We start from the raw sequence: 57,671 nt of genomic DNA, 5'->3' as shown, positions 1-57,671 counted from the left end.
CATTGACGGATAAGACTTGTTGTAACTTATTTCATGTTTGATGTAGAGAACGATCAGTACACAAATTGCAATACTAAAAGCAAATCCGCCAATTTTAATACTGGAATAAAACTTATTCTTTGAAATATTGCGCAGGGCAATTTTAAGGTTATTTACCAACATAACAACAGTATTTATTTACATAGCCATATCCTATCATGATGATAGTGGGGGCGTAACTTATAGAGACAATTGTGTTGCCAAATAGTTATATTGCTGATAATGAGTTTATTGTGGTTGTTTTTGGTAGATTATATTTGTACGGAAATGAACAGTTTCCGTTCGCTTCCGTACAAATACTTTAGTCAGGATCTAAAAACCGATCGGTTATATTGTCATTGGACAGGATCGATCATTTTATTTTTATTATTCAGGCTCTTTCAAGCGTAGGTCTTCACATAATTTAAGCATCATCTCATTTGGATCACTATCCGTTGCCAGAGCAATAAGATACATTTCATCTAACCGCAATTTTGCTGTATCATTCATCGTTAGTTCATTGATACGTGCTTTACTTAGTCCCGTCTTGCGTGCCACCATAGATTTATTGACGGATTTCTTTGCTAAAATCTCTCCAAGTTTTGTCATTATAATACTATTTACTGTCTGCTCATCTGTATAGATAAAAATACAAAATGTTGTATTTAAATATACAATCATTGCGAATATTGCTAGTTATTCGGTTTGTTTGTATAGAATATGTATATAAATAAATTTATGAATGAGAAAAACTTAAAGGAAAAACTGATAATTAGAAAAAACTTATGTTGACAACAAGGAAAATTTCTACATAAGAAGAATGTACATAATAGATGTTATAGTAAAAAAATGCCGGCTGTCCATCATCGAACAACCGGCATAACATAAACATATTAATCTCTTAGAAGAGATTTTAAACAAACACTAAAATCCTTTATTATATTTTATCACGAACCTTACTCATCGCGTAGACTATCTACAGGATTGGTTCGAATAACCTTCAACGTTTGGTAACTGATTGTAACGATAGCAATAAGGATAGCCGAAAAGCCTGCCAATAAAAAATATAACCAGTTTATCTCAATACGATAGTTGAAGTCCTGTAACCACGTATCCATAGACCACCACGATATGGGAACAGCAATAACGATAGCAATGAATACCAGTTTTATGAAATTGCTAGATAGCAGTTTTAACAAACTAATACTACTTGCACCCAATACTTTTCGGATACCGATCTCCTTTGTACGCTGTTGAGTGATATATGTAGCAAGGCCAAATAAACCTAATGAGGCAATGAAAATAGCGATAAAGGCAAAGCTTGTAAAAATATTTTTTGTACGTTCAACATCCTGATATAAACTTTCAAAACCTTCATCTAAAAAACTATAATTGATCTTTTGATTGGGCGAAAATTTATCCCAGACTTTAGTAATCTGAGCAAGAGATTGATCTATATGACCAGTTTTAACTTTTATAGATAGGAGGGAAGGGCTGTTTCCAAGAGCTAAAGAAACTGGCCCAGACTCCTCTTTTAGCGATTCAAATATAAAGTCGTCCACCACTCCAATGATAGTCCAGGACTGACCGTTATTGATTTTGGCACCGATCGGATGTGTGAGTCCCAATTGTTCCACAAGCGTTTTGTTAACAATAGTAGCCGAACTGTCAGAAGCCAATTTGGGATTGAAATTGCGGCCTTCAGACAAGCGCAACTCAAATGTAGATAAATAAGTATCGTCAACAAGCCAGAATTGTGCTCCTCTACCAAGTTGTACATCTTTATTATCATCAAGTGCAAAGGAATTTCCATTTCGTTTCACACCATCAATAGGTACAGGAAGGTAGTCTCCCACAGAAACATCAGAAACGTAAGGAAGTGATTTTAATTCATTCTTTAGACTAGCTAGATCCTGAGATAAAGTGGTGATGCCACGTAATACGATGACCTGATCTTTACTGAAACCCAGATCTTTGTTTAAAATAAAATTAACCTGTTGATTGGCAATAAGTGCACTCACGATTAAAATAATAGAAGTTGCAAATTGAAACGTAACAAGGCCATTGCGTAATAACGAACTTTTTGGAGTAGAATCCTGTTTATTTTTTAATGCTGAAATAGGTTTGAAGCCAGATAGATAAAGTGCCGGATAAATACCGGCTAAACTTCCAATAAACAGCAAAGAAACAAGGAGTGTCGGAATAAAATACCAGCTAAATATTGGAATCTCTAAACTTTTATTAGCCAGATTGTTAAATAATGGTAATAAGATCCAAGCTAACAAAAGGCCGATGATCAGTGATATTAAACTATAACAGATAGCTTCGACCATAAACTGGTCAATTAAAGATTTTCGGTTCGAGCCAATGGTTTTGCGAATACCAATTTCTTTAGCTCTTGTCGCCGCATTTGCGGTAGAAAGATTGATGAAATTGATACAGGCGATCAGTAAGATAAAGGCCGCAATAGATGCAAATGCCCATATCATCTTAATATCTCCCCGATTTAAGATCGAGACTTTGTCATCGCGGATACCCGTAGAGTAAAGGTGTATATCAGAAGCATTTTGTAAATACATTTTTACCTGACGAAACCAAGGTTTAATGCTTCCACCTGCTTTTTGCGTCTCAGGGATTAGATGACCATCTATATATACTTTCTGAATAATACTTTGCGTTTGCTTTGGATCACTATTTTCTTTCAGTTTGACATACACAGTATAATTTGTAGCCATCCAACTATTTTGCTCACCTGGATATAAAGGCTCACCTGCTAAAGACATGAAAAATGTGTAGCCATACAGTGTCGAATTGCTTGGGATATCATCGATAACAGCGCTAATCGTATAAGGCTTTGATTTATCATTGTTTAGATAAATCTGTTGACCTACAGGATTATCCTTAAAATATTTTGAAGCTTTACTTTTGGTCAGGACGATAGAATTTGGATTATCCAGAGCATGCTCTAATTGTCCATAGATCATGGGCGATGGAAACATTTCCAAAATAGACTGATCCACGTACACAAACCCATCATCATAGTAGTTCTCTGGTCCAGATCCCAATGTCAATTGATTACCACCGGCTCCAAAAAGCGGATTTGGCAATATCCGACCGGACTGTTCTACTGTCGGGACTTCCTCTTTGATTGCTTTTGCCGCTGGTGCGGTCAAAGATAATCCTCTCATCACATCATCCCCATCCGGAATTTGCGATACAATACGATAGATCCGGTTTACATCTGGATAAAACTTGTTATAGCTCGTTTCATGTTTAATATATAAAACAATAAGGATGCAGATGGCGATACCAAAGGCAAAGCCACCAATCTTAATACTGGAATACAGTTTATTCTTTGTGATATTCCGCCAGGCAATTTTAAGATTATTGATCAACATAATAATTGTTTTTATTTCACATGGTCCTATCAATATAGTATGGGACATACATCTGAAAACAATTGCATTGCCAAATGTTTATGTATTTGATTTGTAGTTGTTTAGTTGTTTTTTCTCAGTTGAGGTTTGTACGAAAATGAACAGTTTTCGTTCGTTTTCGTACGAATGCACTTTAAGATTTTAAAATATTCCTAGGCTATGTCCATTGTAAATATCGATTATGAGATTATTATGTTGATCAAAATTTTTCAATGAGATGTCTATACCAAGTTTGAATATTACTTATCATAAGGTTATTAATGCGTGTTTTATCGCAGTTTCTCGAACTATAGTTATTGCTTTACCTATCTACCAAAAATTCGTTGATTTTTGTTGTTATAAAAACATCATATACTATATTGTGATGTATAGATAAAATTATAAAATGAATTATTTATCTATATAATTGTTTTGAATTATGATAGTAATAATGTTTCTTTGTATAGAATAACTATATAAACTTGTTGAATTATGGAAAAGACGGAATTCAAACCAATAATTAAAGTGTACAAGCGCACATGTAGAGAAAAAGAAACATACATTTACTACAGAATGCTTTTGCATCGTATTTCATGTCACCTATCACCTGAAGAAGTATCTTTCCTAATGGGAAAGCCTAATGACTATGTTAAAAAGGTAGAAACTTTTAAGATTAAATCGGTCCTTACTGTGGATCTGTATATCATGCATCTCTCTTTGGAGCTAGAGAGTATGAGTTGGATGTTTCAGATGGGTATTGTTTCTTCAGACAAGGACACAGAGTTCGAACTGCATATTATTAAAATGGAGGATCGTGTTATTTATCAGATGCAGAAGTTTGATGTGGAATCGAATCAAAATGTCATCGAGTTTAAATTAATTGACATTCGGCATGATCTCGATCTGTATAATTCAACAGAGTCGGAATTAAAGGATATTAAGAGCTTAATTGATGAGCAGTTGGTTGCTGGTTATTTTAATGAAGAGAGAACTGGAGCCGAGATTCATAAACTGTGCTGTAGTAAATTAGAAAAATACATAAAACCAAGAAATGTGATGATGACATTACAGCCATTAATTGAACGTAAGGAAGGAATTAGAATAATAAGAAAGAAATCAGATAACTTTTTTGTATTTGCTGTCGATTTAGGAAATAAGGATTGATAAATCAAAATGATGAGCAGAGTAATATTTTAAAAACTTTAAGCCGTAGGAGCACACCAATTATAAACCGTCCATCTCTCAGTCGGCTTACTTTTCTTATTTGCACCTCCTACGGCTTTGTTTTTTATTCATCCCTTAACTTCTCAATTGGATTGAATTTCGTAGCTCGGTATATAATACCGATAATCAGTGTACCCAGCAATAATGCTAAAAACCCCAATGGGAGCAGGTATGTCACTACATCGATAACAATACGATTGTTATAATTCTGTAGCCAGACATTCATCATTACATAACTGGCAGGTATAGTTACCAATAAAGCCATAACAAAAATTAGATAAAACTCTTTCGAAAAAAGTAAAATTAAATGCATCAAAGAAGCACCAAGCACTTTGCGTACACCCACTTCTTTATTACGCAGGTTGATGGATAATGTAATCAACCCGATGATACCCAAGGCGACGATCAGTAAAGATGCAATAGTTGCAATCTGGGAGGCACGTTGCAATTGCAGTTCTGTTTCATATAATTTTTGGATGCGGTCATCTGTAAATTGATACTCAAACGGTGCATCAGGAAGGAGTTCTTTCCATTTTTTTTCCAAAGCCTCCATAGATGAAGACAAAGAACCATCCTTTAAACGGATACTCAAAAATCGGAATTGTGCAGATCTGGAAATATTGATCCACGCTATTGCCGTAGGTTCATCATTCATGGAGTTTGGAACGAAGTCTGCGGTTACGCCAGATATCATGACAGGGACGTTAGCTTCTCCAAAACCGATTGTTCGGCCAATAGCCTCTTCCGCTTTTGTAAACCCTAAAGCGAGCAGTGCCTCTTTATTAATGACTACATCAGGATTTTGGTCATTTTGAGAACTGTTAGGATTTAAAAAATGACCCGCTAATAGCGGGATCTGATACGTTTTTGCAAAATAAGAATCAGACATAATGATCTTAGAGTGCACTGTTTTTTCCGATTTAGTATTGATAAGTGTTTGATTATTACCTCCTATAAAGCCAGGGATCTCATAAGAAAGACTAATGGACTCTATTTGTGGAAGTCTTTGGAACTCATCTCGCGTCGTTTCCATCTTTTTAAGACCCTGTTCGGTCCAGTCACGGGGTACCTGAACGTTCAATACCGATTCTTTATTATAGCCCAGCTCACCATTTATAAATAGATTAATTTGTTTCGATATAATGATTGTAGCCATTAGTATAATGACAGCGACCGCAAACTGTGTGAAGATGAGTACACGACGAACGGCCTGCTTGCCGTTACCTTGTGTAAACTTATTTTTCACAGACTGTAAAATGTCATTGCCAGAAAGTTTAATTGCTGGATAGATACCTGCTAGAAGACCGACAATACATGCAAATAAGAAAAGTAAAATATAAAAACTAAAAGGTAGTGCTGTCAACGATGGTAACTTGCGCATAAAGATTTCTTCAAAAATAGGACTTAAAAGTACATAAATAGGAAGACTGATCGTGACAGCAATCAGCATGGTTGTCATGTATTCGGCTATCAACTGGGATATGATCTGCGAACGGGAAGAACCCATCATTTTGCGAATCCCGATCTCTTTCAATCGGGTAATGTTTTGACTGATGGTGATATTGATGAAGTTAATGATGGCCATCAACAATACGAAGCCTGCGATCCATAGTAAAGTAGCAATCATTTTGCGGACAGCTCCCTTATTATCATCTAAAAAGTAACTTTTCAAAGGCTTTAAATCCGGGGCATAGTTTGTTGAAAACTCACCATCCGTATTGCGCTTTACCAGAGCCTGGATAGGAATAGCGAGTTGCTCAGGCGTAACACCTTTCTGTAACTCAATAAATGATGCAATATAAGGGTTTTGCCAGTTGTCGATAGACCTTCCAAAATACGATTCACTCGCTATCGGTAAAAAAATATCGGACTTCATGGCGTCATTTAATTGCATGACGGAGTTTTGAGTATTTTCTTTGATTACACCTGTAATGGTGAAGGGTTGCTTATCGCCTTTGAAGTTTTTGATTTCAAGTGTTTGACCCAAAACATCTATTTTTCCAAAATACTTTTGAGCAGCTTTTTCGGTGATGACCACAGTGAAAGGCTTCGTTAATGCAGTTGTTGAATTTCCAGCAAAGATTTCAAAACCAAACATATCCAGTAATGTCGGATCGCCTAAAACTGTCCCTTCTTCAAATATCTGCTCGCCATGGGAGACAATACAGGTCAAACCGTCGACGCGGTAATAATTTGCCACCAATTGTGGATACTCTTCTTTTAAAGCTTTTGGCAAAGCACCAATACTTGTTAGCGGGATGCCGAAACCTTCTTTCTTATAATTACTTTGTAATATATATTGTTGCTCTTTGTTGCGAAGTTCACTATTGACCTGATGCACTTCCCAAACATATGCGCCGACCAGTATGACGAAAGTAATACTGCAGATCAAACCCAAAAGATTGATTAAACTTTCATACTTACGTTTTATGATATTGCGCCAGGCGATTTTGATATTATTCTTTAACATAGCTATATTTTTTACCTCAGCGCTAAGCTTCGGGTTTGATTATCTTATTATGGGTTTATTAATCACGTTACTTATTCATCCCGCAAACTGTCTACCGGATTTGCCCGCGCGGCTTTGAAAGATTGAAAGCTGATTACCAATAACGTAGTCATGACTCCAAAGAGCAACGCTGAAGCAAAAATCCACCATGTCAGCTCAATTTGGAAAGGAAAATCTTCCAGCCATCTATTCATCAAATAAAAGGCAATAGGCGTAGCTATTATACCAGAAATGATCATCCATTTAACGAAATCTTGCGTCAATAATTGAATAATTCCTGCTATAGAAGAGCCAAGAACTTTTCGGATACCAATTTCTTTGGTTCGTTTCAGAATAGTGATCGATAACAATCCTAAAAAGCCCATAGTGCTTATGATAACAGAAACGACCGCAGCGATCCAAATCAGTTTCTCAGTTAGTGTTTCTTTTGCATACAAATTAGCGATTTGTTCATCATAAAATTTGTATTCAAATATTTCCTTAGGGTACCAATCCCTCCATTGCTGTTCAAATTCATGTATAAATTGCTGTGGATTTGTACCATTAAACTTGATGGCTATATTTTTTAAACGCCCCGCATTATAGCCGATAACTGTCGGCGCTATACCTTCCTTTAGAGAGTTTGTACTAAAATCAGCTACAACACCAACAATCTTTCCGATGCTTTCTTCATTTAATCCTCCCGCGTTAAGGCTTTTTCCTAAGATATCATATGGGTTCTTATATCCGAGGTCCCTAGCCATTTTTTGATTGATCAAAAACTCCGGATTCTTGGGGTTATCATTAAAATTATGTCCAGCGACAAGTTTGATATTAAATGTTTTAATATATGAAGAGTCAGCAATAGCATAACGGGCAGGCCATTTTTCCCAATCTGACCGATCATCAAATTGAATAGTTCCTCCCCAAACTTTATCATTTGCTGGCGGATTATCACAAAAACTAAATGAGGTAATGTCAGGCCGTTTCGCAAGGAAATGCTTAATTTTTTCTTTGCTGGCAAACATTTCTTTTTTCATAGGAAAAAGGAATACCTGCTCGCGATCAAATCCCAGATCCGTATTTTTAAGATAATTGACTTGAAGAATGATCACTAAGGTTGCGATCAGAAGTACCATCGCGATTACATTTTGCAAAATAATGAAAGACTTTCTGGTGAAACTCCATGGACCCATTGTCAATTTTTTTAGAGCATCTTGGATAGGAGTCCTATTGACAAAAAGTAAAGGATAAACACTAGTTAGAAGAGCCGTGCAGATCCAGGTCAATCCGACAATACTAATCAGTGAACTTAAAGAAAGAATTGCTATAGGTTCATCTTGAAAAAGATATCCATTACTCCAGTTTAGGAAAATGCTTAATAAAATGAGTGCAAAAATAGTGGACAGAAAGGTCAATATTAAAGTCTCTAATAAAAACTGGTAAAAGAGTTGTTTCTTTGAGCTCCCTAAAATTTTTCTTACCCCCATTTCAACACTACGGTTCATTTGTTGCGCAAAAAGAATATTGCTGTAATTCACGATTGCCATGATACTAATGCCAAGGGCAATAATTGACAATATCTGTAGTAGCGATTTTTGGGTACCTTTTCCATAGTCTTTATCAAAATGAAAATCGGTTAACGGAAGCAGTTTATAGGAATAATATTCTAGTACACTCTTATCATAATATTTTCCGACAAGCTCATGGATGGTTTTTTCTACCTGAACCTTATCTTCATTATTCCTTAAAGTCAATAAAATATTGTTGTTCGTATTTGTATAACCCCAATTATGAAAATAATCATCCTTGGTATCAATCTTAAAAAGTGTCGGAATCGATTTTAAGGAGAAGTAAACTTCCGATCTAAAGTCAGAATTTTTTCGACTATCATCGATAATACCAATAACTTTTATAGGAAACTCACCCTCAACTAGGATTGTTTTTCCTATTGCATTTTCATCTCCGAAATAAAGCTTAGCAGTAGATGCAGTAAGCGCGACAGTATTAGGCGCATCTAAGTCTTTAGGATTTCCCTGCTTCCAGGGGAAATCAAATATATTAAAGTAATTTGAAGAAGCAAAAGCTGCTTTTCCATCTGTTTTGAACAGTTTATCTTGGATTCCTATAGTGAAATCTTTTTTGTCAATATATAAAGCAGTTTTCTCGATCTGTGGCATTTCTTTCGAAATGGCCTCATACATGGCAAATGATCCTCCTTTTTCATGCTCAACCTGCTCCAGCTTAAGATCGTAAACAACCATGTAAGTCCGATCTTTTTGATGATGAAATTGATCGTAGCTAAGCTGATAGCTATTGTAAATATAAATGAACAAACCACATGCAATCGCTAATCCTAAACCAATAATTGTCAGAATTGAATAATACCGGTGCTTCAAGAGCTGCCTAAATGCTGTTTTAAAAAATAACTGAATCATTAGCTTGTTCTAAATTATTTAAAATATCTATTAAGCTGTTATTCATCACGTAGACTATTGACAGGATTTGAAAGAGCGGCTTTGATCGCTTGGTAACTAATCGTTGCCAAACTGATCAGAATAGCCATAAGACCTGCAATAGCAAAATAATGCCATTGGATTTCAATGCGATAACTATAATCTTTCAACCAGTCATTCATTGTCCACCATGCTATCGGTGATGCGATAAGAATTGCTATAAGGACCAATTTTAGAAAATCTAAAGAGAGCAAAGATGTTAATTGCCCAACAGATGCTCCCAATACCTTCCTAACAGCAATTTCCTTCATCCGTGTCTCTGCCATGTAGGCGATAAGAGCCAATAGTCCAAGACATGAAATAAAGATTGTTAATCCTGCAAATAGCATAGAAATTGTTCCAATGGATTGTGTCTCTTTAAATTTAGATTCGAAATTTTTATCAATAAATTTATAATCAAAAGGATAGTCAGGATTAAATTTCTTGAAGATATCCGCTATCTTTTTTAGGTTTGTTTCGGTACTGTTATTCGGATTCAGTCGATAATGTATCGTTGTGAACCAGGATTTAGGACCAAGAATAATCATTGGCGCTATTTCGTCATAGGGTGAATCAATGATAAAATCTTTGATTACACCAACCACTGGCCAATTTTCGCCGTCGGCTTGAATGACTTGACCGACCGGGTTACTTAAGCGCATGGATTTTACAGCTGTTTCTGTCAGTAACACTGCATTGCTATCAGTAGCATATTTGTATACATCAATATCTCGACCTTTCACGAGTTTAAATCCTAAATTTTGTACAGCATTGGCATCCGAACTAAAGCGATTGAATAATAATTTCTTGTCACTCTCAGTACTTCCTGGCCAGCTAAATCCCCAGCCATTGCTAAAGCGATCAGTAACTGGAGACATATTTTTTGATACCGAAAGAACTGCATTACTGTTTAGTAACTCATTCCGTAAACTGACATAATTTTTATCTAATTTCCCGGAGATACTGGTATAAACTAAACCATTTTCATCGTAACCACGTTCCCGGTCTTTCGTAAATTGAATTTGCTTGGATACGATTATAGTAGCAATGGTTAAGATAATGGCGAGTGAAAACTGTATAATTACCAACATCGAACGGATGCTCATCCCCTTATTGTAAGTATTTAACTTTCCTTTCAATGTCTTCAAAGGTTTAAAAGATGAAAGAAAAAATGCTGGATAACTTCCTGCCAGAATGCCCGTAATTACACTGAATGCTATTAATGATAACCAGGTTTGGACTGAGAGAAGAGAAAGTGTTAGATTTTTTTGAACTAAATTATTAAAAGCCGGTAGCACTAACACCATACATATGAGCGCAAGTACCATAGCAACTAGGCTGATCAAAATACTTTCCATGATAAATTGTACCATCAGGCTTTTACGACCAGCACCTACAACTTTACGAACACCTACTTCTTTGGCTCTTCTTTCAGAGCGAGCTGTACTTAGATTCATAAAATTGATACAGGCTACAAGTAAGATAAAAGCACCGATCCAAGCGAACAAACGAACAAGTTGAATGCGACCTGATGTATAGTTTCCACCCTCACCCTTATCGTAGAGATAGCTATCTTTAAATGGAAATGCAAAGATTTCATTTGTGGACTTGATCTCATTATCGCCAACGTTTATATGATTTTGACTAACTAATCTTATTTTTTCATTGAATGCTGGTAACGATGTCCCTGCTTTTAATAGCACATAGGTGTAGGTGGAGTTATTACTCCAATTTGTATCTACATATCCTATTTTTTTTGCATAATCCCAAGATACTAAACCTTCAAAATTCATGCTGCTATTATTGGGTAGATCTTGAAGAAGTCCAGTTACAGTAACCAAATTGACAGAATCAATTTTAATGATCTTACCTATAGGATCTTCGTTTCCAAAGAGAGTCTTTGCATATTTTTGTGTGATTACGATCGAATTAGCATCATTCAATAGGTTGTTTTTATCTCCTTTTAAAAGAGGGAAACTAAACATGTTGAAAAATCCAGGATCGGCGAATCCGATTTGAGATACTATTTTTTGATCCTTGTATGTTGCAATAAATTGATTACCAGTTCCATCGTCAAGTCTTGTAAAACTTTCAATTTCAGGAAAATCATTTTTCAAGGTTGGTCCCATTATTTTGGGTGTATTTAACCATGCCCATTTCTTGCCAGTATGATCATCTCGGTTACTTATCGCATAGAGCCTATCACTTTTCTCGTGAAACCGATCCATACTCAGCATGTTTTGCAACCATAGCGCAATAAGCAAAGCTCCGGCCATACCAATAGCCAATCCAATGATGTTGATGCTAGAGAAAGCCTTATTTTTCAATAAATTACGCCATGCGATTTTGATATAGTTCTTTATCATCGTTATCGTATAAAGTAGTCAATTTTTTTAATGCAGTAAATTATTCATCCCGTAAACAATCAATTGGATTGACCATAGCAGCACGGACAGTCTGGTAACTTATTGTTAAGAACGAGATGAGTAAAGCACTGCCACCGGCAAGTATAAAGATCCACCAGTCAAGTTCAATATGATAAGCAAAATTGTCTAGCCATTTATGCATTGCAAACCATCCAAAAGGAATGCTAATAGCGAGCGCAATAACTACTAACCTGAGGAAATCTACACTTAATAAGCTAACAATTTTTATAACAGATGCACCAACAATTTTCCGGATTCCAATCTCTTTAATTCTTTGTTGCACCGTATAGGTCGAAAGTGCAAATAATCCCATACACGCTATGGAGATGGTAATTAATGAAAAAAGTTGCATCGCTCGTGTTGTCTGTTGATCCTGTAGATAAAGTTGATTAAAGTCGTCATTTAAAAAATGATAGTCATAATTGTTTTTCGGAGTGATTTCTTTTACAATCGTTTTGATCTGATTCAATGCGTCTTGTGTAGGAACTCCAGCATGCAGCTTAATAAAGATATTTCCGAAATAACCATATTCAGGAAAGAGCACAACAGGAGTGATTTCATTATGTAAAGATTTAAAATTAAAGTTTTCAACCACTTGTTTTACAGTGCCCTTGCGGCCATTTAAATTTATTTTCTTACCGATTGCATCTTTAGGAGTCCAGCCCATAGCAGTTGCAGCTAGCGTATTAATAATAAAACTATTCTCCGGAGCGACGGTATCGCTTGCTCTTAAAATGTCCGTATCCGATAGGGAAGAACCAGCAATAGATTTAATGTTGAACACGGATACAAAGTCTTTTTCAATAGGAATAGCAGTGACATCAATAGAGAAATCTGGAGCCTGTCCTTCTACTTCATTAATCGTATAGCCCCCCTGAATATTAACCGGACTATCATAAGATGCCGTTACGCCTTTAACACTGTTTAATTGACTTAGCTTATCCTTTAGCAATTGACGCTCTTTATCTTGCCATCCTCGGCCATCGAGCACCAATATATCTGAACGATCCAGTCCTGTATTTTTAGATTGAATAAATTCCATTTGTTGACCAGCAAATAATGTACAGATGATAAAAAATATGGAAATACAAAATTGGAACACAATCAGCACTTTACTCAAGGATATCCCTGTCTGTTTTTCGATCAGTTTACTTCTGAATATTGAAATCGGTTTTGAACTCGAAATCGAGTAGGCAGGCCAACCACCTGCAAGTAGTGACAGGATAATAAAGAAAGTTAATATTGCTATATAGAGGATAGGTTTGTTCCAAAAGTTGATCTGCATTTCTACTCCCAATAAATGACCGAATAGAGGTAACAGTAACCATGTTGCCACTAAGCTTATAATTAAGGATATCAAAATCATTAAGCTACATTCGAAGAGAAACTGAAAGAATATTGTTTTTCGTCCTGCACCCAGTACCTTCTTTACACCGATCTCTTTTTTGCGCTCAATCGCATTTGCAAGAATCAAATTGGTGAAATTAATGCAGGTCAAGACGATAAGAGCAATACCCAAAGCCATTAAAATATAAACATAGAGGATATTTCCTGTACCTGCAGTTTTTGAGTGCAAATGAATATCATTTAATTTTTCTACTTTAAAACCGAATTCATATCCCTGTTTAATAGACTCACTAAATTTGTCCTTAACCAGATTATCCAGTTTAAGTTGCACCGATTGAAAGCTTTGATCAGTTTTTAATAATCCTATAGTAATATCGTTAGCTGAATTCCATGAAGCTTCTTTATAGCGTGCTAGACCTTGGTTAGAGAGAATGGCAGAAAATCTGAACTGCGTATTACTTGGCATATCGGCTATTACCCCAGACACCTTCCAGTTCACTTTATCAATAATCAATGTTTTATTTATAGCCGATTTATTTGGAAAATATTTTTTAGCTAAGGTTTCTGTCAATACAATTTGATTAGGCTCATCCAATACATGTTTTTTGTTTCCCTCAATAAAATCATAATCGAGAATTTCAAATACGTTTTTATCAGCATAAATCAGCTTATTTTCCTTTAAAGATTGATTTCCAATATCAACTAATCCACCTTGTATATACGGATATAAACGACTGGCCTGCTCAACTTCGGGAAAATCAGATTGTAAAGTCTGTTGTAGACCTGTTGGCGTTGTACTGGATGAAACCATTTCTGGGCTATTTGGAGCCTTGTATGATAGGCTGAAATACGCAATGCGATCTGCATGAGAGAAAAAACGTTCATAACTGGATTCATGGTATATGTAAGTAACTAATAACAAAAAGCAGGTTATTCCAATCGTTAATCCCGACATGTTCAACAGTGAAAACCCTTTATTCTTTCGAATATTCCGCCATGCTATTTTAATATAGTTTCGTATCATTTTTTATGCTTTAAAGCTTTTTTCATTAATTCATTCAGATAACCCTACAATAAGTGTATGTTATTATTCATCCCGTAATGTTTTTACAGGATTTGTATTTGCCGCTTTAATGGCTTGTGTACTCACCGTAATAATTGCGATAGTTAATGCGGCAATCCCCGCTAAAGCAAATACCCACCATTGAATCTCGATGCGGTAAGAAAAATCCTGCAACCATTTATTCATGATCCACCAGGCAATAGGTGAGGCAATTAAAATGGCAATAAGAACCAGTTTCACAAAATCTCTTGAGAGCATCGCTGTTATACCTGTTACAGACGCACCCAATACTTTGCGGATACCAATTTCTTTCGTTCTCAATTCCGCGATGTACGATACCAGTCCAAATAATCCAAGGCAAGATATAAAAATGGCTAATGTAGAGAATATGAGTGCTAACTGAGCTGTTTGTTGTTGCTCTTTAAACTTTGCCGCAAATTGCTGATCAACAAATTTGTATTCAAAAGGGTACGCCGGATTGAATTTTTTGAGTACCTGCTCCATTTGTTTCAAGCTCTGTTCTATAGGTATAGATGCAGGAGTACGAACAACCATATTTAACATCCACTCTTTGGCAGGATGAATAAGAAGTGGAGTAACTGGGCTGTATGGAGATCCGCTGATGTAATCATTGATAACTCCTATAATTGTAAAGGTATTACTTCCCCATTTCAAAATGCTGCCAATAGGATTTTTCAATTTCATTTCTTTGATAGCAGCCTCATTTACGAGTACCGACATACTATCAGAAGCCAATCGCTCGAAGTCAATATCACGACCTTCGATCAATTTTAATCCCAGAGTTTTAACAAAATCACTCTCAGCTTTTCCAATATTGAATACGATTTTTTTTCCTTGTTCAGGGGTAGATCCTTCCCATGAAAAATTACCCCCTGAATTGGAATTGTTTTGGGTAATTGACCATCCGGTACGGGTCACAGCTTGCACAATATCCTTATTGATCAATTCAGATTTGATAACTTCATAATTTTTTGTCATATCACCTTCCATTGGAATTTCGATCAGTTGTGAAGGTGAGTAACCAACATCACGTTTTCCTGCATATTCAATCTGTTTATTGACGATCAGGGTTGCAATAATCAAGATTAAGGCAACTCCAAATTGGAAAACAACTAATACTTCACGGAAATTGAAGGCAAATCTTTGAGACTTTCCAGATACTTTCAATGATTTAACGGGTTTAAAAGACGATAGCACAAATGCAGGGTATAACCCAGCTAATATTCCTGTAAACAATATAAATCCGAGAAGAGAGACCCAGATCATAGGATCTGTAATCGAAAAAACTAAAGGTTTGTCCAATACTTTATTAAATAGTGGGAGGGATATAGATGTTAATCCTATGGCAAGTATTCCTGCAATACAAGATAGTAGGACCGACTCTGTTAAAAATTGTATAATCAAACTGCTGCGTTGGGCGCCAACCACTTTACGTACCGCGACTTCTTTTGCTCGCTTTTGACTGCGCGCAGTGCTTAAATTAATGAAATTAATACAAGCGATCACTAAAATCAAAAATCCAAGACCAGCAACAAGTTTAACTTGGGTGATTTTGCCTCCAACTGGGATACCTTGTTCAAATTTAGAATACAAGTGCATTTTGGATACTGGATATAAAAAGAGTGAACCTTTCTGCTCATTATTCGTTTTCTTTGCAATGATATTGACTAGTTTTTTATTAAAGGCATCTACATTTGTCCCATTCTTTAGCTGGATATAAGTCATAAATGTATTTATGTTCCAAGTGGGAGATTGACTACTTGCATTGATTAAGGGAATCAGATAAGTAAAATCAAAATCTGTATTGCTGGGTAAATCTGCTATTACTCCAGTCACCTGATAAGGTTCTTTGTTATCCAATGTAATCGTTTTGTTCAAAGGATCCGCATCCCCAAATATTTTTTTTGAGAGTCGCTCTGTTAGGATAATATTGTTTGGACCGTTTAATACTTCATTGCGATTACCCTTTAAAAGTTTGAAATCGAACATTTCAATAAAATTTGGATCAACTTCATTTCCTTTAGATTTTATCTTTTTATTATCAAAGGATAATAATCTATCGGTGCTCCAATACATACGAGCAGCATGCTCCACCTCTGGATATTCTGCTTTTAAAGTAGATGAAGCAGTTCCTGCTGTGATGTTTAGCAAGTTGATTTCACCCTCCTCGTCATATTTGTTCCAGAGTCTATATAGATTATCTTTATTGCTATAGAAATTGTCAAATTGTGATTGATTCTGTATCCAGATGCCTATTAACAATACAGCTGCCATACCAATAGCTAAGCCAATAATGTTAATGGTTGCATATCCCTTACTTTTCAAAAGATTGCGCCATGCTATTTTAATATAGTTCTGTATCATTTGTTTAAACTTTAGACTCGTATTTTTTTGCCACTTTTTAAGTTCAATCCATAAGCCAATGTTTTAAATTATTGCTAATCAGTTAATTGTTTGTTGCTGTATCCTTCTTTAACTGTACGCTTTCGAACACCTAGCGTTCGTAAGCGTACAGGTTATGAGGGTGATTATTCATTCCGTAGTGTATCAATAGGATTTGATAAAGCAACTTTAATAGCCTGATAACTTACGGTGATTAACGTAATGAAAAGAGCAAAACCTCCCGTGACAGCAAAAATTGACCAGCTAATAGTAATACGGTAAACATAATTTTCTAACCATTTTTCCATAAAAAGATAAGCAAGCGGGGTGGCTATCATAAAACCGATAAAAGTAAGCCAGATATACTCGGTTGATAGTAACTTCCATAAGCCGAGCTCAGATGCGCCTAATACCTTTCGGATCCCAATTTCCTTTTCACGTTGTTCAGTTAAGAATGAAACGAGGGCGTACAATCCTAGGCAGGAAATCAAAATTGCAAGACCAGTAAATAAACTGGTTAAACTACGAATCATTTCCATCTGCTTAAATTGTTTCGCATATTCTTGATCTGTAAATGTGTATTCAAATACCAGATTCGGATCTATAGCAGAAAATTTCTCCCCGATATTTTTTAGTATTTGACTTTGATTTTCTCCATCTTTTAAGCGAAGTGTAATTTTGTTTTTAGGAAGGAAATCAAGAAAATAAACCGTTGGTGTGATTGATTTGAAAGGAGATTCCGAAATCGTATTCTGAATCACTCCAAGGATATTATACGCCTTGCCACGTTTAGTAATCTGTTTGCTATTGAGTGTGGTCAATCCCATAAATTTTGCAGCCGCCTCATTCACTACAACTCCAGAAGAGTCAGTCTTGAAATCTTTGGAAAAATTTCGACCTTTTAAGAAAGTCCATTGAACAGTATTGGCAAAATTTTCATCTACAGTAGAAATACCCATTATAGAGCCCTCTATTGGATCATTACCTTCCCAAATAAATCCCCCTCCCGAAAGTCCAAGACTATTAACAAAATTGGAGGACACAGTAGCATCTTGAATAAGACCTTCATTTTCTAGACTCCGCTTGAGGATCTCAAAATTTTTACTGATTTCCGAACTAGTGCTCTGTACATTCACCAAATTATGACTTTCATAACCGATGGGTCTATCTTTGACGTGATATAATTGCTGTATGACGAGATAAGTAGCGATCATCATAAAGATAGAAATAGAAAACTGTATGACCACCATGATTTTACGTGGTTGAAATCGACTTTTGTTGACCTGTAGTTTTCCTTTGAGAGCAAGAATAGGATTGAATGAAGACAGAAACAACGAAGGATAGATACCTGCTAGTACACCCAGAAGTAAAATACCTGTTAAGGATAAACAGTAAAATACAGCATTATTCCATGGAAGCTCGAGATGAGCTTGTGTAAGACTATTGATCCAGGGTAATAAGAGTAGTGTAAATATTAATGAAAATAGATAAGCAATGCCAACAGCGCATATCGATTCCATTAAAAAACTGGTAATAAGCTGTTTCCGACTGACACCAATAGATTTAAGAACACCAATTTCCTTACCTCTTTTAAGACTTCTCGCAGTACTGAGATTAATAAAGTTAATACAGGCTAGCGAAAGAATCAGGAGGCTTATTAAGGCAAACATCCAGACATACTGAATCTGGCCACCATTATTCTTACCATTTTTAAAAGACTCGTATAGATGCCATTTTGCCATGGGATGTAAGAGTATCTCAGGGTTGATATCAGTAAGTTTTGTTTTGAAAAATTTCGTCAACTTGGATTCTAGAGAAGGTATGAGGGCACTGTTGTAAACCTGGACATAAGTATCAAAATAACAATTATTCCATCTGTCTGCAATACCTTCATTTTTTTGTAAATATGACGTGAAAGGCAATATATAGTCTAGTCCATACCATGTGCTGTTTTCAGGCAAATTCGCATATACACCTTGTACCTGATAATGCTCGTTTCCGTTCAACTGTACAATTTTTCCGATAGCACTTTCAGAACCAAATAAACGGGAGGCTAGTGATTGGGAGATAATAAATGTATTGGCTTGAGTAGGAGTTGAGATTTCTCCCTGTATGGGTTCAAAACTAAAAATTTCGCTAAATTTCCCTAAAGTATAAAAACCATTGGCACTTAGTTTTTTATCACCAACCTTGAAACTGGTGTTTTCTAAAGCTGTTGCTAATGCTACTTGGGCAACTTCATTGTGATAATCAGATTCAATAAGTTTTGCTAATGGAATAGGTGTAGATGCATCTGTTGATACCTCGTTGTTAAAAGTACCCGTAACCATCACTTGGTATATACTTTCGTAATGCTTAAAGTTCTTATCAAAAGAGAATTGTTTCCATATCCAAAGTGTACTTAGCAACGCAACAGTAAATCCCAATGCTAGACCGGTTATATTGATAATTCCACTTAATGGATGACGTTTTATATTGCGTAGAAAAGTCTTAAAAAATAGTTTTATCATGATTTTGAATCAATTATTATATTTAGCAATTTCTTTTATATGAAAAGGTCCTAATTACTCGTCTCTTAAGCTATTTGCAGGATTGATAATTGCAGCCTTAATGGATTGAAAACTAACTGTAAGTGCCGTGATGAACAATGTGAGAATACCTGAAAATAAAAATATAGATATAGGTAAATTAGTTCTAAAGGCAAACCCCTGAAGCCAGTCATTTGCGAAATATAAAGCAAGAGGAATCGCAATAATATTCGCAATAATGACTAAGATGAAAAACTCCCGATTCAGCATTTGTATAATGTGGAAAACGGTCGCGCCAAGTACCTTTCTAATCCCAATTTCCTTTGTTTTTACTTGAGCGGTGTAAGTACATAAGCCTAATAGACCTAAACAAGATATTAAGATGGTTATGACAGCAAAGAAGTTAAATATGGTACCCTGTTTTTGTTCACTCGTGTATAGTTTTTGATAGCTTTCATCCAGGAAATTATAAGTGAAAGGCATATCATTATAGTATTGCTTCCAAATTTTTTCCATAGCGCCTATAGCATCAACAGTTTTATTTTCATTCGTTTTTATATAAAGCTGCCGAGAATTTTTTGGATTAAACTTAAAAACGATAGGTTCAATCTTCTGACGTACACTAGCGTAATTAAAATCTTTCACGACACCAATAATAGTTCCAGGTACAGTTCGGATTCTCAAACGGGTGCCAATAGGATTTTTTAACCCCATCTCTCTAACAGCTGTTTCATTTAGAATAAAATGGGTAGAGTCCGCTAATGAGCCCGTAAAGTTTCGTCCTTCTACTAGTTTTATCTTAAAGAAATCGAGCGTATGTTGATCTGAATGCGTGATATTAAACCATAGATTTGACTTTGCAGGTTTTCCTTCCCAATCGTTATCTCCAGTAGCATCACCGCCGTGTATCATATCACGCCCCAGTCGGATTACATCATTTATTCCTTCGCTTTTTATCAGTTCATTTCTGATGGCATCAAAATGTTCGCCTATTTTTGATCCCATAGGAACCGCGAAAATATGGGTTTTTTCGTAGCCAAGATTTTTGTCGCGGATAAACTCTAATTGACGACCAATGACAATTGTCATGGTTATCAAAACAATAGAAACCGTAAACTGCAATACAACCAATACTTTTCTGGAACTAGATTTTTTCATTCCCAGATTACCTTTTAGGACTTTGATAGGATCAAAAGTTGATAGCAGTAATGCTGGATAGATGCTCACTAAGAGAAGTGTTCCAATCAGTAAGATGAAAATGTAGACCCATAAATTAATACTGGCGAGATCCAATGCTATTTGTTTTCCAGAGAAGTTATTAAAAGAAGGGAGAAAAATAAAAACGACCGTTATCGCAATGGTTACTGCAAAAAGAAACAATAATGTAGTTTCTATGATAAACTGAAAGAAAAGTTCCCTTTTGCCAGCCCCAATAATTTTTCGAATTCCGACTTCTTTGGCCCGATTTAAAGAACGTGCAGTCGAAAGATTAATATAATTAATACTCGCTATTGCTATAATCATCAGGGCTACTCCCATAAAAATATGTACAGCGCCGATTCCTCCATCGCTACCATCCATGTGGTATAAGTGAACTTTAGATAGTGGTTGTGCTACGTAAGGTACAGGTGTATCTTCAGGTTTATTGCGTTCATGTATCTGTTGTAACTTTTTAGTTAAAGCAGTGAGGTTCGCTTGGGGAGTTAGCAGTAGATAACTTTCAAATGAAAAACTGGACCAATCCATATCCATGGATGACAAATATGTTTTGTTGTCATAAGTGGTTTTATTTTTTACGTACGCCTGCTCATTAAACCTAGAAAGGGGAAGAAGTACCTGCAATTGTAAACTTGAATTTTCGGGATAGTCTGCGATAACACCCGATACCACACAAAGTTCATCTAGACCTATGGTGACCGTTTTACCAATGGGATCTTCATTTCCAAAATAGCGTTGGGCAGTACTGGCTGTGATGACAATCGAATTGTTGTCTGGAAAAGGTAACTTTTGATTGCCTTGAACCAAAGGAAAATTAAATACAGAAAAATAGCTCGGATCTACAAAAGCAAAGCTTTTCTCGATAAATATTTTCTCTTTATATTTGATGGGACCATCTCCAATTTTGAGGATACGAACGGCATCTTTAACTTCCGGAATCTCTTTCTTTGCAAAAGTACCAACGGGAGCAATGATATTCTCAAATATTTTTTTAGTTATTCCAGTTCCACCTTCAATACCAATTTTATAGATACTCCGCTCATTTTTATGGAATCTGTCAAAAGATAGCTCATCTTGAATCCAAAGTAGGAGGAATATCCCTACGACTAATCCAGCCGACAATCCTAAAATATTAATGCCTGTATAGAATTTATTAGCGAAAATACTTCGCCATGCGATTTTTATATAATTCTTTATCATGATTGAGTTGATTGCCAGTAGTTAGATTTAATTGGTCACCATACTTTTTTCGTTAACATAGAAAGCCGTCGATTTCAAAAACCGACGACCTTCATTTTCACACTTAATACTTAACTTATAAAAACACGTATGTTAATTATTCATCTCGTAGGCTATTGATCACATTTACTTTTGCCGCACGAATGGCTTGATAACTAATGGTCAGCCCTGCAATTAATAGCGCTATACTAGCGCCGATTAAAAATATCCAAACATTCAATTCTGTTTTAAAGCTGAAATTAGCCAGCCATTCATTTGCAAAATACCAGGCAAGGGGACTTGCAATTAAAATAGCGATTATGAGTAAGCTCACAAACTCTTTTCCTAATAACTGAACAATTTGTGGTATGCTAGCACCTAAGACTTTGCGGATTCCGATTTCTTTTACTTTAGTTTGTGCCGCATTGGTAGCCAAAGCTAAGAGACCAAGAGAAGAAACGAAAATAGCAATCGAAGCAAAGATGTTGAAAAGCAATCCTGTACGTAAGTCCGATTTATACATCTTATCAATTTTACTGTCCAAAAATGTGTATTCGAATGGCCTTTCCGAAGGATAGCTATTGTAAATCGTTTTTACTTTCTCAATTGCTTTTTGAGCATTTGAAGCAGTCGTTTTAACATATAAGGTGCCTGAGAAGCGATGTGTCCAATATACCATAGGACCAATCGGTTTTTTAAGATTATTGAAGTTAAAATCCTTGATGACACCAACCACCGTTCCGGGGACTTCATGCAATGACATTTGCGCGCCAACATATGGTTTTTTCAGTCCCATTTGTTTGGCCATGGTTTCATTGATGATATAACTTGAAGAGTCTGCGGGAGTGCCTTTGATGTTACCTCCCTCTACGAATTTCATACCCATTAAAGGAATGAAATTTTTATCAATCGTAGCGCGTCCAACAATGAGTGTGTAATCTTTTGGACGATTTGGCCAATCGATATCCCCAGTAGAATTACCATAGCTCATAGGATCATAAACACCATTGATGGAGTATGCAGTGATAGCGGGATCTTCTGCCAATTTAGTTTCTACTGTAGATTTATTTTCTATAGAGCCTTCATTAAGTGAGACCGTAAAAATATACGAGGTATCATATCCTAAGTTATAATTACGGATGTATTTCATCTGTTTTTGAATAACTAGGGTGCAGATAATTAGAATGATGGATGTCGCATATTGAAATACAACCAGGCCTTTTCGGAAGATACTATTTGTGGGTTTGGATGATTTGCCTTTCAGTGCCGCAATTGGCTTAAAAGATGACAGTTGTATGGAAGGATATATACTGGACAATAAAACAGTGAGTAACAATGCAGATCCAATTAAAAGCCACAACGCTGGATTTTGCAGGTCAAATACCATTGATTTACCCGAAATACTGTTATATGCGGAGAATGATAGCATCACCCAGATACCTGCAGTAAAAGTTGCTAAGGTAAATGTTAGGAAGGTTTCGGCCATAAACTGAAAAAACAGTTGCTTGCGGCTAGCGCCTACAATTTTTCGGATGCTTACCTCCTTAGCACGGTCCATAGCCCGAGCTGTAGCAAGATTAACATAGTTTATAGCGCCAATAAAAAGTAGGAGTAAAGCTACTGCACCAAATATCTGCACCATACGCAAGGCCGATTTATTTCCATCAGGAGCGATTAAATGTTTATCAGCTAGTGATCCAAGTTTAAAAGTAGTTTTTGTATTTCCATTACGAGCCTTGATGAAGCTGTTATTAATTTGAGCAATTGCCTGATCAGGGTTTGATTCGGAACGTAATTTTATGTAGGTGTCAAAATAATAATTACCCAGATCCTCATCAATTGTTTTCCAGACACCATTTCCTCCATTTTCAGTAAATGATTTTGCAAGAAAGCTCATTGGAAAGATAATATCGTATTTTAAAGATGAATTTTGTGGCATATCTTGAAATATACCTGTCACTAGGAAAGGAGTTTTCCCCAATAGTAGTGTTTTTCCAATTGCATCCTGACCATTAAAAAGTTTTTTATTCAGCGTTTCGCTAATCGTCACTTCATCTAGAGAAGTCAGAATATTAGGCTTACTGGATTGAAGTAGTGGAAAAGAAAAGAATTTGAAAAATGTACTGTCAGCATAGGCTATAGCAAGTCCAGTGTAGACATCTTTTTGACCCTTTAAGCTAATGACTCCAGAATCTTCTCCTACTATCCTAACCGAAGATTCAATGGCAGGAACATCTTTTGCATAAAATCCGACCGGACCAGGTGTGCTATTGGAAATTTGTTCCTTATCGCCATCTTTCCAGATGTTATGGACATTATATACCTGTTTATAATCTTTATGGAAACGATCAAAACTGATTTCGTCCTGTACCCATAATAAGATCAAGATTGCTGTAGCAATACTGATCGAAAGTCCTAAAATATTGATTGCGGTGTAAAACTTGCTTTTTTTTAGATTACGCCAGGCAGTTTTAATATATTTAAAAATCATAAAGGTTTTGATTGATTATATTTTGTTCCTTTTCTAATTTTAAAGTCCAATCCCTAAGCCAATATTTTAATAGTCTTATATATAGGTGTTTAGATTGTTTTTTGTGCTCGCATAAGTGTACGTTTCCGAACAGTTGGCGTTCGCAAACGTACATGTATACTAAATTACTGATCTCTTAAACTATCAACAGGATTTGCCTTTGCAGCTTTTAAAGCTTGATACCCTACAGTTGCTAAAGCAATGAATAATGCGCTCACCCCCGCTATACCAAACATCCACCATTGCATATCAATGTGATAAGCAAAATTATTGAGCCACTTACCCATTGCCCAATAGGCTACCGGTATGGCAATACATATAGCAATAATGACAAGTTTGATGAAGTCAAGAGATAATAATTGTATGATTCCAAAAACACTAGATCCGAGGACCTTACGGATGCCAATTTCTTTGGTACGTTGCTGAGCGGTATAAGTCACAAGCCCCAAGAGCCCTAAACAGGCAATAAAAATTGCAAATCCTGAAAATGTGGTGAAAATTCTTTGGAAACGATAATCTGCTTCATATTGACGTTTAAAACTCTGATCCAAAAATGTATAATTAAAAGGAATCTGGGGAGCTAGACCTGTCCAGATCTTTTCGATGCGGGCAATAGTTTCCGGTTGATTCGCTTGTTGCAATTTAATCGTTATAAATTTGCTGCTCCACGGTGATAATCGCAAAGCAAGTGGTTCAACCTTATTATGTAAAGACATATAGTTAAAGTCTTTTACAACGCCGATAACCTGTCCCTCTTGTCCCCATTGCGTAAAACGCTTTCCAATAATATCCTGTGGATTATTATAGCCCCAAAGTTTAGCTGCAGCTTCATTGATTATCATGGAGTGTGCAGTGTCGGCAGGAAAATCCCGGGAATAAGCCCGTCCTGCGACCATTTCAATCCCCATGTTCGGGATAAAATCAATATCCACCTCAAAAAGTGCAGGACCCAACATCGTCATTTTTCCTTCTTTAGTCTCTATCTCTGTGCCCGCATTAGGGAAAAATGTACCCGGAACACTGCGCGATGATGATACCGCTATGACGTCCTTATCTCTCTTAAACGTATTTTTAATTGCTTCTAAATTCTTGTTGACCCCATCGTCAAAATTATAATCGATAACCAGCATCTGATCTTTCTGAAAACCAAGATTCGTATGTTGCAGGTGATATAATTGTGAAAAGACAATACAGGTTCCTGCAATAAGTACAATGGATAAACCAAACTGAAAGATTACTAATCCCTTTCGTAAAAATTGCCCTCCAGCAGCAGTTTTAAATGTTCCCTTTAAAACTTCGATAGGTTTAAAACGCGCTAAAATAAAAGCCGGATAACTAGCCGCAACAATACCGGTTATTGTCACGATACCTAGAAAGATACTGAATGTCGTCAAATTGAATAGACTGCTCCATGCAAAATGTTTCCCTGCAAAGGCCTCCATGGAAGGAAGAAGTACGATAACCAATAGCATCGCCAGCAGTGCAGCGATAAAAACTAAAGCTAATGATTCACACATAAATTGAAGAATCAAATTACGGTGGTTCGCGCCAATCGCTTTTCGCACACCTACTTCTTTCGCTCTCTCCATGGAACGAGATGTAGCCAAATTCATGAAATTTACACAGGCGATGAAAAGGATAAATAGACCTATGATAGCAAATATGTACAGATTCTGTACGCTCCCCGTTACACCAGGCTGTCTGCCTGCAGACGAATGCATATAGGCATCCAGTATAGGTTCGAGTTGGAAATTATACTTGCCCTCTGCAGAAGGAACATTCTTTTTGAGAAATTGTGGAATTTTCTTATTAAAATTAGAAAGGTTAAATTGATCGGATACCAGTATGTAAGTATAAAAATCGACATATCCCCAGCTTTCAAAACGATCTGTAAAAGCTTTTCTAAAGGTACTCATCGAGAGCAAAGCATCAAATGTAAAATGGGAGTTGGAAGGAACATCTTCAATAACCGCTGTGACTTTGTATAGGCCTGGATCAGCACGACCGGCGGCAAGACCGCCTTCTAATGTTTTGCCAATCGGATTTTCATTTCCAAAATATTTTTTGGCAGTACTTGCTGTTAAAACAACAGTATAAGGTGCAATCAAGGCTGTTGTTGGATTACCAGCCAGTACTTTCCAGCTAAAGACATCAAATGCAGTTGAGTCCATGAAAAAAACACGTTCTTCCTGAAATACTTTTTCTTTATTTTTTAAAGAAATGGATGTAACTCCTGAAAATTGGACCACATTCTTCACTTCTGGGAAATCAGCTTTTAAAGCTGGACCTATAGGGGCAACCCCCCATACATTTTTTCGGATTAATTTCTCGTTGTCTTCGAAAGAATTAATAACACGGTAAATGCGGTCTTTATTTACATGGTATTTATCATAGGATAATTCATCATGAATATATAAGACGATTAATAAACAGCAAGCTAAGCCTATGGCTAACCCAACGATGTTGATGGAAGAATAACCCTTGTTTTTCCAAAGATTTCTCCATGCGATTTTTATATAGTTCTTGATCATTGTTTATATTTTAGGTCTTTATTTCTTTTGAAGTATGTAAGCTTTAATTGTATTATTCATCTTTTAAACTATTGACAGGGTTAGCAACCGCCGCCCTTATTGCTTGTGAACTGACTGTAAATAACGCAATGACGACAGCTAAAAATCCTGTAATAGCAAACATCCACCATTGAATGTCGATGCGATAAGCGAAATCTTCCAACCACATGTGCATCATCCACCAGGCAATAGGGGAGGCAATAATGATGGCAATGACCACTAATCGAATAAATTCAAAGGATAACATACGCGCAATATCAGGCACAGAAGCACCGATTACTTTTCGGATTCCAATTTCTTTTTTACGTTGATGCGTGGTGAAAATCGCCAATCCCAATAATCCAAGGCAGGCAACAAAAATGGTCAGTGACGCAAAGATAGTCAGTAATTGTCCGGTCTTAAGTTCCGACTGATAGGTCTGATTATAACGATCATCAAGAAAAGAATAATCAAAGGGCAGATCCGAAGGATATGCATTGTAATACTGTTTTACTGTTGCCAGTAATTTTTCCATGTCTGTCGCCTTAGTTTTGATAATCAGATTTCCTGCCTGATCATTCAATACCATCACCAAAGGAGCAATAGTTTCATGCAGCGGTTTAAAATGAAAATCTTCAACAACACCGATCACCTGCAAGACTTTATTATCCTTATCGGTTAATGTTCGACCAATGATATTATCTTTCCAACCTAGATTTTTGGCAGCAGTTTCGTTGATCACAACCGATAGGCTATCGTTGCCATAGGTTGTTGAAAAATTGCGCCCTTCTTTCAACTTCATACCCATGGTAGGAATGTATTGCTCGTCAACATCATAACGGAGAGTTTTTACCCATTGGTTAGGGCTCTCTTTTGGATAGATAAAAAAATTGTTATTGTAGGTAGCTCCTGCAGGAAGATAAGACGAGTGTGAAACATGTAGTACGCGGCTATCCTGAGTTAGGCGTTCAGCGAAAGATTTTTCGTTAGCTCCTAGAGGCCAGCTTTGAATAATGACAACATTTTCCTTGTCATAACCAAGTTTGATATGACGCATGTAATCCAGCTGACGACTTACCACCACAGTGCTAAATATCAATCCGACTGAAACGATAAATTGAAATACCACAAGGCCACTTCTTAATCCCAGACCATTTCCAGAGGCATTGAACCTGTTTCTTAAGATCATTATAGGATTAAATGATGATAAGTATAGAGCAGGATAACTACTGGAGAATAAACCGATCAGTAAACCAAAACCAAGTAACAAAGGAATTGTTGTGATGAAGGAAAGCTGTCCGATCTCTAATGATTTTCCAGAAAAGTGGTTGAACAAAGGAAGCGCAAGTAAAACAATGCCTATAGCCAATAGTAAAGCAATATAAGTTGTAAGGATCCCTTCTGTAAAAAACTGTAGCAGCAATTTCTGTTTTCCAGCTCCTAATACTTTTCTTACGCCAACTTCTTTAAATCTTTTAGACCCACTGGCGGTCGATAGATTCATAAAATTGATCGTAGCAATCAGGAGCATAAAGATGCCGATGACTCCAAAAATATAAAGGTATCTGATATTGCCAGACGGACTCAGGTCATATACAAAGTCAGAGTGTAGATGGATATCAGTTAAAGGCTGTAGATATAGTCCGATCTTATTACCGGTTTTTTTGTAATCTTCATAACTCATTCCGAAACCTGCCATAAACTGAGGCCCCACATGCTTGTCAAATAAGGCCGCGAGTTTAGTCTCCACTTGTTTAACTGTTACATCTTTTTTTAATAGCGCATAGGTATAATATTCCGAAGTCATCCAGGAAGTAGATCGTGCATCTTCAAGCGCATCGATGGAAGTGAAAATATCAAAATTAAAATGAGAGTTTTTGGGTATATTTTTCATTACACCCGTTATTTTAAGAATTGTCCCATTTCCCTTTATTGGTAGTTCTTTCCCGATCACATCATTGGTATTGAAGTATTTACGTGCCATCGTTTCAGATATAATAGCAGTGTTCGGCTCCGCTAATGCGGTTAAAGGATCTCCTTTCAATAAAGGTAATGTGAATATCTTGAAGAAGGATGCATCAACATATGCTAAATTGGCATCGTGAAAAACCTGGTTGCCTATTTGAAATAGCGGAACTCCTCCCATGCGTAAGCGAGCCGTTTCTTCGACATCCGATAATTCAGCCTTCATCGTTGAAGCAACAGGTGGCATGATATGAGCTTCCTTGATATCGCCACCCTTTACTTTTCCTTTAAAAACTACGCGAACGATGCGGTCAGCCTGTTTATTAAAACGATCATAGCTAAGTTCATCAGTGATATACAGACTGATGAGTAAGCAGGTCGCAATGCCTAAAGCTAATCCACATACATTGATTAATGAAATAGAAATATTTCGCTTTAAGTTTCTTATTGCAATTTTAATGTAGCTCTTGATCATGGCTGTAATTATTTAAGATGTTAACATTAATGTCTAAATTTTAGCTTTATTCATCGCGCAAACTCTCAACGGGATTTGCGTTTGCGGCTTTGATGGAATGATAGCTCATGGTAATAAATGCAATAAGCAAAGTAATCACTGCAGGAATTGTAAACATCCACCAGCTAAGCGTAATTTTGTAAGCAAAATCTTTCAGCCAATGATTCATCGCCCACCAGGCAATTGGTGATGCTATCAGAATCGAAATGAAAATTAATTTGATGTATTCTTTGGATAGTAATGCGATGATTCCAGAAATTTTGCTACCCAATACCTTACGGATTCCAATCTCTTTTGTCCGTTGGGCTGTAGTAATTGTCACAAGACCAATCAGTCCTAAGCAACTTAATAAAATGGTTATTGAGGTAGACAAATTGATTATTTTTGAAAACTTCGTATCGTTTTCATATTGATTTTTTATTTGCTGATCATAAAATTCGTATTTAAATGGAGCATTTGGATAGTATTTTTTCCATTCCTTTTCGATCTGTTGCAAGGCAACTGTCCATTTTTCCTGATGATCCGGCAATTGAATACTCATATTCTTTAATTGTCCTTTTTTGTTTGAAGGTCTAAGCTCTAAAGGACCAATTTTACTATGCATATTTTTACTGTGAAAGTTATCAATCACGGTAACGATTTGTCGATCCTGATCATCTATTTTTACAAAATTACCAATAGCCTCTGATGCAGATTTAAATCCTAGTTTCTCAATAGCCACTAGATTTAGAGCAATACCTGAAGCTGTGTCCGATAGTTTAATCGCTCGACCAGCCAGTATATTGATATTGTATAATTTAAAATAGTCATCATCTATAAACTTAAATTGATGATCTACCCGTACTTCTCCGGTATCACTTTTTACAACGATCGAATTACCCCAATGATCACCGCTCATCGGGAGATGCCCCAAAGAAACGTTTTTGATGACAGAAAGTCCTTCCAAAGCATGCTTATAGGTGAAGGGATCCGTATCAGCATTTTGAAAGCTTTTATATGGAAGCTGTAGCGTAATAATTGCTTCTTTGTTAAAGCCAAGTTTACTATTTAAAGAATGTTTAAGTTGCATTCCGATGATAAACGTGGAGACAACAAATATTTGAGCAATCACAAATTGAAATACGATAAGTGTTTTTCGTAAAGACAGGCCGCCCATTTTAACTTTACTGCCTCCTGTAATTTTGATAACTTCGGAGATTTTAACTCGATTAATGAGCATGGCCGGATACCAACTAGATAGTAGTGTGATTAAAATTGTCGTCCCGGCTATAAATGATAGAACCGTTAAGTTGTCAGCAAAGCTGTACATCTGCTGCGGAATGTAAGAACTTAAACTGGATTGGATAATTTTAACTAGTGGCCATGATAATAAGAGTGCCAATATTGTGATGATAAATGTTTCAAGAAAGAAGATGACGGTTATTCTCTTTTGACTCTCTCCCAACGTTTTTCTGATACCTATTTCCTTTGCTCTATGTGGAACTTGGGCTGTCGTTAAATTGATATAGTTTATGCAAGCAAGTATCAGTAGAAAAATTCCGATGCCAATAATGCCATACATTGTTTTTTTGTCGCTACTTTTTTGTGCAAATGATGTGAAATGTAATTCAGATAGCGGAATTAAGTTTGATGACATACTGAAGCCGTATTTTTTAAATTCTTCATTGGTCATCTCATGGAATTTAGCATTAACCGATTTTAAAATAGGAGCAATAACGTTCGACGATTTAACCTTAATAAACATCTGCCAGTTGGAATTAGAATTTGTCCAAGTGGTACTTGTCCAATCCTTTGCCGGAATCTGCATAAATTCTTTACCGATAAAACTACTTGGGTAAGCTAGATCTTCCACGATTCCAGCAACTGTAAATAACGTACTGTCGTAGGATAAGGTTTTGCCAATAATATCTGCAAACGTGTTTTTCGGGAAATATAATTTTGCTCTTGATGCCGTCAAAACCACTTCATTAGGGTTCTTAAATACGATATCTTTATTTCCCTGCAACCAGCGATAATCGGTGAGTTTGAAATAATCTGGTGTAGTTCCAATAATTTCCTTTGGGTCTTCAAAAACTAATGCTTTACTATTCGGTAAACTGACCCTTTCAAAATATTCACTGAATACAGGAACAGATAATGCTGCATCAGAAAAATTATCTTTTACAAAGGCGGGTAGTGGTGCAGGAATACCGTCGAAGTGATCTGTTTTGTTGTTTTCAAGATAGCTTGTGTGGACTTTATAAATCAATTCCTTATCAGGATGTTTCTGGTCAAAACTAAATTCATAATTGACAATACGGAATATCACCCAGCAGGCACTGATACCGATGGATAACCCTACAATATTAAGTAAGGTGAAGAGGCGGTTGCGCCATAATTGTCTAAATATTAATTTAAAATTGTTCATTATCGTAAGGTTTATAATACATGCACTATATTCAAAGTGGTTGATCAGTTATATTCTTAACTATTGAAAAGGTTTGTTTTTTATAACTCATATTTACTCATTCCTTAGATTATCAGAGATATTTGAACGGGATGCTTTTACAATATGAATGCATATCGTACAGGCTGCGACAATAAGTAAGACAGCGGCCGATAGTATAAATTGCCACACACTAAGAGAGATTTTATAAGCGAAGCCTTGCAACCAAGCATTTGTCGCCCACCAACCAAGCGGGATCGCAATCAATACAGCTAAAGCAACTAGACGTAAAAAATCTTTACCGAGTAACATTCCTAAATCGCTTAAGTCTGCTCCCAGAATCTTACGGATACTGATTTCTTTTGTCCTACGTCCAATTAAAAATGCAGTTAGCGCGAATAGCCCAATAATGGCCATTGCAATGGCTGTAAATCCAAAGAAGGTGACGATGCGTTTTAAGCGCAGATGACTCGCAAATAGTTGTTGAAAATTTTCATCTAAGAAAGAGTGACGAATTCCTAAACCAGGTTCAATATCTTTCCATAGTTTCTCAATACCTGCAACCGTTTTGTTCGAGTCACCGCCAGAAAGTTTAACCAAAATCGCACCTCCTGATTGAAAAACACAAGCATCATTACCTATCGTGAAGACAGTCGGTTGTATTTCCCGCTCAAAGCCCAGCACATTAAAGTTTTTCACAATTCCTACCACCTCGATTGGAACACTATCACAGTCAGGGTAACTGATATATGCTCCGCCAGCATGTTTAAGACCTAATTTTTGAGCTGCGGCCTCATTGATAATAGCCGATCTTGTATGCTGGTCAGCATGACTGTCATTGAATGACCTGCCGTCGACTAAATCAATGTTGAGTGTTTTAAAATAGTCCTGACTTACTTTGACCGACCCAAGGCGATAGGAAGCACCTGCATGTTTAAAATTCATTGTCGATGTATCCGATAAAACATCACCAGGAACCTTGGTTGTTTTCGCCACAGACTGTACTCCAGGTATACGAAGCAGTTCATTTTTAACCTGGTCAAAGTTTTCGTCTCTGTTTTTCTGTATCAATGCTTGCACACGTAGTACCTGTTCACTCGAGAACCCTTTGTCTGACTGCTGCATGTAAGTCAATTGCCGATTAATAACTACAATACTGATAATGAAGAAGGTCGCCACAACAAATTGAACCACAATTAATCCGTTTCGTAAAGCAAGTCCTTGTTTTCCGGTTGAGTAATCACCTTTAAGAACTTTTGTGGTGTTATAGCGTGAGAGGAAAACGGCCGGATAAAGTCCGGAAAGCAAGGTGACAATAACAAGGCAACCGGCAATTTGAGCAATTAATGACCACGAAGATCCTATACCAAATAAATTTAAAGAGACTCCGAATTCCTGATTAAAATAAGGTATGGCTACGCTTAAAAGTAGGAAGGATAAGAATAATGCGATGGTACATTGCAGGGCAATTTCAACCATAAATTGCCAAAATAAATTAGCACGGCTAGAGCCAAGAACTTTTTTGATACCCACCTCTTTAGCGCGTCTCAAAGATGATGCGATCGAAAGGTTACTAAAATTAATTGCTCCAGTAAAGAGAAGCAGTATAGCTAAAACCAATAAGATTGAAATCGTGCCAATATTGCTAGTTCCGTGTTTAGGGAAATTATGGATATCATGAACGGCATCGACAAAAAGACTTGTGCGATTGGCAGATTTGATATACTGATCATACGTCTTTCCTGTTTCTTTCATAAGTCTTTCCGTATAATAAATACGGTCTATTGCTGTCTCCAAATCATTTCCAGCTAGGATATTTTTGGTTTTAACATACGTATGGAAGGACCAATTTTCCCAATGATAGTTTTGTTTTTCAAATGGTGAACGGTATACGATTTCAATATTCAGATGAGTCGGCCCTTCTGGATTTTCCATAATTGCAGTCACCTCGAAATCAAATGAATTGAATGTTTTAATAGTCTTTCCTATTGGATTTTCATTTCCGAAAAGTTTATTAGCCATCGATTCACTAATGACCATGGCATTTGGTTTCTGTAGAGGATTTAATGCATCTCCTGCTACAATCTTATAAGGAAAGACTGAGAAAAAGAGTGAGTCTGCAGATATGGTACCACTTTGTGAAAATGTTTTTTCTCCTACAGAAAGAGGTACTTCAAAAGTAGCATCTGTTGAAATTTTAGTGCTAGATTCGATTTGAGAACCATTTTCACGCAATAAAGTCGCTAAAGGTGCCTGTGTATTGGGAGAAATATCATTCTCGGCGTCACGAAGCGATACTTTATATACTTTTTCAAGTTCCGGGTCCCAACGGTCATAATTAAGTTCATAGTTGAGGTATAATAAGATCATCAAGAAACTAGTTAGACCTACAGTGAGTCCAAGAATATTAATGGCTGAATACCCTTTGATTTTCCAAAGGCTACGTAAGGTTAGTTTTAAATAGTTCTTTATCATCTTAATTTATGTTGCTTCAACTGGTGTACTTTTTCTAACAGCCCTGATTCAGTTTTTAGACCTGTTATTATAATTATTTATTAAAGTGTTCAATTATAATGTTGCTGTTTCCATAATGACCTGTCCATCTAACATACGGATCACACGATCGGAAAACTTAGCATCATGCTCACTATGTGTTACCATGACGATCGTTGTTCCAGCTTCATTCAGCTCTGTTAATAATTGCATCACTTCGTTACCATTATTGGAATCTAAGTTACCCGTAGGCTCATCGGCAAGAATTAGTTTTGGATTATTGACAACAGCCCGAGCCACTGCAACACGCTGCTGCTGACCTCCAGACAGTTGTTGAGGGAAGTGATTGCGGCGGTGCATAATTTGTACTTTCTCCAAGACTTCTTCAACGCGACGTTTACGCTCTGCTGCAGGAACATTGGTATAAACTAGAGGAAGTTCTACATTTTCAAATACCGTCAGTTCATCGATCAGATTAAAACTCTGAAAGACAAAACCAATATTATGCTTACGTAAATCCGAACGGCCACGTTCTTTGAATTTAGCGACTTCAATTTCATTAAATAGGTAGCTTCCTTCATCCAAATCATCCAGAAGCCCGATAATATTGAGCAAGGTAGATTTGCCACATCCAGAAGGTCCCATGACGGCAACAAATTCCCCCTCCTTGACATGGATATTCAAATTGTTGAGTGCCACGGTCTCTACTTCTTCTGTACGATAGTACTTTTGAAGGTTGCTGATTTTGATCATATTTTTTGTGCTCATATCTAAGTTTATGTTTTAAGTTTAATATTTTGAAGTATATTGAGGTTTAATTTATTAATAACAACCCTCAATATTGTTTACATTATTTTTTAATATTTAACTCCTGTACTTTATCATAAGTCTCATAGCTGGATACAATTACTTTATCACCAGGTTGTAGACCTTTAATGACTTCATAATATTCAGGATTCTGTCTTCCCAGTTGAATATCCACACGGTAAGCAGTATTTCCATTTTTATCCAGTTTAAAGATCCAATTACCACCGGTCTGCTGATAAAATCCTCCTTTTGCAAGTAATACTGCTTTGGTCTCGTCACTCAAAGCCAATCTGATCTGTAAAGTCTGCCCCCTACGGATACCTTTAGGAACTTCATTGATAAATTCCATATCGACCTGAAACCGTCCATTTGTTACTTGTGTATATACTTTTTTGATTCTTAACTTATATGCTTTATCACCAATTGTGAATTCACCTTGAAGATCCGGGAAAATTCGATTGATATAATGCTCGTCAATATCCGCACGAACCTTAAATCCCGTAAGCACGTCGATCTGTCCAAGACGTTCACCTGCATTTTTATTTTGTCCAATCTCAGCGTCAAATGATGTTAATTGACCATCTACAGGAGAACGAACGATCAAATCGCCGATTTTTCTCTTCATCAATTCAAGAGCACTTTGTGTACGTTGATACGTTTCTTTATCCTGATGCGCTTTTTGATTGGTCGAAACCTCATCCTGTTTTAGGATTTGTTTTGTTAAGTTAACCCGTTCTTTTTGGTAGTTATATTCATTTTTTGATTTTTCAAATTCTTGTGATCCAATCGCTTTTTCATTCAATAATTTTTTATTTAATTGATATACACGTTCAGCCTCTTTATAAGCCTGTTCTACATCTGCCATCTGGTTACGGTTATTGATCGAAACCTGTTGTGCATTGGTTTGGGCAATCTGTGATTGTGTCAAGAGGTTTAAAACCTGTGTTTCCTGTTGAATAAGAGTAAGTTCCTGATCGGTATTGGACAACCGCATGATTGGATCTCCCTTTTTTAAGGTCGCACCATCTTCTACATATTTTTCCTCCACACGGCCTCCAACAGAAGCATCTAAATAAATACTGCTAATAGGAAGAACAGATCCATTGATTGGAATGAATTCCTGAAAATTGTCTTTTTTTATCTCAACGATGGAAATACGATCTGCTTCTACATTCAACTTGCTGTTACCGCTTGTAAAATAAAAGCTTGCGGCTATAAGGCCGACCAAACCTGTAATTCCGACTAAGGTTAATATGCGTTTGTTATTCCACTTCTTCTTTTCTAAAGGTCTGTCCATAATACGTTTCAATTTTGTTATTATCTATGAAAGATGTGCCATAAATGTAATGTGTTGATATTCATTTCATTATTGTGTTTTAACTATTTGTCTAGTGTTCGTATTCGAACACTTATTGTTCGGCTGCGTACAACTTGATAATTGAGTCGTTTTTTTTCATAAAAAATGAGTGTATGATTGAAGTGTTCGCTTTCGAACACCTGCATGTACGAAGATGAACATAAATCGTTGTTGCATATTGTTATTTAGTTGATAATTAGTGATTTGTTTGTTTGGCATGGCCTGTGGTTAAAGATTTGGAAAATATGAAATATGAAACGAATCTTTATATACAGTTTGTGTTTTCTTTATAGCTTGACTTTTGTGCGTGCACAAGTTCAACAGCGCTCGTTGAGTGAATGCATACAGATAGCTATAAAAGCAAATCCGGCCTTAATGCGGAACGAACTAGATGTAAAAAGAGCAGGCATTAATTTGAATCAGGCAAAAGCAAATCGATTGCCAGATGTCAATGCAGGTTTGAATCATAGCTTTAGTACGGGCCGGTATTTGGATAAAACAATCAACCAATATACAACAACAAACAATTCTTCGGGAGGAGCTTCTTTAGGAGTAACTGTTCCTGTGTTTAACGGATTTCGAATTTTGCACGACGTACGTATGAAAGCTGATGCAAAAACTGCCAGCAAGTTGGAATTCGATTCGCAGATCAATACGCTTAAACTGGATGTGATCGAATCGTTTATTCAGATTTTGACTGCTCAGGATGTCTTGAAACAGTCTGAATTGCAAACTGAGGTGACCAGGGAACAGGTGCGTAGGGCAGAAGTACTTCATAAAGAAGGTGCAATTGCACCGGGGGATTATTTTGATCTGAAAGGACAATTGGCGAATGATATCAATGCAATTGAAAATAACAAACAGATTTTGTATCTCAATAGACTGAGGTTATCTACTTTATTGAATGTAGATGAAACAAGTCTGGGCGAGTTGAAAGCGATCGAATTTAAACAAGATGCCGAAATTAAAACTGCAGCGCAATTGTTTGATGCCGCAAGTGAGAACTTGCCAATTATACCAGCACTGGATTGGCGGATAAAGGCTGCTGAACGCAATATTAAAGTGGTGAAATCAAATTATTGGCCATCCTTGTCTTTCAGTGCAGGTTTATCTACAAATTATTCAAACGGTGCTGATTTTGGTTATTTTAAGCAATTCAACAATAATTTAGGGAAGTCAATTGGACTCAATTTAAACATTCCGATCTTCAATCATCTCGCTGTATATAATCAAGTGAAATTAGCTAAATTAGATTTGGAATCTGCCAAATTTCAAAAAGATGTTAGTCTCAATGAATTACGTACCGAGACTGCTAAGGCTGTTTTTAATTTGAAAAATGTCAGTAATAACATCGTTCAATTGCAAGAACAGCTACAAAGTTATTCGGAATCATTTCGTATTGCACAGGTACATTTTGAGGCAGGAAATAGCAATTCCGTACTGTTCTTAACAGCAAAGAATAAATTGGACAGTAGTCAGATTCAGTTGCTTGTGAAGCAATATGAATGGTTGCTTCAAAAATATATCAATGATTATTATGCAGGCTCGTTGAATTTATAGTTATCTTAGTATCTGAATAAATGCATGCATGAGTATTCTTTTATAGTTATGAACAATAAATTACTCATGATAACCTCATTGCCAGTGCAGAACAAATTATTTTAATGAAAAAGTCAGCAGTTTTAGTCGTCGATGATGACCATGATTTATTAACAGCAGCACGTATATTACTCAAGCCCAAAGTGAGCCATGTGCAAGTAGAATCTAATCCAGAAAATCTCATGGGACATCTGGATAAGATGTCGTACGATCTGGTTTTACTGGATATGAATTTTAAAAGTACAATCAATACGGGTAATGAAGGATTGTTCTGGTTGTCACGGATAAAAGAAAAATATCCAAATATTCGGGTTATCATGATTACAGCGTATGGAGCTGTTGACCTAGCCGTGAAATCACTCAAACAGGGAGCTTCAGATTTCGTGGTAAAACCATGGATTAACGAACATCTATTGGCTACAATAGAAAGTGCGCTGACAGAAAATAAAAATCAAGACAAAAAAGTTAAAAATTCGCTTTTAACGTTGGACGGTGTTCCCGATTTAATTGGGAAGTCGGTCGTAATGGATGAGTTGCAATATAAGTTAGAGAAGATTGCTCCGACAGATGCAAACATATTGATTTTAGGAGAAAATGGTACTGGAAAGGATCTGATCGCACAGGCCATTCAGAAACGTTCACTTCGTGCCAATGATGTCTATGTGAAAGTAGACGTAGGCTCTTTAACGGAAAGTTTGTTTGAAAGCGAATTGTTTGGATATAAAAAGGGAGCTTTTACGGATGCACGGGAAGATCGTCAAGGTCGGTTTGAAGCGGCCAATGGAGGGACTTTGTTTTTGGATGAAATTGGAAATATCTCGCTGCAGCAACAGTCTAAATTATTGACCGTCCTTCAAAATCGTTATGTGACGCCATTAGGATCACATCAGATGATTTCTGTCGATATCCGCCTCATAACAGCTACAAATGCAGGATTGAAAGTACTTGCTGATGAAAATAGATTCCGAAAAGATCTGATTTACCGGATCAATACCGTAGAAATACAGGTTCCACCTTTACGACATAGGGGACATGATATTCAGCTTCTCGCAGAACATTTTTTAAACGTTTATGCTAAGAAATATAATAAACGGATTGACGGATTTGAAGCAGATGCCATAAAAAAACTCTTTTCTTATCATTTTCCGGGTAATGTACGAGAATTACAATACAGCATTGAACGCGCGGTGATTATGGCCGACCAAGCGAGTATTAGCGGTAACGATATCTTTTTTTCCCCAATTGAGCAACAGCCCGAAGAAAGTTCATTTGACACGAGCATTGCTGGTACAAATTTGGAAGAATTAGAAAGAAAAGCGATTAAAGCGGCGATAGACCGATTTAATGGAAATATAAGTAAAGCTGCAAAGGAGTTGGGATTGACACGGGCAGCCTTATACAGAAGATTGGAAAAATATGATATCTAAAGAATGAAAGGTAATCGATTCTTTAATCTAGTTAAATTACTGATTTTGTTGGCAGGATGTGTGATCGATGCCTTTCTGGTGTTTAAGGGTTTTTATACCTATGCTGTTTTGATTTTTCTTCTGCTTGCCTGCTTAGCTTACAGCATCTATCAGCAAATCCACTTTTTATCGCAGCAAGTGGTCGAGTTTTCCGAGGCGGTGAAATACCATGATTTTACACGTAGATTCGTTGTTAAAAATGCGAAATCAACGGAAGGTAGACTTTTTACCTCTTTTAATCAGATTAACGACACCTATAAGGAGATCAGCATGGATAAGGAGATCCAGCATCAATATCTCGATAGGGTTATTAATATGCTAAATTCGGCTATTATTTTCTATCAATTGGACAGCGGAAAAGTGATGTGGGTAAATGATGCTTTTAAGCAATTGTTTCATATGCCACATTTAGGAAATATTTCTGCCCTAAAGAAAAAACACGAAGAATTGTACGAAAAGACCATGCGTTTGGATGTTGGACAGCAACAAATGGAATCTGTACAGTCAAAAAAAGGAAAGATAAAGTTGCTTATTCAGAGTTCTAGCTTTGAAACACAAGACGCGGTCTTTCGGATTGTCGTCTATCAAAACATCAATGAAGCGATGGATGAGACCGAAACGAAAGCCTGGCAAAAGCTTTTAAGGGTGTTGACGCATGAAATCATGAATTCAATTGCTCCGATCAGTTCGCTAGCAGAGACCTTAAACGGAAGGCTAAATCATTTCAGAGGACAGGAAGATATAGAGGATTTAAAAGTAGGAATTTCGACCATCCAACGCAGAAGTCAGGGACTTTTGCATTTTGCTAAAAGTTACAGGATGATCAATAAGGTCGACGAACCTTCGCTGGTTCCCATTTCTGCAGCACAGCTTTTTGAACATATTTACCAATTATTGGAACCAACAATTCTTCAAAAGAATGTGGATGTAGATATTATTTTGAAGAATACCCGCTTGATTCTTCACGCTGATGTTAATCTGATTGAACAGGTTATCATCAATTTGATGTTAAATGCTATTGATGCCGTTAAATTAAATGACAACCCTTATATCAGTCTTTCTGCCATAGAAGCCGATGGTAAGATACAGGTGAGGATTGAAGATAATGGAATTGGTATACCCAGTGATCTGCAAGAACAAATTTTTACACCATTTTTTACAACAAAGAAGACCGGTACAGGTGTTGGCTTGACCTTGAGCAAGCAGATTATGCTGCTGCACAAAGGGACGATTTTTGTTAATAGTGAAGAAGGAAAAGGAAGTGTTTTTATCTTACAGTTTTAGATCATTCCTTGCTATTGACTTATTTTATTGCTAACAGTTCTACGCTGGTTAGCCCTATGCTTCTGTGTTTTATCATCAGCCATTCACGAATGTTCCATGTGAAATATTTCCTGTTTTATACTTTTTTAGAGAAATGAAGGTAGATCATGTTGTTTCTTAATAGGAAATATGTGTAGACCTTATTGTTATTTTCTAAAGGATTTATAGAGCTTTTATAGAGGTTTGATAGAGGGTTCATAGAGGTAAATCTCTATAAACCCTCTATTAATGCTAAGTAAAATGAGTATAAACGCTAAAGAAATATCCAATAAGCTACACAGGTGATCCAAATATGTATAACTCTATGTACATTTGTCCTCGAAATGCAGTTTTATCTAAAATATTTACGTCATTACTTAATTTCTCATAGCCGTCATGGGACTCATTCACCGTTTGTATATAAATTGGTTGATGAAGTTCTTTATCGAAAACCTACTGTTGAAGAATTGAATGCTGTGCCATTATTCTATAAGAGGGCAGGGAAGAAGGCTATCAAAAAATATTTATTTCTAGAACGTTTGTTGCGGACATTTGCCTTTAGAACCTTTAAAGTAAGAGGTAAAATGGTCCAGCAGGATCTTTTAGAATTATTTAGGCAAATAAGAAATGATGACTTCCCTAGGGTTATTTATTATATTGATACCGATGAGGATTATCTATCTGTATTGGAGGATGTTGATGAACATGCTATTTTAATTATTGAAGAGCCACATGCTTCTAAAAACAATGAAAAATACTGGGACCTACTAAAACAAGCTGAAACGGTAGTCGTGACTATTGATCTTTTCCATTTAGGATTGGTTTTCTTTAAAAAAGGTCAAAGAAAAGAAGATTTTCTCATTCGTTTTTAAGAGAAGAGGTGTTTATGATATTGATCATCTCTTATTCGGAAAAGATGATCAATTAACTATTGGTATGTTATTTTAAAATGCTTCGCTAAGAGAAAGGTAGAATCCCGATTGTCTTTTTTCTCCAGGCCGCTGTTCGCCGTAAGCGTAATCAATTCGAATATTACTATTATGTTCTAAGCTGAAAAAATAACGAAAACCTCCTCCATAGGATGGAATAAATCGAGCATTATATTCTTTTGAAAAGACAGATCCCACACCTGTAAACGCTGCTGCTGCAAATCTGGGATGAAACCTGTAACGTAATTCTGCTTGTGATGCCAGATAGTTTTTATCTTTATACCGACCGATATAGTATCCACGCATCATCATATCACCACCTAAATCTCTATAGGCGTAATATGGAATGGTTTTGCCAAAGGTAGATCTATAAATAGCCTGAGCAGCCAATGTTAGTTTGGGATGAAGAGGAAAAAATGCACGCAGATCAGCGTCAAAATTGCCACCTTCGAAATCTTCTTTTGTCCATAGTTTTGGAGCATAAGCTAGTTTAGCTCTTGCGTAATATCCTTGAGTCGTGTAAGATACATTGTTTCTGCTGTCAAATAGCTGTGAAATACCCAGCAGTAACTGCTGTCCACCATTTTTTCCTAGTAACGATGCGTCGTCAAAGATACCGTCTATTTCCTTGTCCTTAAATTGTACATAGTCATATTGTATATTGACACCAGCATAATATTTGGACGCAATTCTTTTTTCTACTTCTAATTTGACACGGAAAAGTTTCTGACTGATAAGATCTTCGTCAGCTTTTTTTGTATCCATACCTATACCATAGTAATTCGAGGGCCAATTGCGGTACCGGATCTCTGAAATAATATGATAATCATTATTATCTGTCCAAATATCAGCCTGTAGTTTAATATTTGATTGTTTTTTAGTTGTATAGGTACCCATTAATAAAATGTTTGATGACCTAATACTTGAATCTTTTTTGTTAAAATAGAAATTGTAATTGCTGGCGATGCCATATTCAGCACCTGTTTCTTGCGCATAACCCAAAGCCGGCAATACCATGAATACGCCAGATCTTGTTGAGTCCTTTGAGGTCGAAAAAACTTTTTTTGTAACTTTTTCTATTATATTTTGAGCTTTTACAATATGTGTATCGGTGATGAAAACAATGAATAGTATTGAAACTAGTATTTTGATCACTTTACGCTGATCTCGATTTTGCATGGCCAAACTTAGATAAATTTGTTTTATTTACAATTTTAATTGCGTCATATAGATAACAAATTTATCGATTAACATTTATTTTTTAGGCTTTATGTTTGCTGTTCTGTTCTTGATCCCGAGCTGTCAAGGATAATAATCTAGTAGATGAAATACCGAATTTTGCACCCGTGTTATTAATTGTCTTATTTCGCTTGAAATTTATTTATCTGCGTATCAGTAGTGTTGTGAAAAAGTAGCGTTTTTTTTAAAAAAATATTTTTGTAATGTGGGTTTAGTGTATATCTTTGCATCAGCAAACAAGGAAATAGCGATGCTAACACAGAAAGTTTGATAGTTCTTTTAAGAGTGAAAAAAAATAAAAAAAGCTTGCAAGTGTCAAAATTAAAATAGATATTTGCACTCGCTAAACAAAAGAAATTGCGTTTGGAGATTAAAAAAGCTTTTAAATAAAGATGCCTCTTTAGCTCAGCTGGTAGAGCAACTGACTTGTAATCAGTAGGTCATTGGTTCGATTCCGATAAGAGGCTCAAACATAACTTTAGAGTTATGGGGGGGTTCCAGAGCGGTCAAATGGGACGGACTGTAAATCCGTTACTTCGGTTTCGAAGGTTCGAATCCTTCTCCCCCCACACTAAGCAGTTAGCGTACTGTTGGTGACGAAAGTCTAAGAAAAACGCAAAAAAAGCGAAAGTAGCTCAGTTGGTAGAGCGATAGCCTTCCAAGCTATAGGTCGCGAGTTCGAACCTCGTCTTTCGCTCAAATTTTTAAGTCTTGATTTTTAGTCTCTGTCTTCTTTGATAATATTATATCTAAAGGTGGGGGCATTAATCTGTAGATAGGATTTTCGAAAAGCCGAAGTAGCTCAGGGGTAGAGCACTTCCTTGGTAAGGAAGAGGTCGTGGGTTCAAATCCCATCTTTGGCTCGTACAACATTGTATAACAAGTATAGAAATATTTATAATTACTAATTCGCATAAACATGGCAAAAGAGAAATTTGACCGTAGTAAACCACACTTAAACATTGGTACAATCGGTCACGTTGACCACGGTAAAACTACTACAACTGCAGCTATTACTAAAGTATTAGCAGACGCAGGTTTATCAGAAGCTCGTTCATTTGATTCAATTGACTCTGCTCCTGAAGAAAAAGAGCGTGGTATCACTATTAATACTGCACACGTTGAGTACTCAACTGCTTCACGTCACTATGCACACGTTGACTGTCCAGGTCACGCCGATTACGTGAAAAACATGGTAACTGGTGCTGCTCAGATGGATGGCGCTATCATCGTAGTTGCTGCTACTGATGGTCCTATGCCTCAAACACGTGAGCACATCTTATTAGGTCGTCAAGTAGGTATCCCTGCTTTAGTTGTTTTCTTAAACAAAACTGACTTAGTAGATGATGAAGAATTATTAGATTTAGTTGAAATGGAAGTTCGTGAATTATTATCATTCTACGATTATCCAGGAGATGATGTTCCAGTAATTAAAGGTTCTGCTTTAGGTGCTCTTAACGGTGAGCCTGAGTGGGTTGCTAAAATTATGGAATTAATGGATGCTGTTGATAACTACATTCCAATCCCTCCACGTTTAACTGAATTACCTTTCTTAATGCCAGTAGAGGATGTATTCTCGATCACAGGTCGTGGTACTGTTGCTACAGGTCGTATTGAAAGAGGTGTAATCAACTCTGGAGATCCAGTTGAGATCTTAGGTATGGGTGCTGCTGAAGGTTTGAAATCTACAGTAACAGGTGTTGAGATGTTCCGTAAAATTTTGGATTACGGAGAGGCTGGTGATAACGTAGGTTTATTATTACGTGGTATTGAGAAAACTGATATCCGTCGTGGTATGGTTATCGTTAAACCAGGTTCAGTAACTCCACACGATTACTTCAAAGCTGAGGTTTACGTATTATCAAAAGCTGAAGGTGGACGTCACACTCCATTCTTTAACAAATACCGTCCTCAATTCTATTTCCGTACAACAGATGTTACAGGTGAAATCACTTTAGCTGAAGGTACTGAGATGGTAATGCCAGGTGATAACGTTACGATCACTGTTAAATTGATCTCTGCTATTGCTATGGAAAAAGGTTTACGTTTCGCTATCCGTGAAGGTGGTAGAACTGTAGGTGCTGGTCAGGTAACTGAAATTTTATAGTCTTTTAAGATTCTAAAATCACATATAATAAGCTAATCAGTTCATACTGATTAGCTTATTTTTTCAGTCTGAAATATTGATTAAAAAACAATAAAAAAAGATTAAAAAAATTTGCAGGGAATAGTTAAAAACACTATATTTGCATCATCAAAATAAGATAATACACGGGAATAGTTCAACGGTAGAATAGAGGTCTCCAAAACCTTTGATCAGGGTTCGAATCCTTGTTCCCGTGCTTAATAAATAAACTGAAAATGGCAAAAGTACTTGATTTTTTTAAAGACTCTTATGTCGAAATTACAGAGAAGGTTACTTGGCCTACTTGGGGTCAATTACAGAACTCCGCTGTGATTGTACTTGTTGCTTCTGTTATAATAGCATTATTGGTTTTTGTAATGGATAAAGCTTCAAGTAACGTATTAGAGTTATTGTACGGTATTGCTTCTTAATTTCATCAAACATTATTTATGGCAGATCAAAGTTTAAAATGGTACGTAGTTCGTGCAGTGAGTGGTAAGGAGAAGAAGGTAAAGCAATATATCGATGCCGAAGTTAGCCGTTTAGGAATTGAGCATTTGATTACTCAAGTGTTGATTCCGATGGAGAAGTACTATTTGATGCGTGATGGAAAGAAAGTGGCTAAAGAGCGTAACTACTATCCTGGATACGTTTTGCTGGAGGCTGCTTTAGATGGTGAGTTGGAACACATTATAAAAGGAGTTAATAGTGTCATTGGATTTTTAGGGGATAAAGCAGGTAATGCTATTCCGTTGCGCCAAGCTGAGGTTAATCGTATTCTAGGTAAAGTAGATGAGATGGCTGAGCAAGGTGAGACAATTAATGTACCATATTACGTTGGTGAGACAGTGAAAGTGAATGATGGTCCATTTAATGGTTTCACAGGTGAGATCGAAGAAGTTCATGAAGATAAGAAAAAACTGATTGTGATGGTGAAAGTTTTCGGAAGAAAAACACCATTGGAATTAAACTACATGCAAGTAGAAAAAGAATAATAAAAAGAGCAAAGTACAACTTTGCTCTTTTTATGTTAAAATAAATTTGCAAATAGATTTAATTCTATATATCTTTGCACCTCATTTGGTGGTTAAACGCAAGTTAATAACCAGGTGAAATAATAAATGTTACGTTATTTGCTTCCAACTTACTAACAAACATTTAATAATTTAATTCAAAACAAGATGGCAAAAGAAGTCAGTGCGTTAGTAAAATTACAAGTTAAGGGCGGAGCTGCGAATCCATCTCCACCAGTAGGACCTGCTTTAGGTGCTAAAGGTGTGAACATTATGGATTTCTGTAAACAGTTCAACGCTCGTACGCAAGACAAACCAGGAAAAGTATTGCCTGTTGTCATTACAGTTTACGCTGATAAATCTTTTGATTTTATCATTAAAACTCCACCAGTTGCTATTCAATTGAAAGAAACTGCGGGTTTAAAAAGCGGTTCAGGTGAGCCTAACCGTAAGAAAGTAGCTTCAGTTACTTGGGAACAAGTAGAAGTTATTGCTAAAGATAAAATGGTAGATTTAAACGCGTTTACTTTAGATGCTGCTATGAGAATGGTAGCTGGGACAGCACGTAGTATGGGGATTACTGTAGCAGGTAATGCTCCTTGGAACAATTAATTAAGAAATCAATTTAAGAAAAGTGGCTAGATTAACAAAAAATCAAAAAGCGGCACTATCCAAAATTGAAGCTGGTAAAGCATACTCTTTAAAGGAAGCTGCGGCTTTAGTTAAAGAAATCTCATTGACCAAATTCGATGCTTCTGTGGATATCGACGTTCGTTTAGGCGTAGATCCCCGTAAGGCAAATCAAATGGTTCGTGGTATTGCAACTTTACCTCACGGAACTGGTAAAACTGTACGTGTTTTAGTTTTATGTACTCCTGATAAGGAAGAAGAAGCTAAAGCAGCAGGTGCTGACTTCGTGGGTTTAGATGAGTATATCAGTAAAATTGAAGGCGGTTGGACTGACGTTGATATCATTATTACAATGCCTAGTGTGATGGCTAAAGTAGGTAAATTGGGTCGTATTTTAGGCCCAAGAAACTTAATGCCAAATCCTAAAACTGGAACTGTAACTACAGAAGTAGGTAAAGCAGTGACAGATGTTAAAGGCGGTAAGATTGATTTCAAAGTTGATAAAACTGGTATCATCCATACTTCAGTTGGTAAAGCGTCGTTCGATGCAGACAAAATTTATGAAAACGCATTAGAGGTATTACAAACTATCTCTCGTTTGAAACCGTCTGCAGCAAAAGGAACATACTTTAAAAGCATTCACATTTCATCAACTATGAGTCCTGGTATTCATATTGAGACTAAATCAGTAGCGGGTATTTAATCATGAGAAAAGAAGAAAAACAAGAAATTGTTCAAGCTCTTGCCGAGCAGATTAAATCTTACGGTAATTTCTATATTACTGACACTTCTGAATTATCGGTTGAAAAAGTGAACGGCATTCGTCGCAAGTGTTTCGAAGGTGGTATTGAAATTAAAGCTGTTAAAAACACTTTAATCAAAAAAGCATTAATTGAAGCTGGTGTTGATTCAGAAGAAATTATTGGCGCATTGAAAGGTGCATCTACAATGATGTTTTCTGAGGTAGCAAATGCTCCAGCAAAATTAATTCAAGCTTTACGTAAAGAAGGTGATAAACCTTTGTTAAAAGCTGCTTATATTCAAGAAACTGCATTCGTAGGTGACAATCAGTTGAAAGCATTAGTGAGTCTTAAATCTAAAAATGAACTCATCGCTGACGTTATCGCTGCATTGGAATCTCCTGCTAAGAATGTTATTTCAGCTCTTCAATCGGGTGGAAATACAATTTCAGGTTTAGTAAAAGCTTTAGAGCAAAGAGGTTAACGAATACTCTTTTAAAATAAAACATTCGTACTATTAATAATAACAATTTTTCATAACGACATTCAAAAATTCAAAATAAAATGGCAGATTTAAAACAACTTGCTGAGCAGTTAGTAAACTTGACAGTAAAAGAAGTTAAAGAACTAGCTGATATCTTAAAAGACGAGTACGGTATCGAGCCTGCTGCTGCTGCTGTTGCAGTTGCTGCTGCTCCAGCTGAAGCTGCTGCTGCTGAAGAGAAAACATCTTTCGATGTTATCTTGAAAGAAGCTGGTGGTGCTAAATTAGCTGTAGTTAAATTAGTAAAAGATTTAGCTGGATTAGGCTTGAAAGAAGCTAAAGATTTAGTAGACGGTGCTCCTAAAGAAGTTAAAACTGGTGTTTCTAAAGACGAAGCACAAGCGTTGAAACAACAATTAGAAGAAGCTGGAGCTGTTGTTGAGATTAAATAATCTTAGCTAACAAGCCCTCAAAAGGTTTAGACTCTGACGTATTTTCGTTAGAGTCTATTCCTATTTATGATATTTGACTACTAGTCTATGTGTGTGCTGAACATAGTCGAGATGTAGTAATAACAGCATAGTTAAGCTCAGTTTTTTTAAAACTAAAATTCATATCCCCTTGGCAAACAATAATATTCAACAAGAAAGAGTAAATTTTGCGACAAGCAGGAAAGTTCTGGAATATCCAGATTTCTTAGATGTGCAATTGCAATCTTTCAAGGAGTTTTTTCAATTAGAAACTACTTCTGACAACCGCCATCAGGAAGGGCTGTTCAAGGTATTCTCGGAAAACTTCCCTATTTCTGATTCTAGAAACATTTTTGTGCTCGAGTTTTTGGATTATTTTATTGATCCTCCTCGCTATGATATACAAGAATGTATCGAACGTGGGTTAACTTATAGCGTTCCTCTAAAGGCGAAGTTAAAGTTATCATGTAATGATGAAGAACACGAAGATTTCGAAACTATTGTACAGGACGTATATTTGGGAACTATCCCATATATGACACCGAAAGGTACTTTCGTGATTAATGGTGCGGAGCGCGTAATCGTATCTCAATTACACCGTTCACCTGGCGTTTTCTTTGGTCAAAGTAGACACACAAATGGTACTAAACTATATTCTGCAAGGGTAATTCCTTTTAAAGGATCTTGGATCGAGTTTGCAACTGACGTTAATAACGTTATGTATGCTTATATCGACCGTAAGAAAAAATTCCCAGTTACTACTTTATTACGTGCTATCGGTTATGATTCGGATAAGGATATCTTAGAATTATTTGATCTTGCTGATGAAGTTAAAGTTAGTAAATCTGGTCTTAAGAAATACGTTGGTCGTCGTTTGGCGGCAAGGGTATTGAAAAAATGGATTGAAGATTTCGTTGATGAGGATACAGGTGAAGTTGTATCTATTGACCGTAATGAAATCATACTTGAACGTGAGACTGTTTTAGAAGAAGATCACATTGACTTGATCATCGATGCTGGAGTAAAATCTATTATTTTAGCGAAAGAAGATGCATCTAACAATGCGGACTATTCAATTATATATAACACATTACAAAAAGATACGTCTAACTCTGAGAAAGAGGCAGTAGAGCATATCTACCGTCAGTTACGTAACGCTGAACCACCTGATGAGGAAACTGCTCGTGGTATCATCGACCGTTTATTCTTCTCGGACAAACGTTACGATTTAGGGGATGTTGGTCGTTACCGCATTAACCGTAAATTGAAATTAAATACTCCTGATGAAACGAAGGTATTGACTCGTGAAGATATCATCGCTATCGTGAAGTATTTGATTAACTTAATCAACTCTAAAGCTGAGGTGGATGATATTGACCACTTATCTAACCGTCGTGTACGTACTGTAGGTGAGCAATTATACGCGCAATTTGGAGTAGGTCTTTCTCGTATGGCACGTACTATTCGTGAACGTATGAACATTCGTGATAATGAGGTTTTCACACCGACAGATTTAATTAATGCACGTACGTTATCGTCTGTTATTAATTCTTTCTTTGGTACTAACCAGTTATCACAGTTCATGGATCAAACTAACCCTCTTGCAGAGATCACGCACAAGCGTCGTCTTTCGGCTTTAGGTCCAGGTGGTCTTTCTCGTGAGCGTGCTGGTTTCGAGGTTCGTGACGTTCACTATACGCACTACGGTCGTTTGTGTACAATCGAAACTCCTGAGGGACCAAATATTGGTTTGATTTCGTCATTAGCTGTTCACGCTAAGATTAATAATTTAGGTTTTATCGAAACGCCATACCGTCGTGTTGAAGATGGTCGTGTTGTGGTTGAAGAACCTGTACATTATTTATCTGCTGAGGACGAAGATGAGAAAACAATCGGTCAAGCTAATGCACAATATGATGATAATGGTAATTTTATCGATGCTAAAGTAAAAGCTAGATATTTTGGTGATTTCCCGGTAATCGAACCTACACGTTTGGATTATATGGACGTTGCACCTAACCAGATTACGTCTATTGCGGCTTCATTAATTCCTTTCTTGGAGCATGATGATGCCAACCGTGCATTGATGGGATCAAACATGCAGCGTCAAGCTGTTCCAATTTTACGTCCACAAGCACCTATCGTAGGTACTGGTCTAGAAGGCCGTGTTGCGAAAGATTCTCGTACATTAATTAATGCAGAGGGTAATGGTGTAGTTGAGTATGTAGATGCGGATGAGATTAAAATTCGTTACGACCGTACAGATGATGACCGTTTAGTATCATTTGATGACGACGTGAAAACATATAGATTGATCAAATTCAAGAAAACCAATCAGAATACTTGTATGAACTTAAAACCTATTGTAGGTAAAGGTCAACGTGTGACTAAAGGTCAGGTATTATGTGAAGGTTATGCAACTGAAAATGGTGAATTAGCATTAGGACGTAACTTGAAAGTTGCATTCATGCCTTGGCAAGGATATAACTTTGAGGATGCGATCGTAATTTCTGAGCGTGTAGCAAAAGAAGACTGGTTTACTTCTCTTCATATTGAAGAGTTTGAATTGGAAGTTCGTGATACAAAACGTGGTGAAGAAGAATTAACAGCAGATATCCCTAACGTTTCGGAAGAAGCGACTAAAGACTTAGACGAAAACGGTATCATCCGTATTGGTGCTGAGGTTAATGGTGGTGATATCTTGATTGGTAAAATCACTCCAAAAGGTGAGTCTGATCCTTCTCCAGAAGAGAAATTATTACGTGCAATCTTTGGTGACAAAGCGGGTGACGTTAAAGATGCTTCATTAAAAGCTTCGCCTTCATTGAAAGGTGTTGTTATTGATACGAAGTTATTTGCACGCGCTAAGAAAATGTCAAAAGAAGTTGAGCGTAAAACATTAGAGAAATTAGAAACAGCACATGAAAGAGCTGTTAAGATTTTGAAAGAACGTTTAGTAGAGAAATTGTTTACAGTTGTAAATGGTAAAACTGCTCAAGGTATCTATAATGTATATAAAGAATTATTAGTAGCGAAAGGAGCTAAGTTTACACAAAAAATCTTAGCTGAATTAGACTACAATAACATCAACCCTACAGGTTGGACAACTGACGAAGATAAGAATGAAATGATTAAAGCTGCTTTACACTTCTATAACATTAAGTTAAACGAAGAGTTAGGTGCTTTCAAACGTGATAAATTCGCAGTTTCTGTCGGTGATGAATTGCCATCAGGTATCGTTCAAATGGCTAAAGTTTACGTTGCTAAGAAACGTAAATTGAAAGTAGGGGATAAGATGGCTGGTCGTCACGGTAATAAAGGTATTGTTGCACGTATTGTACGTGATGAAGATATGCCTTTCTTAGATGATGGAACACCAGTAGATATCGTTTTAAACCCATTAGGTGTACCTTCTCGTATGAACTTGGGACAGATTTACGAAACTGTTTTAGGTTGGGCTGGTCAGAAATTAGGTGTTAAATTTGCAACTCCTATTTTCGACGGTGCTGAAAAAGAAGAGGTAGAAGACTGGGTAGCTAAAGCTGGTTTACCTGCTTCAGGTAGAACTTACTTGTACAATGGTTTAACGGGTGAGCGTTTTGACCAACCAACTACAGTTGGTGTGATCTATATGTTGAAATTAGGACACATGGTTGATGATAAGATGCACGCTCGTTCGATCGGACCATACTCATTGATTACACAACAACCATTGGGTGGTAAAGCTCAATTCGGGGGTCAGCGTTTTGGTGAGATGGAGGTTTGGGCATTAGAGGCATTTGGTGCATCTAATATCCTGCAAGAAATCTTGACTGTGAAATCGGATGATGTTGTTGGTCGTGCGAAAACTTACGAGGCTATCGTAAAAGGAAACAATTTACCAACTCCATCTGTACCAGAATCGTTTAACGTATTGGTACATGAGTTACGTGGTTTAGGTTTAGATATCACATTGGATTAATTAAGCAAAGTGAAGTTTTAGTGATCGCTATGATCACTAAAACTTCTTCATAAAGCTTTAACTTTTGAATAAGTATGTCTTACAAAAAAGATAATAAAATTAAAAGCAACTTTACATCAATTACTGTAAGCTTGGCGTCTCCAGAAACAATTTTAGAGCGTTCAAGTGGTGAAGTTGTAAAACCGGAAACGATTAACTATCGTACCTACAAACCAGAACGTGATGGTTTATTCTGTGAGCGTATCTTTGGTCCTGTAAAGGATTATGAATGTCACTGTGGTAAATACAAACGTATCCGTTACAAAGGTATCGTATGTGACCGTTGTGGTGTTGAAGTTACGGAGAAAAAAGTACGTCGTGAGCGTATGGGACACATTTCATTAGTGGTTCCTGTTGCTCATATCTGGTACTTCCGTTCTCTTCCAAATAAAATTGGTTATTTATTAGGTCTTCCTACCAAGAGACTAGACATGATTATCTACTACGAAAGATATGTAGTTATTCAGGCTGGTATTAAAGAGGATGATGGTATCAACTATATGGACTTCTTGACTGAAGAAGAATATTTAGATATTTTAGATACATTACCGAAAGAAAATCAATATTTAGATGACAACGATCCTCAAAAGTTCGTTGCTAAAATGGGTGCTGAAGCGTTAGAAGAATTATTGAAACGTATTGATTTAGATAAATTATCTTATGATTTGCGTCATCAAGCGGCTAACGAAACTTCTCAACAACGTAAAAATGAGGCTTTAAAGCGTCTTCACGTTGTAGAAGCATTCCGTGGTTCTAGAGATCGTATTGAGAATCGTCCGGAGTGGATGATTGTTAAAATCGTTCCTATTATTCCACCGGAATTGCGTCCATTAGTGCCTTTAGACGGTGGTCGTTTTGCGACTTCAGATTTAAATGATTTATACCGTCGTGTTATTATCCGTAATAACCGTTTGAAACGTTTAATTGAAATCAAAGCGCCAGAAGTAATTTTACGTAATGAAAAACGTATGTTGCAAGAGGCTGTAGATTCATTATTCGATAATTCACGTAAAGTTAACGCAGTGAAAACTGAAGGTAACCGTGCGTTGAAATCATTATCTGATATCTTAAAAGGTAAACAAGGTCGTTTCCGTCAAAACTTATTGGGTAAACGTGTGGATTATTCGGCTCGTTCGGTAATCGTCGTTGGACCGCACTTGAAATTACACGAGTGTGGTATCCCTAAAGATATGGCAGCAGAACTTTACAAACCGTTTATCATTCGTAAGATGATCGAACGTGGTATCGTTAAAACTGTAAAATCGGCTAAGAAAATTGTAGATCGTAAAGATCCAGTTGTTTGGGATATTTTAGAAAACGTGTTGAAAGGTCACCCGGTATTATTAAACCGTGCACCTACGCTTCACAGATTGGGTATTCAAGCTTTCCAACCTACGTTAGTAGAGGGTAAAGCAATTCAATTACACCCATTAGTGTGTACAGCGTTCAACGCCGATTTTGATGGTGACCAAATGGCAGTCCACTTACCTTTAGGTAATGCTGCAGTTTTGGAAGCACAAGTTTTAATGTTGGCTGCTCACAATATCTTAAATCCTGCAAATGGTTCTCCAGTAACAGTACCATCTCAGGATATGGTTTTGGGTCTTTATTATATTACTAAAGGCCGTAAGAGCACACCAGACCATATCGTTCATGGTGAAGATATGATTTTCTATTCTGCTGAAGAGGTGATTATCGCTTTAAATGAGAAGAAAATTGATTTGCATGCTTTTATTAAGGTAAAAACTAAAATCAGAACAAAAGACGGTAGTATTGTTGATACGTTATTAGATACAACAGTTGGTCGTGTTATCTTCAACCAGGTTGTACCTCATGAAGTAGGTTTCATTAACGAGTTATTAACGAAGAAATCTTTGCGTAATATCATTGGAGAAATTGTGAAAACTACGGGTATGGCTCGTGCTGCACAGTTCTTGGACGATATGAAGGAATTAGGTTTCCAAACGGCCTTCAAAGGTGGTTTATCGTTTAACTTGCAAGATTTGAACATTCCTGCTGCTAAAACTGACTTAATTCAACAAGCTACTAACGAAGTTGAAGAGGTAATGAATAACTATAACATGGGTTTCATTACTAACAACGAACGTTATAATCAAATTATCGATATTTGGACACGTATCAACAATAAGTTGACATCACACGTAATGGATATCTTATCGAATGACAACCAAGGTTTCAACTCTGTATATATGATGCTTGATTCTGGGGCGCGTGGTTCGAAAGAGCAAATTCGTCAGTTGTGTGGTATGCGTGGTTTGATGGCTAAACCTCAGAAATCTGGTTCAGCTGGTGGTGAAATTATTGAGAATCCGATTTTATCAAACTTTAAAGAAGGACTTTCAGTATTAGAGTACTTTATCTCTACCCACGGTGCGCGTAAAGGTCTTGCCGATACGGCATTGAAAACTGCCGATGCGGGTTACTTAACACGTCGTTTACATGACGTTGCACAGGATATGATTGTTATTACGCAAGACTGTGGAGGTTTAAGAGGTATTTACACAACTGCATTAAAAGATAACGATGATATTGTAGAACCGTTATATGATCGTATTTTAGGTCGTGTTTCATTATACAATGTATATGATCCTGAAACAGGTGAATTACTCGTTTCTGAAAATGAAGATATTGAAGAAGCTGTTGCTGAACGTATTGAAGCTTCAGGTATTGAGGGTGTTGAGATCCGTACCGTATTAACATGTGAGTGTAAACGCGGTGTATGTGCTAGCTGTTACGGTCGTAACTTGGCATCTGGTAAACGTGTTCAATTGGGAGAGGCAGTCGGTGTAATTGCAGCGCAATCAATTGGTGAGCCAGGTACACAGTTAACGCTTCGTACGTTCCACGTCGGTGGTACGGCTTCTAACATTGCTGCTGAGTCACAAATCTCTTCTAAATATGCTGGTACTGTAGAATTTGAAAACCTACGTACAGTATCTCAAGAAGGTGAAGACGGTACGCATCAAGTAGTATTGGGTCGTTCAGGTGAGATTAAAATTTTGGATGAAACTAAAAAAGTTGTATTCCAACAAAATATCCCTTACGGTTCTCAATTATTCGTTGAAGAAGGAAATCAAGTAGCTAAAGGTGATAAATTAGTATCATGGGATCCATACAATGCTGTTATTATTTCTGAGTTTGCCGGTAAAGTTGAATTTGATGCAATTGTTGAAGGTGTAACTTTCCGCGAAGAGTCAGATGAGCAAACGGGTCACAAAGAGAAAGTAATTATTGAAACTCGTGATAAAACGAAGAATCCTGCTATTAAGATTTTAGATAAAAAAGGTGAAGTAATTCGTACATATAACATTCCAGTAGGAGCTCACGTTTCTGTATCGGACGGTGTAACTGTTAAAGAAGGTGGTATCTTGGTTAAGATTCCTCGTTCTACAGGTAAAACGCGAGATATTACAGGGGGTCTACCTCGTGTAACGGAATTATTCGAAGCGCGTAATCCTTCTAATCCAGCAGTTGTGACTGAGATTGATGGTGTTGTAACTTTAGGTGGTGTTAAACGTGGTAACCGTGAGATCTCTATTGAGTCACGCGATGGCCAGATTAAGAAATACTTAGTTCCACTTTCGAAACATATCTTAGTACAGGATAATGACTTTATTAAAGCAGGTATGCCTTTATCAGATGGTTCGATCTCTCCAGCAGATATCTTATCAATTAAAGGTCCTTCGGCAGTACAGCATTATATCGTAAATGGTATTCAAGAGGTATACCGTCTTCAAGGTGTAAAAATTAATGATAAACACTTTGAGACGATCGTTCACCAAATGATGCAAAAAGTGAATATTGAAGATCCAGGAGATACGCGTTTCTTAGAAAAAGAAGCAGTTAACAAATGGGATTTCATGGAAGAAAATGATTCACTTTACGACAAGAAAGTTGTTGTTGATGCGGGTGACTCTAATGACTTACGTCCGGGACAGATCGTTTCATTACGTAGATTACGTGAAGAAAACTCTAGCTTGAGACGTCGTGATCAAAAACTAGTAGAGGTACGCGATGCTATTCCAGCAACTTCAAGTCCTTTATTACAAGGTATCACTAGAGCTTCGTTAGGAACGAAATCATTTATCTCTGCAGCATCATTCCAAGAGACTACTAAAGTCTTGAACGAAGCAGCTATTGCAGGTAAACGTGATAATTTATTAGGATTGAAAGAGAATGTAATTGTGGGTCACTTGATCCCTTCAGGTACAGGTCTTCGTCAATACGGTAATATTATCGTTGGTTCACGTGAAGAATATGATCAATTATTAGCTTCGAAAGAAGAAGATTAATAATTTTTAATAATACGTAAAAGGGTTGCAGATTTTATTTGCAACCCTTTTTTTGTTTAACATTATACTGCGACTCTTGTATATATGCCTGTTGTAGTTTTAACCTTGTTAAAGAATGAATGCTATTTGGTTTCAGTTACCTCTTGGTGAATAGGCATTTACTACTTTTTGAGAAACATCAGCAAAGCCTCAATCTAAGCCTAGTATACTGAATTCAGTAGCAACAGAGGTTAACGGCTTAGTGTTGATGATCGTTCAACACCAGTTCGAATGTTTAGATGAAATAGTCTTTCATCGGGAGTGGTTGAGCAGGGTGGGAGACTCAAGAAAATAGCACGACATGCTGCATTTGATAAATCGATGTGCGTTCCAGATAAGATTTTCGTTCATTACGTAAAAGTTTTTGTTAAGGATAAGCGGTAAGTGAAGATCTTTTGATGGTCCACATATCGGGTGCTAAAAGTTAATCTACCGAAATGTACATCCCTTATTAAATGATCGGATATTTTCTGTTATTGATAAAAGATTTGCATTAAATGCTTACCTGAGGAGATGTGTATTGGATCGCGAATCATTGTTTTTCTCAGATTAGCAATATTTTTTTGAGCATTATACCAATACATATTATGGTATTGCAGCAATTAGTCATTGAAATGGAGTTCAAGTATAGCAGTCCAAAACACCTTATAAAAGAAGGAACCAGTCCTTTTTTATTCTAGATGTCTTGCTATTGATCTATAGCTTATAAATGAATCATCCAATGTTACAGCTAGTTAACCTTATTATGGAAAAATAAGCGAAAAAAGATTAGGAAGTGATTATAAAAAGTCGCTATCTTTGCACCACTCCGCAAGGGAGGAACGGCTGATCCGAAAGG

Annotated in this window: 32 protein-coding genes and 5 tRNA genes (1 of these 37 running past the window's edge); 19 read left to right on the top strand and 18 right to left on the bottom strand. The window is 36.6% G+C overall.

What is annotated here, in order from left to right:
• The 3 genes from EDF66_RS15775 to EDF66_RS15765 form a co-directional block, all read right to left on the bottom strand.
• Positions 1 to 162, bottom strand: partial view of an ABC transporter permease gene (locus EDF66_RS15775; RefSeq protein ID WP_132843706.1) — the beginning only. Its footprint begins 2,283 nt before the window's first position; the window shows 162 of its 2,445 coding nt (coding positions 1-162); its start codon is at positions 160 to 162; its stop codon lies beyond the left edge, outside the window.
• A 243-nt stretch (positions 163 to 405) separates the two neighbouring features.
• Positions 406 to 627, bottom strand: coding sequence for a helix-turn-helix domain-containing protein (locus EDF66_RS15770; protein ID WP_031289462.1), 222 nt, complete (start codon positions 625 to 627; stop codon positions 406 to 408).
• 347 nt (positions 628 to 974) lie between these two features.
• Positions 975 to 3,416, bottom strand: coding sequence for an ABC transporter permease (locus EDF66_RS15765; RefSeq protein ID WP_132843704.1), 2,442 nt, complete (start codon positions 3,414 to 3,416; stop codon positions 975 to 977).
• A gap of 510 nt (positions 3,417 to 3,926) precedes the next feature.
• On the opposite strand from EDF66_RS15765, the gene EDF66_RS15760 reads away from it, so the two are divergent.
• Positions 3,927 to 4,598 (top strand): hypothetical protein, encoded by a 672-nt coding sequence (locus EDF66_RS15760; protein WP_132843702.1) that lies wholly within the window; start codon positions 3,927 to 3,929, stop codon positions 4,596 to 4,598.
• A gap of 124 nt (positions 4,599 to 4,722) precedes the next feature.
• Here the strand turns inward: EDF66_RS15760 and EDF66_RS15755 are convergent, their stop codons facing one another.
• The 14 genes from EDF66_RS15755 to EDF66_RS15690 all read right to left on the bottom strand — a co-directional run bounded on the left by EDF66_RS15755 (position 4,723) and on the right by EDF66_RS15690 (position 36,424).
• Entirely contained in the window at positions 4,723 to 7,128 is a 2,406-nt protein-coding gene (locus tag EDF66_RS15755; RefSeq protein ID WP_132843700.1) for an ABC transporter permease, read from the bottom strand.
• Positions 7,129 to 7,199: 71 nt separating this feature from the next.
• Positions 7,200 to 9,584 (bottom strand): ABC transporter permease, encoded by a 2,385-nt coding sequence (locus EDF66_RS15750; protein WP_132843698.1) that lies wholly within the window; start codon positions 9,582 to 9,584, stop codon positions 7,200 to 7,202.
• Positions 9,585 to 9,622: 38 nt separating this feature from the next.
• Positions 9,623 to 12,007, bottom strand: a complete 2,385-nt coding sequence (locus EDF66_RS15745; protein WP_132843697.1) for an ABC transporter permease — start codon at positions 12,005 to 12,007, stop codon at positions 9,623 to 9,625.
• Between the two features lie 40 nt (positions 12,008 to 12,047).
• Positions 12,048 to 14,438, bottom strand: coding sequence for an ABC transporter permease (locus tag EDF66_RS15740; protein ID WP_132843695.1), 2,391 nt, complete (start codon positions 14,436 to 14,438; stop codon positions 12,048 to 12,050).
• A gap of 63 nt (positions 14,439 to 14,501) precedes the next feature.
• The gene (locus tag EDF66_RS15735; RefSeq protein WP_132843693.1) at positions 14,502 to 16,862 is read right to left on the bottom strand and encodes an ABC transporter permease; all 2,361 of its coding nucleotides are present in this window, start codon (positions 16,860 to 16,862) and stop codon (positions 14,502 to 14,504) included.
• 164 nt (positions 16,863 to 17,026) lie between these two features.
• Positions 17,027 to 19,390 carry an ABC transporter permease gene (locus EDF66_RS15730; RefSeq protein WP_132843692.1) on the bottom strand — a complete coding sequence of 788 codons (2,364 nt, stop codon included), beginning with the start codon at positions 19,388 to 19,390 and terminating at the stop codon, positions 17,027 to 17,029.
• Between the two features lie 54 nt (positions 19,391 to 19,444).
• Positions 19,445 to 21,826 (bottom strand): ABC transporter permease, encoded by a 2,382-nt coding sequence (locus tag EDF66_RS15725; RefSeq protein WP_132843690.1) that lies wholly within the window; start codon positions 21,824 to 21,826, stop codon positions 19,445 to 19,447.
• 136 nt (positions 21,827 to 21,962) lie between these two features.
• Positions 21,963 to 24,335 carry an ABC transporter permease gene (locus EDF66_RS15720; protein WP_132843689.1) on the bottom strand — a complete coding sequence of 791 codons (2,373 nt, stop codon included), beginning with the start codon at positions 24,333 to 24,335 and terminating at the stop codon, positions 21,963 to 21,965.
• Between the two features lie 164 nt (positions 24,336 to 24,499).
• On the bottom strand, positions 24,500 to 26,905 hold the full coding sequence (locus EDF66_RS15715; protein WP_132843687.1) for an ABC transporter permease: 2,406 nt from the start codon (positions 26,903 to 26,905) through the stop codon (positions 24,500 to 24,502).
• A 52-nt stretch (positions 26,906 to 26,957) separates the two neighbouring features.
• Positions 26,958 to 29,363 (bottom strand): ABC transporter permease, encoded by a 2,406-nt coding sequence (locus EDF66_RS15710; RefSeq protein ID WP_132843686.1) that lies wholly within the window; start codon positions 29,361 to 29,363, stop codon positions 26,958 to 26,960.
• A 46-nt stretch (positions 29,364 to 29,409) separates the two neighbouring features.
• Complete coding sequence (locus EDF66_RS15705; RefSeq protein ID WP_132843684.1) at positions 29,410 to 31,809, bottom strand: ABC transporter permease; 2,400 nt, start codon at positions 31,807 to 31,809, stop codon at positions 29,410 to 29,412.
• Positions 31,810 to 31,902: 93 nt separating this feature from the next.
• On the bottom strand, positions 31,903 to 34,302 hold the full coding sequence (locus tag EDF66_RS15700) for an ABC transporter permease (RefSeq protein WP_132843683.1): 2,400 nt from the start codon (positions 34,300 to 34,302) through the stop codon (positions 31,903 to 31,905).
• 93 nt (positions 34,303 to 34,395) lie between these two features.
• Positions 34,396 to 35,073, bottom strand: a complete 678-nt coding sequence (locus EDF66_RS15695) for an ABC transporter ATP-binding protein (protein ID WP_132773513.1) — start codon at positions 35,071 to 35,073, stop codon at positions 34,396 to 34,398.
• 97 nt (positions 35,074 to 35,170) lie between these two features.
• Entirely contained in the window at positions 35,171 to 36,424 is a 1,254-nt protein-coding gene (locus tag EDF66_RS15690; protein WP_132843681.1) for an efflux RND transporter periplasmic adaptor subunit, read from the bottom strand.
• 312 nt (positions 36,425 to 36,736) lie between these two features.
• Here EDF66_RS15690 and EDF66_RS15685 point away from each other — a divergent pair, with 312 nt between their 5' ends.
• The 4 genes from EDF66_RS15685 to EDF66_RS26350 all read left to right on the top strand — a co-directional run bounded on the left by EDF66_RS15685 (position 36,737) and on the right by EDF66_RS26350 (position 41,723).
• Positions 36,737 to 38,044 carry a TolC family protein gene (locus EDF66_RS15685; protein ID WP_132843680.1) on the top strand — a complete coding sequence of 436 codons (1,308 nt, stop codon included), beginning with the start codon at positions 36,737 to 36,739 and terminating at the stop codon, positions 38,042 to 38,044.
• Between the two features lie 104 nt (positions 38,045 to 38,148).
• On the top strand, positions 38,149 to 39,510 hold the full coding sequence (locus EDF66_RS15680) for a sigma-54-dependent transcriptional regulator (RefSeq protein ID WP_132843678.1): 1,362 nt from the start codon (positions 38,149 to 38,151) through the stop codon (positions 39,508 to 39,510).
• 3 nt (positions 39,511 to 39,513) lie between these two features.
• Positions 39,514 to 40,833, top strand: a complete 1,320-nt coding sequence (locus tag EDF66_RS15675; protein WP_132843677.1) for a sensor histidine kinase — start codon at positions 39,514 to 39,516, stop codon at positions 40,831 to 40,833.
• A 362-nt stretch (positions 40,834 to 41,195) separates the two neighbouring features.
• Positions 41,196 to 41,723, top strand: coding sequence for a hypothetical protein (locus EDF66_RS26350; protein WP_132843676.1), 528 nt, complete (start codon positions 41,196 to 41,198; stop codon positions 41,721 to 41,723).
• A gap of 72 nt (positions 41,724 to 41,795) precedes the next feature.
• On the opposite strand, the gene EDF66_RS15665 is transcribed toward EDF66_RS26350, so the two are convergent.
• Positions 41,796 to 42,959 carry a BamA/TamA family outer membrane protein gene (locus EDF66_RS15665; protein ID WP_132843675.1) on the bottom strand — a complete coding sequence of 388 codons (1,164 nt, stop codon included), beginning with the start codon at positions 42,957 to 42,959 and terminating at the stop codon, positions 41,796 to 41,798.
• 454 nt (positions 42,960 to 43,413) lie between these two features.
• Here EDF66_RS15665 and EDF66_RS15660 point away from each other — a divergent pair.
• The 14 genes from EDF66_RS15660 to rpoC all read left to right on the top strand — a co-directional run bounded on the left by EDF66_RS15660 (position 43,414) and on the right by rpoC (position 56,794).
• A tRNA-Thr gene (locus EDF66_RS15660) sits at positions 43,414 to 43,486 on the top strand.
• 21 nt (positions 43,487 to 43,507) lie between these two features.
• Positions 43,508 to 43,588 (top strand) — tRNA-Tyr (locus EDF66_RS15655).
• Positions 43,589 to 43,643: 55 nt separating this feature from the next.
• Positions 43,644 to 43,716, top strand: a tRNA-Gly gene (locus EDF66_RS15650).
• A 94-nt stretch (positions 43,717 to 43,810) separates the two neighbouring features.
• Positions 43,811 to 43,882, top strand: a tRNA-Thr gene (locus EDF66_RS15645).
• Positions 43,883 to 43,938: 56 nt separating this feature from the next.
• Positions 43,939 to 45,126 carry an elongation factor Tu gene (gene tuf / locus EDF66_RS15640; protein ID WP_132843674.1) on the top strand — a complete coding sequence of 396 codons (1,188 nt, stop codon included), beginning with the start codon at positions 43,939 to 43,941 and terminating at the stop codon, positions 45,124 to 45,126.
• A gap of 164 nt (positions 45,127 to 45,290) precedes the next feature.
• Positions 45,291 to 45,361, top strand: a tRNA-Trp gene (locus tag EDF66_RS15635).
• A gap of 19 nt (positions 45,362 to 45,380) precedes the next feature.
• Positions 45,381 to 45,575, top strand: a complete 195-nt coding sequence (gene secE, locus EDF66_RS15630; protein ID WP_031288930.1) for a preprotein translocase subunit SecE — start codon at positions 45,381 to 45,383, stop codon at positions 45,573 to 45,575.
• Between the two features lie 18 nt (positions 45,576 to 45,593).
• Positions 45,594 to 46,139 (top strand): transcription termination/antitermination protein NusG, encoded by a 546-nt coding sequence (gene nusG / locus EDF66_RS15625; RefSeq protein WP_132773503.1) that lies wholly within the window; start codon positions 45,594 to 45,596, stop codon positions 46,137 to 46,139.
• Positions 46,140 to 46,325: 186 nt separating this feature from the next.
• On the top strand, positions 46,326 to 46,769 hold the full coding sequence (gene rplK, locus EDF66_RS15620; protein WP_021191050.1) for a 50S ribosomal protein L11: 444 nt from the start codon (positions 46,326 to 46,328) through the stop codon (positions 46,767 to 46,769).
• Positions 46,770 to 46,791: 22 nt separating this feature from the next.
• On the top strand, positions 46,792 to 47,490 hold the full coding sequence (rplA, locus tag EDF66_RS15615; RefSeq protein WP_021191049.1) for a 50S ribosomal protein L1: 699 nt from the start codon (positions 46,792 to 46,794) through the stop codon (positions 47,488 to 47,490).
• A 2-nt stretch (positions 47,491 to 47,492) separates the two neighbouring features.
• A complete protein-coding gene (gene rplJ / locus EDF66_RS15610) occupies positions 47,493 to 48,011 on the top strand; it encodes a 50S ribosomal protein L10 (protein WP_132773505.1) in 519 nt (172 codons plus the stop codon).
• Positions 48,012 to 48,091: 80 nt separating this feature from the next.
• Positions 48,092 to 48,463, top strand: a complete 372-nt coding sequence (gene rplL, locus EDF66_RS15605) for a 50S ribosomal protein L7/L12 (protein WP_021191047.1) — start codon at positions 48,092 to 48,094, stop codon at positions 48,461 to 48,463.
• Between the two features lie 169 nt (positions 48,464 to 48,632).
• Complete coding sequence (gene rpoB / locus EDF66_RS15600; protein WP_132843673.1) at positions 48,633 to 52,442, top strand: DNA-directed RNA polymerase subunit beta; 3,810 nt, start codon at positions 48,633 to 48,635, stop codon at positions 52,440 to 52,442.
• 74 nt (positions 52,443 to 52,516) lie between these two features.
• Positions 52,517 to 56,794: a DNA-directed RNA polymerase subunit beta' gene (rpoC, locus tag EDF66_RS15595; protein WP_132843671.1), complete on the top strand. Its 4,278-nt coding sequence runs from the start codon at positions 52,517 to 52,519 to the stop codon at positions 56,792 to 56,794.
• Positions 56,795 to 57,671 lie beyond the last annotated feature (877 nt).

This window comes from Sphingobacterium sp. JUb20 (assembly GCF_004342035.1).
GTDB classification, from domain to species: domain Bacteria; phylum Bacteroidota; class Bacteroidia; order Sphingobacteriales; family Sphingobacteriaceae; genus Sphingobacterium; species Sphingobacterium anhuiense.
Note: the sequence above shows the minus strand (reverse complement) of the source record. Positions and strands in the feature narration are given on the sequence as shown.

Bases quoted from the DNA above. Each gene is read 5' to 3' on its own strand.
- EDF66_RS15740 (WP_132843695.1), bottom strand. From the start codon at position 14,438: ATGATACGAAACTATATTAAAATAGCATGGCGGAATATTCGAAAGAAT.
- nusG (WP_132773503.1), top strand. From the start codon at position 45,594: ATGGCAGATCAAAGTTTAAAATGGTACGTAGTTCGTGCAGTGAGTGGT.
- rpoC (WP_132843671.1), top strand. From the start codon at position 52,517: ATGTCTTACAAAAAAGATAATAAAATTAAAAGCAACTTTACATCAATT.
- EDF66_RS15685 (WP_132843680.1), top strand. From the start codon at position 36,737: ATGAAACGAATCTTTATATACAGTTTGTGTTTTCTTTATAGCTTGACT.
- EDF66_RS15760 (WP_132843702.1), top strand. From the start codon at position 3,927: ATGGAAAAGACGGAATTCAAACCAATAATTAAAGTGTACAAGCGCACA.
- EDF66_RS15745 (WP_132843697.1), bottom strand. From the start codon at position 12,007: ATGATAAAGAACTATATCAAAATCGCATGGCGTAATTTATTGAAAAAT.
- EDF66_RS15725 (WP_132843690.1), bottom strand. From the start codon at position 21,826: ATGATAAAGAATTATATAAAAATCGCATGGCGAAGTATTTTCGCTAAT.
- rplL (WP_021191047.1), top strand. From the start codon at position 48,092: ATGGCAGATTTAAAACAACTTGCTGAGCAGTTAGTAAACTTGACAGTA.
- EDF66_RS26350 (WP_132843676.1), top strand. From the start codon at position 41,196: ATGCAGTTTTATCTAAAATATTTACGTCATTACTTAATTTCTCATAGC.
- EDF66_RS15710 (WP_132843686.1), bottom strand. From the start codon at position 29,363: ATGATCAAGAGCTACATTAAAATTGCAATAAGAAACTTAAAGCGAAAT.
- EDF66_RS15770 (WP_031289462.1), bottom strand. From the start codon at position 627: ATGACAAAACTTGGAGAGATTTTAGCAAAGAAATCCGTCAATAAATCT.
- tuf (WP_132843674.1), top strand. From the start codon at position 43,939: ATGGCAAAAGAGAAATTTGACCGTAGTAAACCACACTTAAACATTGGT.
- EDF66_RS15690 (WP_132843681.1), bottom strand. From the start codon at position 36,424: ATGGACAGACCTTTAGAAAAGAAGAAGTGGAATAACAAACGCATATTA.
- EDF66_RS15720 (WP_132843689.1), bottom strand. From the start codon at position 24,335: ATGATTTTTAAATATATTAAAACTGCCTGGCGTAATCTAAAAAAAAGC.
- EDF66_RS15665 (WP_132843675.1), bottom strand. From the start codon at position 42,959: ATGCAAAATCGAGATCAGCGTAAAGTGATCAAAATACTAGTTTCAATA.
- EDF66_RS15680 (WP_132843678.1), top strand. From the start codon at position 38,149: ATGAAAAAGTCAGCAGTTTTAGTCGTCGATGATGACCATGATTTATTA.
- EDF66_RS15750 (WP_132843698.1), bottom strand. From the start codon at position 9,584: ATGATTCAGTTATTTTTTAAAACAGCATTTAGGCAGCTCTTGAAGCAC.
- EDF66_RS15730 (WP_132843692.1), bottom strand. From the start codon at position 19,390: ATGATAAAACTATTTTTTAAGACTTTTCTACGCAATATAAAACGTCAT.
- EDF66_RS15735 (WP_132843693.1), bottom strand. From the start codon at position 16,862: ATGATACAGAACTATATTAAAATAGCATGGCGCAATCTTTTGAAAAGT.
- EDF66_RS15765 (WP_132843704.1), bottom strand. From the start codon at position 3,416: ATGTTGATCAATAATCTTAAAATTGCCTGGCGGAATATCACAAAGAAT.
- EDF66_RS15755 (WP_132843700.1), bottom strand. From the start codon at position 7,128: ATGTTAAAGAATAATATCAAAATCGCCTGGCGCAATATCATAAAACGT.
- rplJ (WP_132773505.1), top strand. From the start codon at position 47,493: ATGAGAAAAGAAGAAAAACAAGAAATTGTTCAAGCTCTTGCCGAGCAG.
- EDF66_RS15695 (WP_132773513.1), bottom strand. From the start codon at position 35,073: ATGATCAAAATCAGCAACCTTCAAAAGTACTATCGTACAGAAGAAGTA.
- EDF66_RS15700 (WP_132843683.1), bottom strand. From the start codon at position 34,302: ATGATAAAGAACTATTTAAAACTAACCTTACGTAGCCTTTGGAAAATC.
- secE (WP_031288930.1), top strand. From the start codon at position 45,381: ATGGCAAAAGTACTTGATTTTTTTAAAGACTCTTATGTCGAAATTACA.
- EDF66_RS15705 (WP_132843684.1), bottom strand. From the start codon at position 31,809: ATGAACAATTTTAAATTAATATTTAGACAATTATGGCGCAACCGCCTC.
- EDF66_RS15675 (WP_132843677.1), top strand. From the start codon at position 39,514: ATGAAAGGTAATCGATTCTTTAATCTAGTTAAATTACTGATTTTGTTG.
- rplK (WP_021191050.1), top strand. From the start codon at position 46,326: ATGGCAAAAGAAGTCAGTGCGTTAGTAAAATTACAAGTTAAGGGCGGA.
- EDF66_RS15715 (WP_132843687.1), bottom strand. From the start codon at position 26,905: ATGATCAAGAACTATATAAAAATCGCATGGAGAAATCTTTGGAAAAAC.